We start from the raw sequence: 57671 nt of genomic DNA on the forward strand, positions 1-57671 counted from the left end.
TCATGCGTTGGCGAAGAAGCTGTCCGCGCAAACATATCTGTTTGCCGAATTCGTCGCGCGTCAGCCGTTCGCGTGGCCGACGCTCGCGGCCGATGTGATCGTGCATGGCCATTGTCATCAGAAGGCGCTATTCGGCATGCAGGGCGACACGGCGTTGCTGAACAAGCTCGGCGTCAGATGGAAGCTGCTCGATACCGGCTGCTGCGGGATGGCGGGATCGTTCGGCTTCAACACCGAGCATCACGCGTTGTCGGAAAAGATCGGCGAGGACATGTTTGAGGCCGTGCGCGACGCTATGGCGGCGAATGCGGAAACGATCGTGCTGACCAACGGCTTCAGTTGTCGCGAGCAGATCGAGCACGGCACAGGGCGACACGCACTGCATATCGCGCAACTCGCGCAACGGGCGCTGGCGGCGCGCTGAGTGCAGGGCGCGCTATTTTATTTCTTCGCTGACTCGTTCGCGGCAGGCGGTGTATGCGGAAGGTCCGCATTGGTCGCCATCCACAACACTTCGGCGTCTTCCTCGCTGGTCGACACCGCCGCGTGACCCGTGCGGCTGTCGAAGTAGAGGCTGTCGCCCGTGTTCAGATGTGTCGGCGCGTACAGCTCCGAATAGAGGCACACGCTGCCGCTGATCACGTAGAGAAACTCCTCGCCTTCGTGGCGGCCCCAGTCGTCGAATGCATCGAGCGTGTGCGCCGAGATGCGGATGCGAAACGGCAGCATCGCCTTGTGCGCCAGGTCGGTGGCGAGCAACTCCATCTGATAGCCGCGATAAGCGTGGCGCTGGCCTTCGTTCTTGCGCGTCAGCGCGCGCCGGCCGCTCGCGCTGACTTTCGGCGTCGAGCCGAACAGTTCGCCAATTTCGATCTTCAGGCCCAGCACGATTTTTTGCAGCACGTCGAACGTGGGGGACATCAGGCCGTTTTCGACTTTCGACAGCGTCGAGCGCGAGACACCGCACAGGCGGCTCGCGGTTTCGAGCGTCAGATCCTGCGCTTGACGGGCGGCGCGCACGCGCCGGCCGAGATCGGTGGAGGACGTGTCGGCGGATTTGGTGAGGTGGGTGTCCATGAGGCTTGCTGCTGGTCGGGTATGCGCTTGATCGGGCGAATAATGTTTCCGATCATAACATTTGGCGTGGCCGGGGCCTTTGTGCGCCGATTCAGGCGTTCGTGCGCTTTTCTCATCGGAAACGTCGCGGCTTTTCCAATGAGTTCGACGCAGCGTGGCGATCTCACGTTGATGAGGCGTCCTTTGCGCGGCGTTTTCACGCGCTGCGATTGAAAAGCTCATTGAGCTGGGTGCCCGCCGTCGCGCCGGTGAAGTCGAAGCGGCCATCGGCCAGCGCCTGAGCGGCGTGCATGAAGCCACCCCACGCCGCGCGCGCGAGCCCGCCGCCGACGCTGATCCGCCGCACGCCGAGCGCGGCCACGTCCTGCAACGTCAGGGTCGATGTCGAGCCGATCAGCAGATTGACGGGCTTCGGCGCGACGGCCGCGACCACCGCTTCGATCTGCTCGCGCGTCTGGATGCCGGGCGCATACAGGCAGTCGGCGCCCGCCGCCGCATAGGCCTTCAGACGGGCAATGGCATCGTCGAGATCGGGCTTGCCGGCGAAGAAATTCTCCGCGCGGCCGACGAGTAGCGTGTCGCCGCCGTGCTGATCGATCGCACGTCGCGCCGCGCTGAGCCGCTGCACGGCGACGTCGACCGGAAACAGCGGCGCGGCGGGGTTGCCGGTCGAGTCTTCGATCGACAAACCCGCGACGCCCGTTTCCACCGCGAGCGTCACGCTCTCGGCGACTTCTTCCGGGTCGCGGCCGAAGCCGTTTTCGAAGTCGGCGTTGACCGGCAGATCGGTCGCGTCGACGATTGCGCGCAGGTGCGCGAGGATCGTTTCGCGCGGCAATGTGTTGTCCGCATGTCCGGTCGACCACGCAAAACCGGAACTCGTCGTCGCGAGCGCCTTGAAGCCGAGTGTATGCAGATAACGGGCGCTGCCCGCGTCCCACGGATTGGGCAGCACGAAACAGCCAGACGAGTGCAGCGCGCGGAAAGCGGCGCGTTTTTCAGCGGCGGTGCGGGGCATCGCATGTCTCCTTGGTGTGAGGGAGCGGCTCCCTCGTTGAGGGGAAAACGCCGGGCCAACTGTTGCGCAGGCGAATCGGCATTCACCAGGGGAAAGTCTATGTCCGTATCGCAACCGTGGTTGATGAAATGGGTGGCGACTTTCACAGACGTTTCCAATAATTCAAAATGACGACAGGCGAAGAAGCCAGTTCAGAGATGCGAAGGGCCGCGTGGGAAGACGGCATTCGCGACGAGGTCATTTCCCCAAAGGAGGCACAACATGAACATCGCGACCCGGATGCGGTCGATCTCAGCCGTGTTGGTGCTCACGCTCGTTGGCTGCGCCGCGGGCGGCGGGAATGGCGGCGCGCAAACGCATCTGAGTGCAACGCAATGCCGCGATCTGACCGACCTCAGGAACAAGGCACCAGCCACGCACCAGCGGAGCATGAGCGAACTGACAGCGCTGCAGCAAGCGGGCTACCATCCTGAACGACGCTTTGATCCTGACTATCCGGCGAGTCTCGAGCGCGCGCAGAGGCAGGTGGACATCTGGTATCAGGCGGAATGCCCGCAGGCACGGGCTGGGTGAATCTGCCGCGGCGTCAGAATTGGCGGTACGTTGTTAGTGCCGCATAAACGTAAAGAGCGGGCGCATGCCTTGAAAACATGCGCCCGCTTCATATCGGTTCGAAACGGCGAAAACCGCAAAGAGGGGAAAGGGCCGTTAACTCGAGAATCTTTCCTCGCTACGGACATTCGCTATACGTTCGCGACTCGTCACTGACCGTCCGGATTGACCCACATCGGATGATGGCCCGCTTGCGATGATCCGCCCATCGACGACCCATAGCCAGACGTGTCGCCTTGGCCCTTCGCGTTCATCGCGGAGACGCGTGCCTCGGCCGCCTGGATGTCCGCGGGATACTGGGCATCGAGCACGATGGCCGGGTTATAGCCAATCTGTTCGAGTTGCTGCACCTGTGCCTTGACTTCGGCCCGCGTGATCGGCTGTTCCGATTGCGCGAACGACGCGACCGGCGCAGCGATCAGGGCCGTAAGCGCAACTGCCTGGATAAGCGATTTCATGATGTTTCCCTCCGTAGTTGTCTATCCGGCACCGCAGCGATACCGGTGCCATAAGCGCAGTCTAGAGGGGGGGGAACTTGGGGAAAACCACTAGCCGACTAATTCAGTATTGCAAAGAACGGGTAGTCGGCGAGCTGTAATCTCGCCGTCGCCGGTTCTCGTAAAACAGCGCAAAAGCGGCCGTAAATCTGGTCACACACCTTTGCGCACATCGACGCGATAACTCGTGATTTGCCGATAAGTATCTCCGGGTCGCACGATCACTTCGTTGTGCCCGGTCATATTGACCTCGTTCGGGAAACCGCCCGCCTCGAGGCACAAGCCGGCGTGCCGTTGATAGCGGACACCGCCGCGTCCCGGGTTGCCGTTCAACGCGTTGCCCGTGTAAAACTGCAAGCCCCGCTGATCGGTCGCGACGGTCAGTTCGCGTCCGCTGCCCGGATCGTATGCCCAGGCGACTTCGCGCAGCGGCGGCGCGTGGCCGTCGTTGCCCTGCATCGCGTTTGCCGGCGCCTCGCGCAGCACATAGCAATGATCGAAGCCGCCGGCGCGCGCGAGTTGCGCGTGCGGCCAGTCGAGCCGGCCGCCGATCGGCGCGCTCTGCCGGAAGTCGAATGCGTTGCCCGCGACGTCGGCGAGCTTGCACGGAATCATCGCCGCGTCGACTTCGAAAAAGCGCTCGGCGTCGATCGACAGCACGTGGCCGCGAATGTCGGTGCCCGCGCGCCCGGTCAGGTTGAAGTAGGGATGGCTCGTCAGATTGAGCGGCGTCGGCGCGTCGGTGATCGCTTCGTAGCCGATCGTCAGCGTGCCGTCGTCGTCGAGCGAATAGCGTACTTGCACCGTCACGTTGCCCGGAAAACCGGCATCGCCTTCGGGCGACTCGAGCCGCATCAGCAACGCGCCGTCGTCCTCGGCGACCTCCCACAACGCCCGATGAAAACCGACCGTGCCGCCGTGCAGCAGATTCGGACCTTCGTTGCGATCGAGCGTGTACTCGATGCCGTCGAGCGAAAAGCGCGCGCCCGCAATGCGATTCGCCCAGCGGCCGATCAGTCCGCCCATGTAGGTCGAGGCCGCCACGTATTCGGCGGGCGTGTCGTGACCGAGCAGAATATCGCCGAGACGTCCGGCGCGATCCGGTGCGTGCCACGAAACCAGCGTCGCGCCGAGGTCGCTGATGGCGACTTTCATGCCGTGCGCGTTGCGCAACGTGTAAAGCCGTACGCGATCGCCGCCCTGCAGCGTGCCCCACGGCTCGGACGAGAGTTGTGCGATGCTGATCATGTGGTCAGTGCGAAGAAAAAATGGAAAGCATGCTCAGCCAGCGGTTTTGGTCTTCGGGCCCACACGCTCCTGGTATTCGCGCGGCGTGCAGCCGAGTTCGCGGCGAAATACCGCGTACATGTATTGCAGCGACGTGAAGCCGCAACGGATCGCGACTTCCGCGCTCGACGCATCGCGTTTCGCGAGCAGCGACTTCGCGACGTCGAGCTTGTGGCGCAGGATCTCCTGATGCACGGTGCACTGACGCTCGCGCCGGAAATACTCTTCGAGCGACGAACGCGATACGCCCACATAGTCGGCCACCTGCTCGGTGCGGATGCCCTGGCACGCGTACTGGCGAATGAAATGGCGGGCGCGCATCACGTAAGGACTCGCGAGCGGCTGATGCCGCGTCGATTCGAGCACGTTGATGCCGACCGGCGGCACCAGAATGCGGCGCCCCGGAAAGCGCGCGCCGTGCAGCATCTGATGCAGGATGTGCGCGGCGGTACGGCCCATTTCCTCGGTGCCCTGGATCACCGACGACAGCGGAATGCGCGTCAGCGTACGCGTGAGCGGATCGTTGTCGATGCCGATGATCGCGACTTCCTCGGGCACCGGAATGCCCGCGATCAGACATGCCTGCAGCAAATGCCGCGCACGCGCGTCGGTCACCGCGATGATGCCGACCGGCTTCGGCAGTTGCCGCAGCCAGGTGGTCAGCTGTTCGATGGCCTGGTTCCAGGACGGCGCGCTCGTCGACAGACCGCGATAGATCTCGCTATCGATCTGCGCCGCGCTGCGTCCGTCCGCGCTGCGCAGATGCGCGAAGGCGAGTTCGCGCTGTTGCGCCCAACGGTTTTCCTGCGCCTGCGGCAGGCTGTACAGCGCGAAGTTTTCGAGGCCCGCGCCGATCAGGTGCGTGTACGCGAGCGACACGAGCTTGCTGTTGTCGGTCGCGATATAGGGTAAATCCGGGGGGTACTGCGTCGGATCCTCGTATGACGAACCGACCGCGACCACCGGCAGTGGACAGTCGCGCAGGGCTTCGTCGACGGCGGGATCGTCGAAGTCCGCGATGATGCCGTCGCCGTCGAAGCGCTGGATACCCGCGAGCCGGCAGCGGAAGTCTTCTTCGAGGAAGAGATCCCATGCGACGCGCGTCGACAGCAGGTAGTTGCCGATGCCGGTGATGATCTCGCGATCGTAGACCTTGTTCGCGTTGAACAGCAGCGCGATGCGATGGGTTGTCTGAGGTGCTTGTGGACGGGTCATGGCGGTGAGCGGCGGGTGGCTCGATAGACCACGCGCCTTTGTCTCCATTGTGTCGGGTGCCTGGGAGCAATCCCGTTTTTAAGCGTCTGGTTATTCTAGGCGCCGAATCGCGCGACGGCAGTAAACAAACGCGCGGGCGGTAAGAAACATCAAGCGCGCTGCGCAATTTCGCAATTGCCGGCACATCGTGCAAGCGGCAGCATGGCGTCACTTTGTCGGCCTGCGCGGCTTCTCGCGTGGGTTGCAATGCAGCATACATTGGAGACGCCGATGTCCTACTTCGAACACATTCCAGAGATCCGTTACGAAGGCCCGCAATCGGACAACCCGCTCGCGTACCGTCACTACGACAAAACGAGGAAGGTACTCGGCAAGACGCTCGAGGAACATCTGCGTATCGCCGTCTGCTACTGGCATACCTTCGTATGGCCCGGCGTCGATATCTTCGGTCAGGGCGCGTTCCGGAGACCGTGGCAGCAACCCGGCGACGCAATGGAGCGGGCGCAGCAAAAGGCCGACGCCGCGTTCGAATTCTTCTCGAAGCTCGGCACGCCGTACTACACGTTCCACGATACCGACGTCGCGCCCGAAGGCGCGAGCGTGAAGGAATACAGCGAGAACTTCCTGCGCGTGTCCGACTACCTCGCGCGCAAGCAGCAGGATACCGGTGTCAAATTGCTGTGGGGCACCGCGAATCTGTTTTCGCATCCGCGTTACGCGGCCGGCGCCGCGACCAATCCGAATCCGGAGGTTTTCGCCTTTGCGGCGACCCAGGTGCGTCATGCGCTCGACGCGACGCTGCGCCTCGGCGGTGAAAACTACGTGTTGTGGGGTGGCCGCGAAGGCTACGACACGCTGCTGAACACCGACCTCGTGCGCGAGCGCGAGCAGTTCGCGCGCTTCCTGCACATGGTCGTCGAACACAAGCACCGGATCGGTTTCAAGGGCGCGCTGCTGATCGAGCCGAAGCCGCAGGAGCCGACCAAGCATCAATACGACTACGACGTCGCGACCGTGCACGGCTTCCTGCTGCAGCACGGCCTCGACAAGGAGATTCGCGTCAACATCGAGGCGAATCACGCGACGCTCGCGGGGCATTCGTTCCATCACGAGATTGCGACCGCATTTGCGCTCGGCATCTTCGGTAGCGTCGATGCGAATCGCGGCGATCCGCAAAATGGCTGGGACACCGACCAATTTCCCAACAGCGTCGAGGAACTCACGCTGGCCTTATACGAAATCCTGCGCCACGGCGGTTTCACGAGCGGCGGCATGAACTTCGATGCGAAAGTGCGGCGCCAGAGTGTCGATGCGGAAGACCTGTTTTATGGCCACGTCGGCGCGATCGACAACCTCGCGCTCGGCCTCGAACGCGCCGCGGTGCTGGTCGAAAACGAGCGCCTCGAGCAGTTCAAGCGGCAACGCTACGCGGGCTGGGATGGCGAGTTCGGCCGCAAGATCCTGTCCGGCGACTACTCGCTGTCGACGCTTGCGGCGGACACGCTGGCGCGCGATCTGAATCCGCGGCATGTGAGCGGGCAACAGGAACACATGGAAAACATCGTAAATCAGGCGATTTATAGCGGACGTTGAATAAAGATCGCGCGGCCACGTCGACCGCGCGCACCAGCAAGCTGTGGGTTGTCGCTTGTCCGAGTCTGCGGCTCGCAGCGCAGACCGATATGTCCGGTATTCCGGCTATCACTACACAAAAAGGAGACATCAATGAAATTCGCAATGCGTCGTAACGTCCTGAGTTCGCTGTTGTGCGGCGCGGTACTCGCCAGCCTGTCGCTCGCCGCGCCGCTCGCGCACGCCAGCAAGGCTCATCCGGAAATCGGCTTCTGTATCGACGATCTGCGCGTCGAGCGCTGGTCGCGCGATCGCGACTATTTCGTCGCCGCGGCGGAAAAGCTCGGCGCGAAGGTGTCGGTGCAATCGGCCGATGCGAGCGAAGAGCGTCAGATCTCGCAGATCGAAAACCTGATCTCGCGCGGCGTCGACGTGATTGTGATCGTGCCGTTCAACTCGAAGACGCTCGGCAACGTCGTGGCCGAAGCACGCAAAGCGGGTATCAAGGTCGTGTCGTATGACCGCCTGATTCTCGACGCCGATATCGACGCCTATATCTCGTTCGACAACGAGAAGGTCGGCGAGATGCAGGCGCAGGGCGTCTATGACGTGCGTCCGAAGGGCAACTACTTCCTGCTCGGCGGCGCGCCGACCGACAACAACGCGAAGATGCTGCGCAAGGGCCAGTTGAAGGTGCTGCAACCGGCGATCGACAAGGGTGACATCAAGGTGGTCGGCCAGCAGTGGGTGCCGGAGTGGAGCGCATCGACCGCGCTGCGCATCATGGAAGACGCGCTGACCGCGAACAACAACAAGATCGACGCAGTCGTCGCGTCGAATGACGGCACCGCTGGCGGCGCGATCCAGGCGCTCGCCGCGCAGGGCCTCGCCGGCAAGGTACCGATCTCGGGTCAGGATGCCGACCTCGCAGCCGTGAAGCGCGTGGCGGCCGGCACGCAGACGATGACGGTCTACAAGCCGCTGAAGCTGATCGCGAGCGAAGCGGCGAAGCTGTCGGTCGCGCTTGCCAAGGGTGACAAGCCGGCGTTCAACGCGCAATACGACAACGGCAAGAAGAAGGTCGATACGGTGCTGCTGCAGCCGACCAAGCTGACCAAGGCGAACCTCGACACCGTCGTGAAGGACGGCTTCTACACGCAAGAGCAACTCGCGAGCAAATAACACAGAGACGGGCTATGTGAACGCCACGCTCCCGGGTCATCGCGCCCGGGAGCGTGATCGAACATCGGCCCAACTTGCAGCGAGGCATAGCGAATGACGCAACCTGTTCTGACGATGCGCGGCATCGTCAAAGCTTTTTCCGGCGTGAAGGCGCTCGACGGCATCGATCTGACCGTATCGCCGGGCGAATGCGTGGGCCTGTGCGGCGAAAACGGCGCGGGCAAATCGACGCTGATGAAGGTGCTGTCCGGCGTGTATCCGCACGGTACGTGGGATGGCGAAATAACCTGGGAAGGCCAGCCGCTGAAGGCCGCGAGCGTACGCGACACCGAACGCGCGGGCATCATCATCATTCACCAGGAACTGATGCTCGTGCCGGAGTTGTCGGTCGCGGAAAACATCTTTCTCGGCAACGAAATCACACTGCCCGGCGGCCGCATGAACTACGCGGCGATGTATCAGCGCGCCGACGAACTGTTGCGCGAACTCGGCATCAGCGGCATCAACGCCGCGCAGCCCGTGATGAACTACGGGGGCGGCCATCAGCAGCTGATCGAAATCGCGAAGGCGCTGAACAAGCGCGCAAAGCTGCTGATCCTCGACGAACCGTCGTCGTCGCTGACCGCCTCCGAAATCGCGATTCTGCTCGATATCGTGCGCGATCTGAAACGGCGCGGCATTGCCTGCGTGTACATTTCGCACAAGCTCGACGAAGTCGCGGCCGTCTGCGACACGATCAGCGTGATTCGCGACGGCCGCCATGTCGCGACCGAGCCGATGCACGCCCTGACGACCGAGCGGATCATCTCGCTGATGGTCGGCCGAGAGATCAAGAACCTGTTTCCGCGCGAGCCGCATCCGATCGGCGACGTGATCTTCGAAGCGCGCAACGTGACCTGTTTCGACGTGACGAATCCGCGCCGCAAGCGCGTGGACGACGTGTCGTTCTCGTTGCGGCGCGGCGAAATTCTCGGTGTCGCCGGGCTCGTCGGCGCGGGCCGCACCGAACTGATGCAGGCGGTTTTCGGCGCGTATGCAGGCATCAGCGAGGCGCACGTCATGCTCGACGGCAAGCCGCTGAAAATTCGTGCGCCGATCGACGCGATTCGCGCCGGCATCGCGATGGTGCCCGAGGATCGCAAACGCCACGGCATCGTGCCCGGCATGAGCGTCGGCCATAACATCACGCTTGCGGTGTTGCAGCGTTTCGCGTCGGGCGGGCGTATCGATTCCGCGGCCGAACTCGACACGATTCAGACGGAAATGAAGCGGCTTTCCGTGCGCGCCGCGAATCCGATGTTATCGATTGCAAGTCTGTCGGGCGGCAATCAGCAGAAGGCCGTGCTCACGCGCATGCTGCTGACCAACCCGACCGTGCTGATTCTCGACGAACCGACACGCGGCGTCGACGTCGGCGCCAAATACGAGATCTACAAGCTGATCTTCCAGCTGGCGCAGCGCGGCATGTCGATCGTGATGGTGTCGTCCGAATTGCCGGAAGTGCTCGGCATCAGCGACCGAGTGCTCGTGATCGGCGAAGGCGAGTTGCGCGGCGACTTCATCAACGACGGTCTCACGCAGGAAGACATTCTCGGCGCCGCGATCCGCCCCGTGCATCTATCTTCGAACCCAACCGCAGCGAGTGCCGCATGACTCCCGAAGTAACTTCCCAACGCACCGACAACGCCGCGCCGCGAGGCGCATTCGGCGGCACGCAACGGATCCAGCAACTGTTCGCGCGCTACAAGATTCTCGCGCTGCTGATCGCCGTCGCCGTGATCTGGATTTTCTTTTCGGCGCTCACGCACGGCGCGTTCGTCACGCCGCGCAATCTGTCGAATCTGCTGCGGCAGATGTCGATTACCGGCATGCTCGCGTGCGGCATGGTGTTCGTGATCATCGCCGGTGAAATCGATCTGTCGGTCGGTTCGCTGCTCGGTTTGCTCGGCGGTGTTGCGGCGATTCTCGACGTGAACCGGCACTGGCCGATCGGCGTGACGATTCCGGTCGTGTTGCTGCTCGGCATCGCGGTCGGCGTGTTCAACGGCTGGTGGTCGACGTATCGGCGCGTGCCGTCGTTTATCGTCGGGCTCGGCGGCATGCTCGCGTATCGCGGCATTCTGCTCGGCATTACCGGAGGGTCGACGATCGCGCCGGTGTCGGACAGCTTCGTGTTCGTCGGCCAGGGCTACCTGCCGCGGCTCGCCGGCGACACGCTCGCCGTCGTGCTGTTCCTGCTGCTGGCATTCCTGACGATCCGCCAGCGCGCGAATCGGCAGCGTTATCAGTTGCGCGTCGTGCCGTTCTGGCAGGACGTCGCGAAGGTGATCGGCGCAGGGGCGATTCTCGCCGGCTTCATCGCGATGCTCGACAGTTACGGCGGCATTCCGGTGCCGGTGTTGCTGCTGCTCGCGCTGCTCGGCGTCTTCACATGGATCGCGACGCAGACCGTGTTCGGACGCCGCATCTACGCGGTCGGCTCGAACCTCGAAGCGACGCGGCTGTCGGGTGTCAACACCGACCGCGTGAAGCTCGCGATCTTCGCGCTGATGGGGCTGATGTGCGCGTTTGCCGGCATCGTCAACACGGCGCGGCTCGCGGCCGGTTCGCCGTCGGCGGGCTCGATGGGCGAACTCGACGCGATCGCCGCGTGCTTTATCGGCGGCACCTCGATGCGCGGCGGCTCCGGCACCGTGTATGGCGCGCTGATCGGCGCGCTCGTCATGGCGAGCCTCGACAACGGCATGTCCATGCTCGACGTCGACGCGTTCTGGCAGATGATCGTGAAGGGCGGCATCCTCGTGCTGGCCGTGTGGATCGACGTGGTGTCGGGTTCGAACCGCCGTTGATCCGGTCGCATGATCGCCTGATTGAATCAAGCGCAAGGTTCGCGGTGTGCCGGCGGTGACGTACGCCGGCACACCGCCGCCTCTGCGCGGACGCAGTTAATGAAACACCCCACGACTTTCCCCCGCCGCTTTCAGTCCCCGCCTTCCCACGCCGCACGGCCGCTCGAGGTCCACGCGCGCATTTAAGTCTCACGCTCGCCGATTCGTCTTATTACTATTCGCAGACAAAGACGGGTGCATCGGCGCTGTCGCCGCTTTCCTACCATCGAGCCAGCCGGGCGAGCCATGCCATGTTGACGCGCAGAACCTTTCTGCTTGGCGGCGCCAGTGCGTTGGGCGGGCTGCTGGTCGGCTGGGCCGTGGTGCCGCCGCGCCAGCGCCTGATGACGTCGACGCCGCTGCCGACGCAAGGCACTCAGGTTGGGCTAAACGGCTGGGTCAAGATCGACGCCGACAACCGCGTGACGATCATGGTGCCGAAGGCCGAAATGGGACAGGGCATCCATACGGGGCTTGCGATGCTGCTCGCCGAGGAGCTCGACGCCGACTGGCCGCAGGTGAAAGTCGAAGAGGCGCCGATCGACCGGATCTACAACGCGGTGCAGAGCATCGTCGACGATCTGCCGTTTCGCCCCGACGACGACAGCTACATCCGCCGCGGCACCGTGTGGATCACGAGCAAGGCAGTGCGTGAGATCGGCACGATGATGACGGGCGGCTCCTCGAGCATGAACGATCTCTGGACGCCGATGCGCGAGGCCGGCGCGTCGGCGCGTGTGATGCTGATCGAGGCGGCGGCCGAGCGCTGGGACGTGCCGGTCCGCGAATGCCGCGCGGAAAAGGGCTACGTGCTGCACCCGTGGGGGCACAAGGCGACGTTCGGCGAATTATCGTCTTTGGCCGCGCGCCAGCCGCTGCCGCGCAGCGTCGTCCTGAAGCAGCCGGCCGACTTCAGGCTGATCGGCCAGCCCGTGCGGCGCATCGAAGCCGCGTCGAAAATCGACGGTGCGGCGCGCTTCGGCATCGACGTGTTGCCCGACGGTTTGATCTATGCAAGCGTCGTGATGTGTCCGACGCTCGGCGGCACGGTCGCGCATTTCGACGCGACGCCCGCGCAAAAGATACGGGGCTTCATCAAGGCGTTCGCCGTGCCGCCGTACGCGGGCGGCACCGGCGGCGTGGCCGTGATCGCGGACAACGCGTTTCGCGCGATGAGCGCGGTCGAGGCGATCAACGTGGCCTGGCATGACGGCGCGGCCGCGAAGGTGTCGAGCGCGGCGGTGGACTGCCGCCTCGTCGAGGCGCTCGACCATACGGACGGCCACGTGTATTACCACGTCGGCAACGTCGACAACGCGATGAGTCGCGCGGCGCGCACGATCGAAGCGGTCTATCACGCACCGTATCTCGCGCATGGCGCGGTCGAGCCGCTGAACTGCACGGTGCAGGTCGCGGACGGCGCAGCGACCGTCTGGGTGTCGACGCAGATGCCGCGGCTCGCGCGGCATCATGCGGCGAAAGTGCTCGGCCTCGACGTCGATCTCGTCGATGTACAGACGCAGTTGTTGGGCGGCGCGTTCGGCCGGCGCCTCGAACTCGATTTCGTCGCACAGGCCGCGGCGATCGCGCGCGAGGCCGAGGGCCGTCCGGTGCAAACCATCTGGTCGCGCGCGCAGGACTTCACGCACGACTTCTACCGGCCCGCATGCGCGGCATGGCTTCAGGCCGGCTTCGACGAGCACGGCACGCTGGTCGCCTGGCACGCGAAGTCGGCGGGTCAGGCGATCGTGCCGGATGCGCTCGCGCGTTACTACGGCGTGCCGCACATCCCGATCGACAAGACCACCTGCGAAGGCGCGTTCGATCAGCCCTACGAGTGGCCGGCCGCGCGCGTGTCGCACGAGATAGTCGAATTGCCGGTGCCGATCGGCTTCTGGCGCTCGGTCGGCCACTCGCATCAGGCCTTCTTCACCGAGAGCTTCACCGACGAAGCCGCCGCCGCGGCAGGCCAGGACCCGATCGCGTTTCGCGCGATGCTGCTCGTGCAGCATCCGCGTCATCTGGCGGTCCTGAAGCGTGTCGAGAAGTTGTCCGACTGGGGGCGTCCGCTAAAACCCGCCGCCGATGGCGCGCGTTGCGCTCATGGCGTCGCGTTGCACGAGGCGTTCGGCAGCGTGGTCGCGCAGGTCGCGGAGGTGTCGATCGGCGCGAACCGGCAGATTCGCGTGCATCGGGTGGTGTGCGTGATCGATTGCGGCTTGCCGGTGAATCCGAACCTGATCCGTCAGCAGATGGAAGGCGGCATCGTGTTCGGGTTGTCGAGCGCGTTGCAGAACGAGATCACGATCGTCAACGGCCAGGTGCAGCAGAAGAACTTCGTGGACTTTCCGGTCGTGCGGATGAACGGGTGCCCTGCGATCGAAGTCGACATCATGCCGAGCCAGCTGCACCCGCAAGGTGTCGGCGAGCCGGGCGTGCCGCCGATCGCGCCGGCGGTGGGCAATGCGGTGTTCGCATTGACGGGGCAGCGTTTGCGGACGCTGCCGTTGCGCCTTGCATGACGGACGGTGGATGAGCAAAAGCTTGCGGTGTAGCGCGGCGACTCAGGAGGCAAGCATGGCGGTACTGAATATCAACGGACGCAAGGTGAAGGTCGATGCCGATCCGGACATGCCGCTGCTATGGGTGCTGCGCTGCGATCTCGGCATGACCGGCACCAAGTTCGGCTGCGGCGTGGGCATCTGCGGCGCGTGCACGATCAATCTCGACGATGCCGCGTGCTTCGCGTGCCAGACGTTGATGTCGAGCCTGCATACGCAGAAGATCACGACGATCGAGGGTTTGCAGGGACGCGAGGCGCAGGCGCTGAAGGCCGCGTGGATCGAACTCGATGTGGTGCAGTGCGGTTATTGCCAGAGCGCGCAATTGATGGCGGCTTGCGCGTTGCTGAAGCACAAGTCCGATCCGACCGATGCCGACATCGACGAGGCGATGACGCCGGTGGTGTGCCGTTGCGGCACGTACCCGCGGGTGCGGGCGGCGATACATCAGGCGGCGGCGAAAGTGCGGAACAGCTAGCCACTCTTTCGGTCCACCGCCCGCCCAACTCAATTCGCCAACATTTCGACCACCGCGACCACCGCGGTGAAGATACCAATGCATCCGCCCAACGTGACTGCACCCTGCATGAATGGCGACATACGAGACCTCGTAGCGTGAAGTGGTGTCACGTATTTAACCGAAAGTGAAAGCAAAAAGAAAGATTGTCAAAAATAAATCGTAAGACGGCCGATCAAGGCGCTTTCGCAGTTGCGGCCGCCGACGCTCCCGACTTCGCGGACGGCTTGGCCGCGACAGGTGTTGCCTTCAGCTGCGGCCGCGTTTCACCCGGCGTGCTTTGCCCGCCAACTTCCCACCCGCCGCCCAGCGACAGGAACAGATTGACCTGATCGATCGCCACCTGGCCCTCCGCCGCCGCGAGCTGCGATTTCGCGGCCGTCAGCGTGCGCGTCGCGTCGAGATCGGAGATGAACGACTCGCGCCCGGCGCGATACAGCCGATGCGTTTCATCCGCCGATTGCGCCGCCGACTTCAGCGCTGCGCGCAGCGATTCGGCGCGCGCGTAATCGGACGCGTAGGTCGCGAGGTTGGTCTCGGTTTCGCGCAGCGCGGTCAGCACCACGCCGTCGAACTTCGCGAGCGCGACCTGGCTCGACGCCTCGGCTTCGTGGACCCGTTGGCGCGCGCCATTGGCCGGGAAGGTCCAGCTGATCAGCGGACCGAAGGCCCAACGCGCCGTCGGCGAGGTGGGAATGTCTTCCAGAATGCCGGTGAAGCCCGCCGACGCGCCAATGCTGATGCTCGGATAAAGCGCCCCGGTCGCGACGCCGATGCGCGCCGTCGACGCCGCGAGCTGACGCTCGGCTTCGTGCACGTCCGGGCGTCGCCGCAGCAGCCCGGCGCCGTCGCCGATCGGAATCGGCTGGTGGATTTGCGGCAGCCGGTCGCAGGCGAGCACGGCCGGCGGCAATTGCGACGGCGCCTGGGCGAGCAGCATCGCGAGCCGGTATTGTGCGATCTTGCGGCGCGCGGTGTAGCGCGGAATGTCGGCCGTCAGAGTCTCGACCTGAGTCTGGCCGCTCGTGACCGCGGTCTGGTTTCCGCGTCCCGCGTCGCGCAGACGGCGCGACACGTCCACGCGCTCCTTCTGTAGCGCGAGCGATTGCTGCGCGATGCGCAGCTCCTCGGCCGCCGAGCATTGTTCGACGTACGAGCGCACCACGTCCGCGACGACAGTGATGCGCGCGAGGTCGCCCGCGGCTTCCACGGCCTCGGTGTCCGCGGCCGCCGCTTCGACGCCGCGGCGCAGCTTGCCGAACAGGTCGATTTCGTACGAGACGTTGATGCCCATGTCACCCAGGTTGGCGACCGGCAGTTTCTCGAAGAGCAGGTATTGCTCGGCCGATTCCTGCGCGCGCTGGATCGCCACCGACGCGTTGCCCGAAAAACCGCCCTGCGCTTGCGCTATGCCCAGCGCCTCGCGAGCGCGCGCGAGATTCGCGGTCGCGACGCGCAGGTCGGTATTCGATTTCAACGCCTGGTCGACCAGACCGTTCAGCACCGGATCGTCGTACAGCTTCCACCAGACGGTCGGCAGATTGAGGGTTGACGTCAGCATGGGATCGGCGCCCTCGATCGCTCCGTTCGCGAGCGGGGCATTGACGAGCGCCTGTTTCGGCAGCGTGTAGTTCGGCCCGACGTTGATGCAGCCGTTCAGCGCGACGGTGAGCGGCAATAACGGCAATAACGGCAGCAGCGGCAGCAGCGGCAAGCGCGGCGCCAGCGAGGACAAGGTACGCACGAACTTCATTGCGACGCGCCCGACGGTGCGGTGCCCGACCCAGCGGACCCGGACGCCACCGACGAACCCGGCGCCACCGGCGCAGCCGAAGCGGCGACCGTGCCAGATGCGCCACCCGTGCCCGACACGGCTCGTCTCCTGAGCGGCGACAGGTCACGCACCGACACTGTCGCGGTACGCCCCGCGATCAGGCGGAAATCAGCGGGCACTTCATCGAGCGCGACCCGCACCGGAATGCGCTGCGCGAGCCGCACCCAGCTGAACGCCGGGTTCACGTTCGGCAGCAGATTGGCGCTTTGCGTGCGGTCGCGGTCTTCGATACCGGCGACGATGCTCTGCACGTGCCCGCGCAGCGGCTTCGGCTCGCCCATCACGATGATGTCGACCGGCTGGCCGATGTCGATGCCGCGCAGCTTGGTTTCCTCGAAGTAGCCGTCGACGCGGAACGAATGCATGTCGACCACCGCGACCACCGCGCGGCCGGCCGCGACGAATTCGCCGGCGCGCGGCGCGCGGTCGTTCAGATAGCCGTCTACCGGGCTTTTGATCGTCGAGCGCTCGAGGTTCAGCTTCGCGGTGTCGATCGCGACGTTCGCGTCGGCGAGCGCGGCTTCGCCCGCCTCGACGCGCGAGCGGCTTTCTTCGAGTACTTCGGCGGCGACGAGGTTGCCGAGCTGACGATTGCGCGCGTATTCGCGGCGGGCCTGATCGAGCGTCGCGCGGCGCTGCTGCGCCGTTGCCTCGGCCTGACGCAATGCGAGCGTGTAGCGCGCCTGATCGATCCTGAACAGCACCTGGCCCTGCTTGACCTGCTGGTTGTCCATGACCTCGACCGACGAAATCAGTCCCGACACGTCGGGCGCGACCTGGATCACGTCGGCGCGTACGCGCCCGTCGCGGGTCCACGGCGCGAACATGTAGTAGTTGACGAGTTTCCACAGCACCAATGCTGCGACCACTACGACGATCAGGGTCAGCAGGATCTGACCGACGGAGAACCAGGTTTTTTTCACGTTATTAGTCTGTGCGAAACGACGACGACAAGGCCCAGCACCAGCACATAGACGCCGAGATCGAAGATGGAGCGATGCCAGACGAAGCGGTAAAAGCCGGTGTAATCGAGCGCGGTGCGAATGCCGAGGTTGATCAGATACGCGATCAACATCAGCACCAGCACGGACGGTACGAACACGCCGAAGATATCGATTTCACCGATCATCGCGGGAACTGGAAAAAGGGAGGGCGGGGTGCGCAAGCGGGCGCAAGCAGGGGCGCAAGAATGGGTGCATCACGCGGCGGCCTCCGGTTCGGTCGGCGTTGGTTTCGTGAGGGTCGCCGGAAACAGCGAAAGACGCAAGCCGACCAGCGCGTGCAGCGCATCGCGCAACTGACGCGCCGAGGTCTGCGAGGTCTCGGTCGGCGCCGCGGCATTGGCGAGCCCCTGCGCGGTGACGCGCGCGACGGCCACGTCGATCAACGACATCAGGCTGTCCGGCACCGGCTCGCGGTGGCGTCGATCGATGCAGCTCTCGTAGTATGTACGCACTCCATCGAGAACATGGTCGATCGCGCCGGCCGCTTCGCCGCCGAGCTTGCGTGTGAGGCGGCGCAGGTCCAGCGCATTGAACCCGATGCGCAGATCGCGGAAGCTCTCGATCGACGGATGGCGGAAGTCGTCGGTGGCCGCGAGGCGCGGGATCAATTGCATCAGCCGGTCGAGCATGCGCGCGGCGAGATTGCGCGGGTCTTCGATTGGCCGCGTCGACGCGCTCAGCGCGACGTCGGCCCAGCTCGAGCGCAACAGGCGCGCCGCGGCCAGCTCGGCGCCGAATGGGCGCGTTGCACGGGTCCACAGGTATGCATAGAGCAGGCCGGAGAGGCCCGCGAGGTTGGCGTTCAGGAACGTCAGGAAGTTCGCGTCGTACGCGTCCTGAATGCTGATGAAGGTGGCCGTGTTCACCGCGACTAGCACCGTCACCATGTTGAACTGCGGGCGCGGAATCAGCGTGCCGACCAGAATGAACGGCGCGGCGAACAGGATCACCAGCATCGGGAAGTCGTGCACCTGCGGCAGCACGACGAACAGATAGAGGCCCGCGGCCACCACGGCGACGCCAGTCGCGAGGAAGAAGCGGAACACGAACGGCGCGGGCTCGTCGAGCGCGGCGAAGAAGCAGCAGGCGACCGCCGCGAGCGTGACCGCGCTCGCGCCGTCGTTCCAGCCCGAGCCGATCCACAGCGCGCACGCGAGCACCACAGCCGCGGCCGCCGACACGGTCGCGAACAGCATCATGCCGCGATCGTAGAAGCGCTCGGTGCCGCCGAGTCGCCAGTGACGGAAATGCGGCCGCCACGAACCTTCCTCGCGCGTGATGATGATGCGCAGCGAGCGGCAGTCTTGCCACACGTCGATCACTTGCGCGAGGCGCCATAGTGCATTCGACAGCAGCGCGCCGTCCCAATGCGTGAGCGCGGCGGCGGGCGGGTGCATCGCGGCGATGCGCGCGCGCAGCGCGTTGGCGGTCTCGTCCGCGTGATAACCCTCGCTCGGCGCGGGCAGCGGTTGGTTGAACCACTTGATGACGTCGTCGATCAGCGTCTGAAGTCCTTCGGGCCAGTGTTGCGGGCCGTTGTTGTAGAGCGCGAGCAGCGGATCGGCGAGCGACGACATGATCGGCAGCAGCAGTTGCATGCGGCCACGTAGTTCATGCGCGCGCGCGAGGACGTCGGGCCGCGTGTGATCGTAGGCGAGCTGGCTCAGCAGCAGTTCGAGACCGTTGATCGTGCTCGCGAGGCGTTGCCGAGCACCGGAAATCGCCGAGCTTGCGATACGGCCCGACAGCGTTTCGGTCGCGTAGAACGCGGCGTCGCGAAACCATGCGTCGGTGCGCTCGATGATCGTCGGCGCGAGCCGGCTCGGAAACACCGCGCTGCCGACGATGCTCGCGCACACGATGCCGAGAATGATCTCCTCGGTCCGGCTCACGGCGAGATCGAAGACGCCGGTCGGATTCGTCACCGACGGCAGCGCGATGATCGGCATCGTGTAGGCCGCCAGCATGAACACGTAGCTGCGCGCGGTGCGGTCGGACACCGCGAGGTAGAGCATCGTGCCGGTCCACGCCGCGACGATCACGCTGAACAGGTACGGCGATTCGACGAACGGCGGCACCAGCAGCACCGCGCCCGACGCGCCGAGCGCAGTGCCCAGCGCACGATAGATCGCCTTCGAGCGGGTCGCGCCGACGAACGGGTTCGACACGATGTAGACGGTCGCCATCGCCCAGTACGGCCGCGGCAGTTCGAACGCGAGGCCGATGTAAAGCGCGAGCATGGCCGCGGCGAACGTTTTGACGGAAAACAGCCAGTCGCGGAGAGTGGGATAGACCATAAACCGTTACGCGGAATCGGCGTTGTGCGGCACGGTGGCTCGCGCGCGGCTCTTGGTGGACTTGCGCGCCTTGGCGGTGCCGCGCGATTTGCCGGCCGTTTTGGCAGCGCTTTTGCCGCTCGTCCGTTTGACCTTGCTGGCAAGCGCCTCGCCTTTGGCGGGCTCGCGCTTCGCCGACGAGGTGCGCTTCGTCGCCTCGTGCCTGACCGATTCCGGGCGCACCGGCTGAGCGCGTTCGTGACGCGTGTCGCGCTCGACGCTTCCCGGTTCGGCGCGTCCGGCGGCATCGGCCGTGAATGCGCCGAGCACGCGCAGGGCGGCTTCGAGATCGTCGCGCGATACGCCTTTGAGCGCCTGCGCGCGCAACGTGACCAGCTCCTCTTCCATCTTCGCGGTGACGGCGCGGCCTTCGTCGGTCAGTACGACGGTCTTCGCGCGGCGGTCTTCGGGATCTTCGTCGCGGCGCATCAGGCCGGCCGCGCACAACTGGTCGAGCAGCCGCACGAGGGACGGCCCCTCGATGCCGATGTGATCGGCGAGCGTGACCTGACGCACCGCCGAGCCGAGCCGGCTCGCGGTCAGCAGCGGCGTCGCGCACGCTTCGGATACGTTGAAGGCCGCGAGCACACCATGACTCGTGCGCCGCCACTTTCTGGCGGCGACGACCAGCGTGCTGCTGACGGTGCGGCGCAGGGCATCGAGATTCGACATGGCCGGTATTGTATTTCCAAAATATTCGTTAGCAAACTATTGAATTGGAAATCGTGGCCGAACCGGAGGAGTCTGCGGCGCGAATGCGACAGCGGCATTAAATCGGTGGCCAGGAGCTGGGCTTACAGAATCGTTGGGTGTGCGGTGCGCCGCGATTCAATGGGCGGACAGGCTGTCCAGGACGACGCGCGCCGGCTTCAGTTCGTCGACGTGCTCGATCACGTTGCGCACGCTTTCGCCGAGTTCGACTTCGGCCGGGTGCAGCACGGTCTGTTCGTATTGCGGTTCGAGCCCAACTTCGGGCAGTTGCTCCAGTATCGTGAAACGGCTCAGATCCCAGCCATGGCTCGCGCCGATCGCGAGCAGTTCAGCACGGGTTTCGGACAGCGCGATATAAAGGCCGGTCTGCCCTTCGTGCAGGCCCTTGAGTAAGAATTGCAACGCGAGGGTGGTCTTACCCGTGCCTGGCACGCCCTCCACGAGGTACATGCGATTCGGCGTAAGACCACCGCCGAGAATGTCGTCGATGCCTTCGATGCCCGACGATATGCGGGCGGGGGTAGGGGCGGCGGTAGTGGTCGACATGATGGTTGAAATGACGTCGGCAGTGGCTTTGATCGAAACGGGCGCGATGTCGCGGCCGGTATGGCGCTACGCAATTTGTGTGCCGTTGTGCATTGCCTGCGTGCTCGGGCCTCACGCGCATGGGCATGAAGCGTGCTGTTAAAGGTGGCTCGCTGCGAGTTTTTCTTCAGCAGCACTTTGGAAGCTTCACGCACACCATGAAAAGCTATCGACTTTCCGCTATCGCGCTTACCGCGGCATCGCTCGTTGCGCTGATGCCGGTCAGTGCATCCGCCGACGATAGCCCCAGACCTTGCGGTGCGCTCAAACGGATCGTGGCCGCGGCGCCGGACGGCTTCGCCTCGCTGACACCCGACGACGGCAAAGGCGTAGCGCAACCTTATGGCGATGACGCGCAATGTTCGGCCGCGCATCGAAGTTTCCAGTGCACGTGGACGCCGCATCAGGCGGCGGGCTCGAACGCGGATGCATTGGAAGCGGTCGCGGCCGACGTCGCGTCGTGCCTGCCCGATGCAACGCACGATCAGAATTCGCCGGGACGTCAGCACTTTTATCTCGGCGCGAAGGATCGACGCACCGAAATCACCCTGACGCCCGAGGGGTCCAACCGGTTGCGGCTCGTGGTGTCGGGCAGGTAAGCGGCGGTGCCGTTCAGGCGCTGGCGGCCGGCCACCACGACCAGCCGCGTCGCGAGTGGCGTAATTCGACGACCGACAGCGGCGCGATCTCGATGCGACAGAACACGGTTGGCGATGCGCCGAGGGCGTGCACGATTGCCGCTCGCAGCAGAGTCGCGTGGGTGATTGCGATGATGGTTCGACCTTGCGCAGAGGCCGCGAAGCTTGCTTCGTTGACGGCATTGCATGAACGCACGTCTGCCTGCTGCGCGTCGAGCCACTCTCCAACCCGCTGCACGAGTTGACCGAACGATTCGCCGCCGGGCGGCGCGGCGTCGGGCTCGCGTGTCCAGACGGCGAGTTCGCGGGGCGTTGCGTCGGCAATGTCCGCGAGGCGCTGGCCGCGCCATTCGCCATAGTCGATATCCGCCAATGCGTCGGCAGGCGTGGCGCTCAGACCGAGCGCGGCGGCCGTTTCGCGCGCGCTGGCGGCGGGGCTGGTGAACACCGCGCCGTCGGCGGGAAGCGCGAGACGCGGTCGCGCCGCTTCGGCTTCGACGCGACCGCGCGCGTCGAGCGGATCATCGGCAGGGAAGCGGCCCGCGCGCTGCGCGGCCGTTGCCGCGTGGCTCACCAGTAATAGTCGCGTATCCATTCTTTGCCTCGGCGCCTCATTCGTACTTGCCTGCGTGGTTTCATCGGCTCGCGGCGCGCGTTGCGAGGTAGCCCTCGCCGTCACGGAAGCCGCAGTTTAGCGGGTAGAATACCGACACTGCGAAGCACGGAAGCCGGTGAGAGCCCGGCGCGGTCGCGCCACTGTAATCGGCATTGCAATCCACAAGAGCCGAAAGCCAGACCCGAGCTTCGCACCATTCCTCTGCAATCGACTTTCGGGGCGCGTCACCCCAGGAGATGTCCATCATGACCGAAGCTGTTCTCGATCGCGCCGCGCAACCGGCGGCCCAGCCCACTCCCATTCCTTTGCGCGAACTGCTGCCATGGGTCGTGTTCGGCGGCTTGCTGCTGTTGCTCGCGCTTTACTTCGTTGGTGCGGAACAGGGCGCGACGTCGCTCGTGCCCGGCATGTACGTGCATGAGTTCGTGCACGACGGCCGCCATCTGCTTGGCTTTCCCTGCCACTAACGGAGTTCGACATGGTAGGTAAATTGTTGGTGCGCGGGATGCTCGCGGGCATCGTCGCGGGCTTGCTCACGTTCGCGTTCGCGCGAATCGTCGGCGAACCACAGGTCGATCAGGCCATTTCATTCGAAGAAAAAGCGGCCGCCGCGCGCGGCGAGGCGCCCGAGCCCGAAATCGTGAGCCGTCAGACGCAGGCTGGCCTCGGCCTGCTGACTGGCGTGGTCACGTATGGCGCGGCATTTGGCGGCCTGTTCTCGCTGGTGTTTGCGTATGCGTATGGACGCGCGGGTACGTTGAGCGTGCGCGCGCTGTCCGCGTGGCTCGCGCTTGGCGCGTTCATCACACTCGTGATCGTGCCGAATATCAAGTATCCGGCCAATCCGCCGTCGGTCGGTGATCCGGAGACGATCGGCACGCGCACGGGCCTGTTCTTTCTGATGATCGCGATTTCGCTCGCGACGATGGTGTTTTCGCTGAAGGTGCGGCGTCGCGCGGCGGCGAAGCTGGGTGCGTGGAACGGTTCGATCGTCGCGGGGCTCTTGTTCGTCGTGGTCATCGCGGCCGTGCAACTGTCGATGCCGGTCATCAATGAAGTGCCGGCCGCGTTCCCGGCTGTGCTGCTGTGGAAGTTCCGCGTCGCGGCGATCGGCATGCAGGTGGTCATGTGGACGACGATCGGGCTGCTGTTTGGCGCGATGGTCGAGCGCAGCGCTTTTATGCGTACGAATGCGCGGGTGACGATGAAGTCCGCCTGATTGTGACGGTGACACGCGGCCGCGCAAGCGGCCATTCTCGCGCGCAACGCGCGAGAATGGTTTTGGATCAAGCACTTGGCGCGGTTGTGGAGTGGTTATCCACAGCCTTGCGAACATTTTCTGTGGAAAAGCTGCTTAACGGCTTTTCGCAACTCCACTCATCTCTCCCTTTCGCCGCGGCGCTCCGGAGAATTCAATTGGAAGCCTAACTAATTCAGGTTGCACGCGGCGCTGCTCAATTTTTAAGCTCTTCAACTTTTTAAAATAAATTGTGAGAAGGGTATTGACGTGTTGTCGACCGCTCTCCATAATCTCGTTTCTCTGCTGCAGACGCAGCGACGCAAACGAAGCAGTGCCGGGTAGTGGTGGTTCAGGCGCGGCGGGTTTGGCGGACCGATCTTTAAAAACTAACAGTCGATAAGTGTGGGCGCTTGATGCGGAATGCGGCGGCGGATTCTCCGGAATCTGCTGTCAGGCAGAAGTATCAGAAGCCTCACACAGTATTGGAGGAAGGTTTGTCTGTCGAAAGACGGATCAATCATCGTCAGTACGTTGAGTGAGCGACCGGGTTCGAGAGAGCCCGAACACAGTAACAGGTTTGAACTGAAGAGTTTGATCCTGGCTCAGATTGAACGCTGGCGGCATGCCTTACACATGCAAGTCGAACGGCAGCACGGACTTCGGTCTGGTGGCGAGTGGCGAACGGGTGAGTAATACATCGGAACGTGTCCTGGAGTGGGGGATAGCCCGGCGAAAGCCGGATTAATACCGCATACGCTCGGGAGAGGAAAGCGGGGGATCTTTCGGGACCTCGCGCTCAAGGGGCGGCCGATGGCAGATTAGGTAGTTGGTGGGGTAAAGGCCTACCAAGCCGACGATCTGTAGCTGGTCTGAGAGGACGACCAGCCACACTGGGACTGAGACACGGCCCAGACTCCTACGGGAGGCAGCAGTGGGGAATTTTGGACAATGGGCGCAAGCCTGATCCAGCAATGCCGCGTGTGTGAAGAAGGCCTTCGGGTTGTAAAGCACTTTTGTCCGGAAAGAAAACCTCGTGGCTAATATCCGTGAGGGATGACGGTACCGGAAGAATAAGCACCGGCTAACTACGTGCCAGCAGCCGCGGTAATACGTAGGGTGCGAGCGTTAATCGGAATTACTGGGCGTAAAGCGTGCGCAGGCGGTGCTGTAAGACCGATGTGAAATCCCCGGGCTTAACCTGGGAACTGCATTGGTGACTGCAGCGCTGGAGTATGGCAGAGGGGGGTGGAATTCCACGTGTAGCAGTGAAATGCGTAGAGATGTGGAGGAACACCGATGGCGAAGGCAGCCCCCTGGGCCAATACTGACGCTCATGCACGAAAGCGTGGGGAGCAAACAGGATTAGATACCCTGGTAGTCCACGCCCTAAACGATGTCAACTGGTTGTCGGGCCTTCATTGGCTTGGTAACGTAGCTAACGCGTGAAGTTGACCGCCTGGGGAGTACGGTCGCAAGATTAAAACTCAAAGGAATTGACGGGGACCCGCACAAGCGGTGGATGATGTGGATTAATTCGATGCAACGCGAAAAACCTTACCTACCCTTGACATGTATGGAATCCTGCCGAGAGGCGGGAGTGCCCGAAAGGGAGCCATAACACAGGTGCTGCATGGCTGTCGTCAGCTCGTGTCGTGAGATGTTGGGTTAAGTCCCGCAACGAGCGCAACCCTTGTCCCTAGTTGCTACGCAAGAGCACTCCAGGGAGACTGCCGGTGACAAACCGGAGGAAGGTGGGGATGACGTCAAGTCCTCATGGCCCTTATGGGTAGGGCTTCACACGTCATACAATGGTCGGAACAGAGGGTTGCCAAGCCGCGAGGTGGAGCCAATCCCAGAAAACCGATCGTAGTCCGGATCGCACTCTGCAACTCGGGTGCGTGAAGCTGGAATCGCTAGTAATCGCGGATCAGCATGCCGCGGTGAATACGTTCCCGGGTCTTGTACACACCGCCCGTCACACCATGGGAGTGGGTTTTACCAGAAGTGGCTAGTCTAACCGCAAGGAGGACGGTCACCACGGTAGGATTCATGACTGGGGTGAAGTCGTAACAAGGTAGCCGTATCGGAAGGTGCGGCTGGATCACCTCCTTTCCAGAGCTGTGCATTCATTGCACTCAAGTGCTCACGCTTATCGGCTGTGGTTAGAAGCAACGCAGGCAGGCTCAGGGTCTGTAGCTCAGCCGGTTAGAGCACCGTCTTGATAAGGCGGGGGTCGATGGTTCGAATCCATCCAGACCCACCAGTGTCTTGTCTGGTGAGCTGAAGGGCTGGGGCCGCTGGACTATCTGTGGGACTGGGGGATTAGCTCAGCTGGGAGAGCACCTGCTTTGCAAGCAGGGGGTCGTCGGTTCGATCCCGTCATCCTCCACCAATCCTCAATGCGCAGGGTTCTGCATGAAGGCAGAGCGTTGCGCATTGGCGATTGAGCCAGTCAGAGCGGTATGAGGCACAGGCTTCATACCGGCTGCCGTTCTTTAACAATCAGGAAGAAGTAGTAAAGAGATTCACGAAAGCATACCTGGAGATGGGTGTGTGAGTAGGTGAATCAGGGTTGTGATTGTATCGATGTATTTTAAAGGTGATCGAGAGATCGCTTTGGAATACGGCGCAACACGAATACTCAACCTGTAGCGAGTGCGTCTATCCCCTCCGGGGATGGGACCCACGTTAAGCGCTAAAGCGCTAACGTGGGTCGACACAGAGACACACCCGTTATAGGGTCAAGCGAACAAGTGCATGTGGTGGATGCCTTGGCGATCACAGGCGATGAAGGACGCGGTAGCCTGCGAAAAGCTCCGGGGAGCTGGCAAACGAGCATTGATCCGGAGATGTCCGAATGGGGAAACCCACTCCTAATGGAGTATCCGTAGCTGAATCCATAGGCTGCGTGAGGCGAACGCGGTGAACTGAAACATCTAAGTAACCGCAGGAAAAGAAATCAACCGAGATTCCCAGAGTAGTGGCGAGCGAAATGGGATCAGCCGGTACACGTTATCTGTATTGTTAGTCGAACGCTCTGGAAAGTGCGGCCATAGCAGGTGATAGCCCTGTAGACGAAAACAGCATGGAAGAACTGGGTGTACGAGAAGTAGGGCGGGACACGTGAAATCCTGTCTGAAGATGGGGGGACCATCCTCCAAGGCTAAATACTCGTGATCGACCGATAGTGAACCAGTACCGTGAGGGAAAGGCGAAAAGAACCCCGGGAGGGGAGTGAAACAGATCCTGAAACCGCATGCATACAAACAGTCGGAGCCTCTGCGAAGGGGTGACGGCGTACCTTTTGTATAATGGGTCAGCGACTTACATTCAGTGGCGAGCTTAACCGATTAGGGCAGGCGTAGCGAAAGCGAGTCCGAACAGGGCGTCCAGTCGCTGGGTGTAGACCCGAAACCAGGTGATCTATCCATGGCCAGGTTGAAGGCACGGTAACACGTGCTGGAGGACCGAACCCACTAACGTTGAAAAGTTAGGGGATGAGCTGTGGATAGGGGTGAAAGGCTAAACAAACCTGGAAATAGCTGGTTCTCTCCGAAAACTATTTAGGTAGTGCCTCGTGTCTCACCTTCGGGGGTAGAGCACTGTCATGGTTGTGGGGTCCATTGCGGATTACTACGCCATAGCAAACTCCGAATACCGAAGAGTGCAATCACGGGAGACAGACATCGGGTGCTAACGTCCGGTGTCAAGAGGGAAACAACCCAGACCGCCAGCTAAGGTCCCCAAATATGGCTAAGTGGGAAACGAAGTGGGAAGGCTAAAACAGTCAGGAGGTTGGCTTAGAAGCAGCCACCCTTTAAAGAAAGCGTAATAGCTCACTGATCGAGTCGTCCTGCGCGGAAGATGTAACGGGGCTAAGCCATATACCGAAGCTGCGGATGCACAGTAATGTGCATGGTAGGAGAGCGTTCCGTAAGCCTGCGAAGGTGCACTGGAAAGTGTGCTGGAGGTATCGGAAGTGCGAATGCTGACATGAGTAGCGATAAAGGGGGTGAAAGGCCCCCTCGCCGTAAGCCCAAGGTTTCCTACGCAACGTTCATCGGCGTAGGGTGAGTCGGCCCCTAAGGCGAGGCAGAAATGCGTAGCTGATGGGAAGCAGATTAATATTTCTGCACCATTGTGAAATGCGATGGGGGGACGGATCGCGGAAGGTTGTCCGGGTGTTGGAAGTCCCGGTCCTTGCATTGGAGAAGGCGCTTTGGCAAATCCGGGCGCAGAATTCAAGGGTGCGAGGCGAGCCACTTCGGTGGCGAAGCAACTGGAAGGGGTTCCAGGAAAAGCCTCTAAGCTTCAGTTTCACAGTGACCGTACCGCAAACCGACACAGGTGGGCGAGATGAGTATTCTAAGGCGCTTGAGAGAACTCGGGAGAAGGAACTCGGCAAATTGGTACCGTAACTTCGGGATAAGGTACGCCCTCATAGCCTGACTGGCCTGCGCCAGAAGGGTGAAAGGGTTGCAATAAACTGGTGGCTGCGACTGTTTAATAAAAACACAGCACTCTGCAAACACGAAAGTGGACGTATAGGGTGTGACGCCTGCCCGGTGCCGGAAGATTAAATGATGGGGTGCAAGCTCCTGATTGAAGTCCCGGTAAACGGCGGCCGTAACTATAACGGTCCTAAGGTAGCGAAATTCCTTGTCGGGTAAGTTCCGACCTGCACGAATGGCGTAACGATGGCCACACTGTCTCCTCCCGAGACTCAGCGAAGTTGAAGTGTTTGTGATGATGCAATCTCCCCGCGGCTAGACGGAAAGACCCCATGAACCTTTACTGCAGCTTTGCATTGGACTTTGAACCGGTCTGTGTAGGATAGGTGGGAGGCTATGAAGTTGGGACGCCAGTCTCAATGGAGCCGTCCTTGAAATACCACCCTGATCTGTTTGAGGTTCTAACCTTGGCCCGTGATCCGGGTCGGGAACAGTGCATGGTAGGCAGTTTGACTGGGGCGGTCTCCTCCCAAAGTGTAACGGAGGAGTACGAAGGTACGCTAGGTACGGTCGGAAATCGTGCTGATAGTGCAATGGCATAAGCGTGCTTGACTGTGAGACTGACAAGTCGAACAGGTGCGAAAGCAGGTCATAGTGATCCGGTGGTTCTGTATGGAAGGGCCATCGCTCAACGGATAAAAGGTACTCTGGGGATAACAGGCTGATACCGCCCAAGAGTTCATATCGACGGCGGTGTTTGGCACCTCGATGTCGGCTCATCTCATCCTGGGGCTGTAGCCGGTCCCAAGGGTATGGCTGTTCGCCATTTAAAGAGGTACGTGAGCTGGGTTTAAAACGTCGTGAGACAGTTTGGTCCCTATCTGCCGTGGGCGCTGGATATTTGAAGGGGGCTGCTCCTAGTACGAGAGGACCGGAGTGGACGAACCTCTGGTGTACCGGTTGTCACGCCAGTGGCATCGCCGGGTAGCTATGTTCGGAAGAGATAACCGCTGAAAGCATCTAAGCGGGAAACTCGCCTTAAGATGAGATATCCCCGGGGCTTCGAGCCCCTTGAAGGGTCGTTCAAGACCAGGACGTTGATAGGTCAGGTGTGCACGTACAGTAATGTACTGAGCTAACTGATACTAATTGCCCGTAAGGCTTGATCCTATAACAGGTGTGTCTCGACCCGCGGTAGTGCTTCAGCACTTACGTGGGTCCGATCCCCGAAGGGGATTGGTGTGAACTCCCGCGGGAGCTCACAGAAACGCACGGTTGGGATTCAGTGTTGTGCCAGAAACAACACAACCCCCCCACACCCGAATCCTTTACGCTTCTTCCCGATTGGCTGTGGCGCAACCGGTTGACTCCAGCCCTGCGACGCAGCAACCCGTCATGCCTGATGACCATAGCGAGTCGGCCCCACCCCTTCCCATCCCGAACAGGACCGTGAAACGACTCCACGCCGATGATAGTGCGGATTGCCCGTGTGAAAGTAGGTAATCGTCAGGCTCCCCCCCAGTCAGAAACCCCACCCGCCGCGGTGGGGTTTCTGCGTTTACGCGGCCGTCATCGGCAGAGATGACGTTTCGGAGACAATCCAGCCGCCACAATTCGACAATACGACGCCGGAAAGTGCGCGCGTCAACTCTCTTTCAATTGTTCGCGCTATGCTCACGTATTCCTTTCGGAAGCGCTGGCATCGAACGACCTATGAAATCAGATCTGGCAATGCAAACCTACGGCGCGGATTCGTCGGGTATGGTCTGCGGTTTCCGGTTTTCGCCGACGCTCGCCGGGCGGCCGATCGACGCGGACGAAGTCAACGACTGGTACCGCGAGCGCGAGGACGATGCCGGCATTAGCGCGACGGACGCTGGCGAGTTTCTATGGCTTCACTTCAATCTCGCGCATAGCGCGAGCGAGCGCTGGATGCGCACGCAACTCGATCTGCCCGAAACCTTTTTCGACGCCTTGCGCGAAGGCTCGCATTCGACGCGGATCGAGCATGCGGACGGCGCACTGCGCGCGGTCGTCAACGACGTCATGTTCAACCTCGAATTCATCCCGTCAGAAATCGCGACGCTGTGGATCTACGCACATAAGCGGCTCATCGTGACGGCGCGGCTGAAGCCGCTGCGCTCGGTCGACCGTTTGCGCGCGTCGGTGCGCGAAGGTGAAATATTCAGGTCACCTGCCGAACTGCTAGTTCATCTGATGCGCGACCAGGCCGACCTGCTCGTGCAGATCGTCCGCCGAACCAGTGCCGACGTCGATCGAATCGAGGATCGCTTTCTGTCGCAACGGCCGACGCAAAACCGCCTGGACCTCGGCGCGATGCGTCGCACGCTGACACGCCTGCAACGCATGCTGGCACCCGAACCGGGCGCGATTTTCCGCTTGCTGGCGAGGCCGCCTCGCTGGCTTCATGCGGAAGACGTGCAAGATCTGCGTGAATCGACGGAGGAGTTCTCGGTCGTGATTTCGGACGTAGCGGGATTGATCGAGCGGGTCAGATTGTTGCAGGAAGAAATCACCTCGCGCCTCGAGGAGCAGAACAACCGGACGCTATTTACGCTGACGCTAGTCACGGTGCTGGTGATGCCGATCAATATCGTCGCCGGTTTCTTCGGCATGAACGTCGGCGGCATTCCGCTCGCCGAGAACAAGCATGGCTTCTGGCTGATGGTGGTGCTGGTCGCCGGCTTTACCGGGCTGACGGGCTGGTGGGCGTTTCGCCGCAGGAGGGAGCGCTAGAAGGCGCGGCAGATTTGGCCCGCTTTTTACGAGGCCAAACCCGCCGGCGTGATCGAAGCCCGAACATGCCCGTCTTCGAATACGCTTCGCAGCGGTTCAAAGAGGGCAAGTACTCGTCGATTACTCGAGTGCGTTATTCGAGCGCGGCAGCCGGCCCAAAGAACTCATAACGGCTCTGCGATTCCGGCACGCCGATCGCCTTCAGCCCTTTCTTGATCGCCTTCATGAACGCGACGGGCCCGAGGAAATACACCTCGACATCGCGCGTTTCCGGCAACCACTTCTTCAGATTCGCTTCGTCGACGTAACCGAGCGCGTGCGCTTCGGCATCGCCATCACGGCGCTCCTCGTAGCAATAGAAGCGCTTCAGTTGCGGATGGCGTGCGGCCAATGCATCGATTGCGCCGCGGAATGCATGCACGCCACCATGACGGGCCGCGTGAATGAAATGCACCGTACGATTGGTCTTCAGCGCGGCCTCCAGCATCGCCATCGTCGGCGTAATGCCAACACCGCCGCTGATCAGCACCAACGGCTTGTCGCCAGGTTGCAGCGTAAATTCGCCGGACGGCGCGAACAGATCGAGCGAGTCGTTTTCCTTGATCTGCTCGTGCAGATACTTCGACACGGTGCCATTCGGTTCACGCTTCACGCTGATGCGATATTCGCGGCCATCGCTCATTGCGGACAGCGAATAGTTGCGACGCACTTCTTCGCCGTCGATCACCAGACGCACGCCAATGTACTGACCCGGCTGAAACGCGAGCAATTCGCCGCCGTCATCGGGACGCAGATAGAACGACGTGATCTCGTCGCTTTCACGCACTTTGCGCGCGACGCGGAACCACCGCGTGCTGCGCCAGCCGCCGGGCGCTGCTGCGCTTTCGGCGTAGATCTTCTCTTCGAGGCCGATCAGCAGATCGGCGAGTTGTTGATACGCGGCGGCCCACGCTTCGATCACGGCGTCGGTTGCGACGTCCGCGCCGAGTACTTCGCGAATCGCGCGCAGCAGACACTTGCCGACGATCGGATAGTGCTCAGGCTGCACGTTCAGCGACACGTGCTTGTTGATGATCTGCGCGACGAGCGCGCCCAACTGCTCGAGCTGATCGATATGGCGCGCATACATCAGCACGCCGTTGGCCAACGCGCGCGGTTGCGCGCCGCTTGCCTGATTGGCTTGATTGAACATCGGGCGCACTTCCGGATGCTCGCTGAGCATCAGATTGTAGAAGTGCGTGGTGAGCGCCTCGCCGCCGCTTTCCAGGAGCGGCACGGTTGCTTTGATGATGGCGCGGTGTTCGGCGGATAGCATGTTTTTAAGTCCTGGTGAGAGTCTGGGTGAGCGTCTGTCTATCAGCGAATGTCACAGCCGGTTTCGGCAGACTGCCTCTGCTACCCACGATTCGTGCCAGGTATAAAATGCATTTAGATCAACGATCTGGCAATTAAGATGGTTCATTCGACCCTAGTCGAAAAGACTCAATCCGCAGTCGATCTGACTACAGGGGCGGTCCTCGATGTTCTTACCCCGCTGATTCTCGACCTGTCGCGAGAGCTGTCCGAGCGCGAGCGTTATCGGCGGCTGCTTAGCGCGCTGCGCTCGCTATTTCCGGGCGACGCGGCCGCTCTGCTACGCCTCGAAGGCGATACGCTGGTGCCGCTCGCCATCGACGGCTTGAGCAGCGATACGCTCGGGCGGCGTTTTCGCGTCGCCGAGCATCCGCGCTTTCAGGAGCTGCTGGCCCAGCCGGGGCCGACGCGCTTCGCCGCCGACTCCGATCTGCCCGATCCCTACGATGGCCTCGTGCAAGGCATGGCGCCCGGGCAGCTCGAAGTGCACGACTGTCTGGGGTGCCCGCTGTTCATCCGCGGCGAGCCTTGGGGCTTGCTCACGCTCGACGCACTCGACCCGGCGCGCTTCGACACACTCGACATGGCCTCGCTGCAGGCGTTTCTCGGCCTCGCGGCCGCGACCGTGAGCGTCGTCGAACGCATCGACGCGTTGGCGCGCAATGGCGAGGAGGCGCAGCGCCGCGCGGAAGCGTATCGGCTGGCGAGCAGCGAGAGCCGGCGCGAGCTGATCGGCAGCAGCGATGCGCATCGCCGCATGATCAAGGAGATCGAGGTGGTGGCCGCCAGCGATCTGACCGTGCTCGTCACCGGCGAGACCGGCGTCGGCAAGGAACTTGTCGCCAATGCGATCCACGCGCTGTCGCCGCGCGCGAACAAGCCGCTGATCAGCCTGAACTGCGCGGCGTTGCCCGATACGCTCGTCGAGAGCGAACTGTTCGGGCACGTGCGCGGCGCGTTTTCGGGAGCCTCGGCGGATCGACGCGGCAAGTTCGAACTCGCGGACGGCGGCACCATTTTCCTCGACGAAGTCGGTGAGTTGCCCCTCGCGGTGCAGGCAAAGCTGTTGCGCGTGCTGCAGAACGGCCAGTTGCAGCGCATCGGCTCGGACCACGAACACAGAGTCGACGTGCGGCTCATCGCCGCAACCAATCGCGACCTCGCAGAAGAAGTGCGCGCGGGCCGCTTTCGCGCCGACCTCTATCATCGCCTCAGCGTGTATCCGCTGCGCGTGCCGCCGTTGCGCGAGCGTGGCCGCGACGTGCTACTGCTGGCGGGCTTCTTCCTCGAAGACAATCGCTCCCGGCTCGGTTTGCTGAGCCTGCGTCTTGCGGCTGACGCACAGGCCGCATTGCTGCACTACTCATGGCCCGGCAATGTGCGCGAACTGGAGCATCTGATCGGACGTAGTGCGCTGAAAGCGTTGGCGGCCAATCGTGAGCGCCGTCGTATTCTGACGTTGACGGCCGCGGACTTCGCGTTGTCGGACGCACGAGATCATGAAGCCAATCAAATCGCCACGCAGAGCGAGGAAAGCGAGACGAAAGACTTTCGCAGCGCGGTCACCGAGTTCGAACGTAATCTCGTTCTCGAAGCGCTGATCCGCAACAGGCAGAACTGGGCGGCGGTCGCGCGCGAGCTGGGGCTGGACCGGGCGAATCTGAATCGGCTGGCTAAACGGCTCGGGCTCAAATGAGCGAACAGGCGCAGGGGTGCCGTCGCGGCCCGGCACTAAGGTCAAGCCACATCGAATCGCCGATCGCGCTGACAACAGATCGTCAGCGCCGCTCGCTGGGCTCAACGTCTTAACGAAAAACAAAGGCCCGCTTCGGAAAATCGAACTTCGCGGAACGCAGCGCGTCGGTCATAGTGGGCCCTAACGAGGACCATCACACTGAATCTGGAGACTCCGTCATGTCCGCTGCCCCAGAGAAACTCGACGATTGGCTCAACAAGCAGGCGGTGGCCGAAGACGACATCACCGCGTTTCCATTGAAGGCGCTTGCCGCCACGCTCGATCGCGAGGAAAGCGGTAACACCGTGCCGCCGTTGTGGCACTGGCTGTACTTTCTGCCGATCACGCCGCTCTCCGAAGTCGGACCCGACGGACATCCGAAGCGTGGCGGTTTTCTGCCGCCCGTGCCACTGCCGCGCCGCATGTGGGCTGGCGGCCGGCTCACGTTTCATGCGCCGCTGAAGATCGGCGAGCATGCGCGGCGCACGTCGACGATCGCCAATATCGAGGACAAGACCGGCCGCTCGGGCCGCCTCGTGTTCGTCACCGTGCAACATACGATCGAAGTCGATGGCGAGTTGAAGCTCGAAGAGGAGCACGACATCGTCTATCGCGACGCGCCGCAGGAGGGAGCGCGGCCGCAACAGCCGGCGCCCGCGCCCGAAGACGAAACATGGCGCCGCACGATCGACGCCGATGCCGTGATGCTGTTGCGCTACTCGGCGCTGACTTTCAACGGCCATCGCATTCACTACGACCATCCTTATGTCACGCAGGTCGAAGGCTATCCGGGCCTCGTCGTGCATGGCCCGCTGATCGCGACGCTGCTGGTCGATCTCGTGCGCCGAGAACTGCCGCAAGCGACGCTGCAAAGCTTCGCGTTTCGCGCGCTTCGCCCCACGTTCGCGGACCAGCCGTTCACGGTATGCGGCAAGCCCGCCGCCGACGGCAAGACCATCGACCTGTGGGCGAAGGACTACGAAGGTTATCTGACCATGCGCGCGACCGCCGCGCTCGCCTGAATTCCGCGAGACCCGACTATGCAAACCACGCAACACGATTCGTTCCAGGACATTCGCGAGGCCGTGCGCGATCTGTGTCAGCAGTTTTCCGGCGAGTACTTTCGCAAGATCGACGAGGCGCGCGGCTATCCGGAAGAGTTCGTCGACGCGCTGACGAAGGCCGGCTGGCTCGCCGCGCTGATTCCGCAGGACTTCGGCGGCTCGGGGCTCGGGCTCACGGAAGCGTCGGTGATCATGGAAGAGATCAATCGCGCGGGCGGCAACTCGGGCGCGTGCCACGGGCAGATGTACAACATGGGCACGCTGCTGCGGCACGGTTCGGAAGAACAGAAGCGCAAGTATCTGCCGAAGATCGCGAACAGCGACCTGCGTTTGCAATCGATGGGCGTGACCGAGCCGACCACCGGCACCGATACGACGAAGATCAAGACGACCGCAGAGCGGCGCGGTGACCGTTACGTGATCAACGGTCAGAAGGTGTGGATCTCGCGCGTGCAACACTCGGACCTGATGATTCTGCTCGCACGCACCACTTCGCTCGCGGACGTGAAGAGGAAATCAGAGGGCATGTCGATCTTCATCGTCGATCTGCGCGAGGCGATCGGTCATGGCCTGACCGTGCAGCCGATTCTGAACATGGTCAATCACGAGACCAACGAGCTCTTTTTCGACAACCTCGAAATTCCGGCCGAGAATCTGATCGGCGAGGAAGGGCAAGGCTTCAAATACATTCTCGATGGCCTGAACGCGGAGCGCACGCTGATCGCCGCGGAATGCATCGGCGACGGTTACTGGTTTGTCGATAAAGTCACCGAATACGCGAAGGAGCGCGTCGTGTTCGGCCGGCCGATCGGACAGAACCAGGGCGTGCAGTTTCCGATCGCGCGCTCGTTCATCAACGTCGAGGCAGCGAGCCTGATGCGCTTCGAAGCGGCACGTCGTTTCGACGCACGTCAACCGTGCGGTGCGCAGGCGAATATGGCGAAGCTGCTCGCGGCGGATGCGTCGTGGGAAGCGGCCAATGCGTGCCTGCAATTTCACGGCGGCTTCGGCTTCGCGTGCGAGTACGACGTCGAGCGCAAGTTTCGTGAAACGCGTCTGTATCAAGTCGCGCCGATATCGACCAATCTGATTCTCTCGTACGTGGCCGAGCATATCCTCGGGCTGCCGCGTTCGTTTTGACCCGCTGGCGGACATCATGAGACCACTCGACGGTATCAAGGTCATCACGCTCGAACACGCGATTGCCGCGCCGTTCTGCACGCGTCAACTGGCGGATCTCGGGGCGCGCGTGATCAAGATCGAACGGCCCGGCGTCGGCGATTTCGCGCGCGGCTATGACGAACGTGTGCATGGGCTGTCGTCGCACTTCGTGTGGACCAATCGCTCGAAGGAGAGTCTTTCGCTCGACCTGAAGCAGCCCGCGGCGGCCGGGATTCTCGATGCGTTGGTTGCCGATGCCGACGTGCTCGTTCAGAACCTCGCGCCAGGCGCGGCCGAACGGCTTGGCCTCGGCTATGACACATTGAGCCACAAGTATCCGAAGTTGATCGTCTGCGATATTTCCGGCTACGGCGCGGACGGTCCGTATCGCGACAAGAAGGCGTACGACCTGCTGATTCAAAGCGAGTCCGGCTTCCTGTCGATCACCGGTTCGCCCGGCGCGCCAGCGAAAGCGGGCTGTTCGATCGCCGATATCGCGGCGGGCATGTACGCGTATTCGAACATCCTGAGCGCGCTGTTGCAGCGTGGGCGCACAGGGCGCGGTTGCCGCATCGATGTATCGATGCTCGAGAGCATGGTCGAGTGGATGGGTTATCCGCTCTACTACGCGATCGACGGTCAGTCGCAGCCCGCGCTTGCGGGCGCCGCGCATGCAACGATCTATCCTTATGGCCCGTTTCCCGCTGGCGACGGCAAGACGGTCATGCTTGGCCTGCAGAACGAACGCGAATGGAAGCTGTTCTGCGAGCGCGTGCTCGAACAGCCTGAACTGGCAACCGACGAACGCTTTGCATCGAACTCGAAACGCACTGCGGCGCGCGACGCCCTGCGCGAGGTGATCGTCGCGGCGTTCGCGAAGCAGAGCGCGGCGCACGTGATCGATCGACTCGATGAGGCAGGCATCGCGAACGCGCAGATGAATACGCTCGCCGACGTGTGGGCGCATCCGCAACTGAAGGCGCGCGAGCGCTGGCAGGAAGTCGGCACGGCAACGGGGACGATACCCGCATTGCGGCCGCCCGGTCTGCCTTCCGACCTCGAGCCGCGAATGGACCCTGTGCCCACGCTTGGTCAACATACGGAAGCAATTCTGCGTGAGCTTGGCTACGACAATGGGCGTATCGACGCGCTGCGCGCGGCGGGCACGATCTGATTCGGTAACGACCCCATGAACGACCATCCCAGTCTCACGCTTGCCACTTTCTCCGCGCAACTCGACTTCGACCGCATCCCGCACGAGGTCGTCGAGCGTACCGTCAACCTGTACGTCGATTGGCTCGGCTCGGCGCTGGCCGGCAAGGGTGCGCGCCCGGTCGAGACGATCGCGCGGTTCGCACGCGCGGCAGCCGGGGCGACGAACGAGGGCCTCTGCGAGGTGCTGATCGACCGCGGTCGAACCACGCCGTATTTCGCCGCGATGATCAACGGCGCGGCATCGCATTTCGCCGAACAGGACGATGTGCACAATGGCTCGGTGTTTCATCCGGCGACCGTGGTGTTTCCGGTTGCGCTCGCGTTGGCACAGGCAAAGCGAGCGTCGGGGCGCGACTTCATCGCGGCGGCGGTGGCGGGATACGAGGTCGGCATTCGCATCGGCGAATTTCTCGGGCGCTCGCACTACAAGGTGTTTCACACCACGGGCACGGTCGGCACGGTCGCGGCCGCGGCAACGGCAGGACGCTTGCTGGGTTTGTTGCCGTCCCAAATGCTCGATGCGTTCGGCTCGGCGGGCACGCAGGCGAGCGGCCTATGGGAATTTCTGCGCGACGCCGCCGACTCGAAGCAACTGCACACCGCGATGGCCGCCGCGAACGGCCTGATGGCCGCGCAACTCGCCGCCGACGGCTTCAAGGGCGCGACGCACATTCTCGAAGGCACCCAGGGCATGGCCGCCGGCATGTCGAGCGACGCCGATCCGGCGCGCCTCGTCGATCGGCTTGGCAGCCGCTGGGCGACCGCGGAGACGTCGTTCAAGTATCACGCGGCGTGCCGCCATACGCATCCGGCCGCCGATGCGCTGCTCGCCGTCGTGCAGACGCATCGTTTCGCGCCGCGCGACATCGCGAAGGTCGTCGCGCACGTGCATCAAGGCGCGATCGATGTGCTCGGTCCCGTGGTCGCGCCGCGCAGCGTACATCAGGCGAAGTTCAACATGGGCACAGTGCTCGGGCTGGTCGCGCATCACGGCTATGCCGGCGTGACCGAATTCGAGCAGGGTTTCGACGCGAGCGAGATCGCCGCGTTTCGCGACAAGGTCACAATGGCGCTCGACGCTGAAGTCGACGCCGCCTATCCCGCACGCTGGATCGGCAAGGTCACGGTGACGACGGCCGACGGCGCGCGTGTTCGATGGGCGTGTCGATGAGCCGAAGGGCGATCCAGGCAATACCTTGTCGCGCGACGAGATTGCGACGAAGCTGCATCGGCTGGCGGCGTTTTCGGGTGCGGCTAGCGAAGAGGAGGCGGCGCAACTGCTTCGCCGCGCATGGCATATTGCCGAAGAGAAGCAGATTGGCTCGGTATTCGATGCAACTTCGCGCACGATGGTGGCGGCATGAGCGCGTTGCCCCGGTCGTATCTGTTCGTGCCTGGGAATCGGCCTGAGCGGTTTGACAAGGCCTATGCGGCCGGCGCGGATGCGGTGATTCTCGATCTGGAAGACGCGGTGCAGCCGGATCAGAAGGTGCCGGCGCGTGCGGCGGTTGTGGCCGCGGTGTCGGCTAACGCATCGCGGGCCGCCTGGGTGCGTATCAATGGCTCGGATACGCCATGGTTTCCAGATGACGTTGCGGCGCTCGTTGGGCAGACCGGCGTCGCCGGAATCGTGCTGCCGAAGGCTGAGACGCGCGAACAGATCGGCGCGGTGCTGGCCAACGCGCATCCGGCGTTGAGCGTGCTGCCGATTGTCGAGACCGCGCGCGGGTTCGCGAATCTTGCGGAGTTATGCAGCGCGCCGCGCGTGCTGCGTATCGTCTTCGGTACGCTGGATTTTCAGATCGATCTCGGCATCGATGGGGATGGCGAGGAGTTGCATCTGTTTCGCTCGCAGATCGTGCTTGCGTCGAGGCTGGCTGGCATTGGTGCGCCGGTGGATGGCGTGTCGACGACCATTACCGATGCTGACGCGGTGCAAGCTGATGCGCGGCGCGGCCGGCGGTTCGGTTTCGGCGGCAAGCTTTGCATTCATCCGAAGCAGATCGAGCCGGTGCATCGCGCGTATGCATGGAGTGACGCCGACGTGGAGTGGGCGCAACGGGTGCTTGCGGCTGTCGAGGCGAGCCATGGCGCCGCGGTTGCCGTGGATGGGAGGATGGTCGATATGCCGGTGATTCTGCGGGCGCGGAGGGTTGTGGGCGATTCCGAAAGCTTCTGACAATGCGGTTTTCCGTCGCCCCTACCCCCCATCGTCGCACTTGAATAGTTAGCAGGTCACATGCTAGATTAAATTGTTATCGGTAACACATTTCGACGGAAAGTTTCGCTGTCCCAACGTTGTCGATAAAGAAGATTTGTTCCTCTCAGCACGTCAAAAAATACCCTCCCGATGAGTACTATTCAAAATCCAGTTCTGCGCGGCTTCAATCCGGATCCTTGCGTGTGCCGTGGCAAAGATGCGTGGTATATCGCGGTTTCAACGTTTGAATGGTATCCGGGCGTTCTCATTTACGAATCAAAAGATTTCGTCAACTGGGAACTCAAGGCCACGCCTCTTGACAGACTATCGCAATTGAACCTGATCGGAGAGCAGCCGTCCGCAGGCATATGGGCGCCAGCCCTCTCCTATCACGACGGTCTTTATTGGCTCGTCTATACCGACACCAAGGCATGGAAAGGCGAGCAGAAGATCTCCCCGCTTCGTGACATGCACAACTACCTCGTCACCGCCCCGGACATCACCGGACCCTGGTCGGAGCCCGTGCATCTCGTGTCCGGTGGATACGATCCATCCCTGTTCCACGACGAATCTGGCAAAAAGTGGCTCGCCTATATCCGGCGCGATTTCAGAGGTATCTACGAAGACCTGTTCGTCGGAATCGTTCTGCGGGAATACTCGGTGCAGGAGGAAAAGCTGATCGGCGACGAGCACGTCATCTATAAAGGCGCCAACCTCAAGACCGATTACTTCATGAAATGTCAGATCTACGAGGCTCCGCATTTGCTGAAGAAGGGAGACTGGTACTACCTGATCACAGCGGAGGGGGGCACAGGCTATACACATGCAACGTGTGTATCCAGGTCCCGCGACATTTTCGGTCCATACGAGCTTCATCCTGATACGCCGATGCTCACGTCGCGCGACGCGAATGGACGGATTCAGCGGACCGGCCACGGCAACCTGGTCGAGGGTCCCAACGGCCAGTGGTACATGACGTATCTCGGATCGAGACCGATCGATGCGCACACGAAGCGCTCGCCGCTAGGCCGTGAAACCTGTGTCGCACCTATCGAATGGCATGCCGACTGGCCCCGCCTCGCCAGTGGCGGAGTGGTTCCCGCCGAATCTTTCGCGATCGGCTCGGATATCGAGCAAAGGCTCGACAGCAGTTGGACGATCGATTTCGGACAACATGCCGCGCTGCCCCTGGAACTGCAGAGTCTGCGCATCCCCATCGGCGACGACTGGTGCAATCTTCACGAACGTCCGGGCTATCTGCGGATAAGGGGGCAAGAGTCGCCGACTTCGCGGTTCCATCAAAGCTTGTTGGCCTGTCGCATCCGTGACTGGCAGTTCGAAGTCGAAAGCGCGCTGGAATTTTCACCCAAGTCATATCTGCACATGGCTGGGCTCATGGCGCGTTACGACGAGAACACCTTCTACTATCTGTTCGTCACGCGCGACGACGACGGCACAAAAATCCTGTCCTACATGGAAATGGATGCCGGCAGCTTCGCCTACAGCAATCGACTGGCGACGCTGCCCGAGGCCACCGGGATCGACCTGCGGATTCGCGTCGTGGACGCGAAACTGCGCTTCTTCTATCGCTTGACGCACGGTGACTGGAATGACCTTGAACTGGCAAAGGATTTCACGAAACTCAGCGATGAATATGCAACCCCCATCGGCTTCACGGGGGCATTCGCGGGTATCACCGTCAACGACATGCTTGGCTTTCGCGAGCCTGCCGATTTCAAGTGGTTCTCGTACCGCCAACTGATCGGCTAAAGCTCGGATTTCGTGTCATCGCTGTCATTTAATAATAAGGAAGATCTCATGCGCTTTCGTTGGAGACATCGCTACCTCGTGCTGCTTATTTTGTTCGCAATCTATCTGCTCTGTTACATGGACAGAATGATCATGGCAGCGGCTATTCCATTCATTGCGTCCGAGTTTCATCTGTCCACGATGGAAATGGGTGGAATCCTGAGCGCGTTCTTCTTTAGCTACGCGCTATGTCAGATCCCGGCTGGCCTGCTTGCAGACAGATTCGGTCCGCGGCTGATGACGACGATCGGCATCACCTGGTGGACGATTTTCACCGCGCTTACCGGACTGTGCAATTCGCTCGGCTTGATGCTGGTGGTGCGGGTCGCGTTCGGCATCGGCGAAGCGCTCTTTCCTCCCGCCGCGTTCAAGGCACTGTCGGCGTGGTTCCCAAAGCGCGAAGTGGGACGGGCAACCGGGCTGATGATGACCACTAATGCGCTGGGACCCGCATTGGCGCCGCTGTTCGTGGCGGCCGTGATGGCCGCGTGGGGATGGCGCGCGATTTTCACGAGTCTGTTCATACCCGGTGTCGCGATGGCCGTATTCGGCTGGATCTATATCAGAAACTGCCCGAAAGACAGCAAGCACGTTTCGAAGATCGAATTGGAGGAAATCGGTACCAGCGAAAAGTTTTTGTCTGCCTCTGCCGGCAAAGCGGATTTTGCTGGTTTGGTGAAAACGCCGCTGGTCTGGTGGTGCTTCGTCACCTTGTTCGTTTTCAGCATCGCCTCGTGGGGCATCATGAGCTGGTTCCCGACGTATCTGCTGAAAGCGCGCGGCCTTTCGACGGCCAGAATGGGCATTATGGCGTCGGTGCCATTTCTCGTCGGCACGATTGCCTATTGCATCACGGGCTTTCTTTCCGACAAGTTCTTCCGCAATCGTCGCGAATTGCTTGTCGTCCTCGGCTGCGTCGTGGCCGCCATCTTTGCCTATCTGACGGCCCATGCGGAGACCGTGGAAACGGCGGTGTTCTTTCAGACGATCGGCTACTTCTTCTCAACCATGGCCGGCTGTTCGCTGTACACCATCCCGAACGTCGCGCTGCCGAACAAGGTCGTCGGGTCGGCAATCGGTTTTGTCAATGCGGCGGGTCAGCTGGCAGGATTTCTTTCCCCGCTGATCGTCGGTTACATCCTGACCAGGACGAATGACGACTTCAATGTCGTATTCCACCTCTTCGTCGGCTGCTTCTTGTTGGCTTCGGTTTCCGCCTGGTTCATCAATACGAGGACGGACCTCAGCGACTCTGTCACGCGGAGCGCCGGCGCAGAAGTGCCCGTGCAGAACCGGACAGCGGGATAAACGGCGCGACGGGGCTTGAGCCGGCGATAATTCCGGCTCAGTCACCGGCTTTGGGCAACGACTCGATCAGTTCATGGATGCGCATCCTGAACTCGAAATCGAGTTCATCGCGCGCGACCATTTCGACGATCTCGTTCTCGAGGGCTTTGACCTCGCGCTGCGGTTCGGCGCTGCCGCCTTTCGGGTATGCAAATCGCTTTTTTGCCATTCCCTTAATCAAACCGGAACACTCACCTCCAAAAAGCCCAATTCCCAGCCCACGTCACCTGTCGCACTCTTGAAGCCAACGGCCCTGCACGATCCGACAACGGCCGTTCAGCGCTCTGCCCCGAGCCGCCGCATCGAACGAAGGCGGTCGCGCAGAACTGTTCCGCGCTCGCGCCTCTCGCCCGCGCGCAGCCTAAAAAGACAGGAGACACAATTTGCCAGCCCTCATCAACTCCGGCGCACGCCTCGACCGCCTGCCGATCACCCGCTTCCACTGGAACATCCTCGGCCTGATCGGCGCGGGTGCTTTCCTCGACGCCTTCGACATCTATCTCGCCAACGGCGTGCTCGCGGCGATGGTCAAAACCGGCTTCACCGATCTCCGCCTCGGCTCGTTCTTCATCTCCGCGACCTTCATGGGCATGATGATCGGCGCGGGGCTGGCAGGCTATCTCGGCGACCGCTTCGGTCGACGCTATTCGTATCAGGCCAATCTCGCGATCTTCGGCATCGCATCGCTCGCCGCCTGCTTCGCGCCGAACATCTACTGGCTGATCCTGCTGCGCTTCGTCATGGGCATTGGCCTTGGCGCCGAACTCGTGGTCGCGGCCGGCACGCTGTGTGAGTTCGTGCCACCCGCCACACGCGGCCGCTGGACCGCGCTGCTCGCGCTGATCGTCAACTCCGGTCTGCTCGGCGCGACCGCAGTCGGCTATTGGGTAATTCCACATCTCGGCTGGCGCTACATGTTCGCGATCGCGGGGGTTGGCGCGATGGTCGTGTGGTTCCTGCGGCATCGGATGCCGGAGTCGCCGCGCTGGCTCGAAACGGTCGGCCGGCTCGAAGAGGCGGAGGCCACCGTCTCGGCAATCGAGCGACAGGTCGAGGCGCGTGTCGGCAAGCTGCCGCCGGTTTCGCGCGTGGTCAGTCACGAGGTGCCGGCCGCGCCGTTCTCGGCGCTGTTCGCGCGCGGCATGATCGGCCGCACGCTGGTCGCCGCGCTGACCTGCATGGCGATCAACATGTCGCTGTACGGTTTCGTCGCGTGGCTGCCGACGTTCTTCGTCAAGGAAGGCCTGACCATCGTGCAGTCGCTCGGCTTCGTGCTGCTGATGTCGTTCGGTGCGCCGGCCGGCGCTGTCGTCGCTTATCTCGTGACGGACCGCCTGGGGCGACGCAACGGCATCGTGCTGTTCTCGCTTGCAACGATCGTGCTCGGCTTCGTCTACGTGCAGATGCGCGCGCCAGTGCCGATCGCGGTCGTCGGTTTCGCGCTCGTCACGACGATCTACACGGTCTGCACGCTCGGCCTGTTCGGCTATATCCCCGAGCTGTTTCCGACCGCGCATCGCTTGCGCGGCACCGGCGTGGCCGGCACGTGCGGCCGCGCGGCGTCGATGTCGACACCCTACGTCGCGCTGCTGCTCTACACGGAGTTCGGCGTGACGGGTGTGCTGACGATGGTCGGTGGCGTGCTGTTGTTGCTGAGTATCGCGATTCTCGCGCTGCGCATCGAAACGAGTCAGCAGACGCTCGAAGAGATTTCGCCCGATGCCGAGCTGATACCGCAAGCGGAGATGATGCGAGAGTCGGCTTAAGCCGTGCCCGCATCAAGGTGATCTGTCGATTCGGATCTTTCCCCGGCTAAATTTTCACTTCACCCGGTTAAGATGAAAGTTTGCTTTGCGCATGCTTCGCTAGCAGCTTTCATCATGCACTTCGATTTCGTCGATTTACGCCTGCTCCTGCATATCGCCGACACGCGCAACCTCGCGCGTGCGGCGGAGCGTTCGCACCTGTCGGCGCCGGCCGCCAGCAACCGGGTCAAGAATCTCGAGGAGCAGCTCGGCATCAAGCTGCTCTATCGAACCAGCCAGGGCGTGACGCCGACACCCGCGGGCGAAGCCTTCGTGCATCACGCGCGGCTCGTGCTCGAACGCGTCGAGCATCTGGCCGGCGACATGCAGGAGTATGGCGAGGGCATCAAGGGCCACGTGCGCATCTGGGCCAACACGACCGCGATCAGCGAGTTTCTGCCGGCCGTGCTGAGCCGTTTCCTGCGCGGTCACCCGGACGTGAACATCGATCTGCGCGAAGTGCTGAGCGGCGAGATCGTCAAGGGCGTCGCCGACAGCGCGACCGATATCGGGATCGTCGCGGGCAATGTGCATGCCGAGCATCTGCAGATGCTGCCATATCGCGACGATCGGCTCGTGCTGGTTACGTCGTGCGAGCATCCGTTTGCGAGACAGGCGTCGGTCGATTTTTCGCAGGTGCTGAACGCGAACTTCGTGAGCCTGCCGACGTCGAGCGCGATTCACGCGTTCATCACGAGTGCCGCCGATGCGCTCGGCGCGCGTCTCAAACTTCGCATCCAGGTCGGCAACTTCGAGGCCGCGTGCCGGATGATCGAGGCGGGTGTCGGAATCGGCATCGTGCCGGAGTCGGTCGCGCTGCGGCACAGAAAGACGATGCAGATCGCGATCGTCGGCCTGAACGATCCGTGGGCCGTGCGCAAGCTGAAGATCTGCGTGCGCAGTCTGAAGGACTTGCCGCCGTTCGCGCGTGTGTTGGTCGACCGGTTGATGGCGGTGCTGGAGGAGGATGGCGGGTCAGATGCTTGACGCGGCTTGACGCGCGGGCGTGACACCCGCCCGAAGTCTGACGAAGTTTCCTTCTGGAAACATCGCCCCCCTTTTGTCAACCGGTATTTCATTCCCGACCATCTTCTTGCCGTCACAAAAACCCGCGTGTATAGTTTCCGAACTTACTCTTGTTTCGTATCGGAAATTAAAGGGGTTCACATGGACGCGTCCACTATCCTCGCCGATCTCGGCATTGCCCAAGCCGCGCAAGCCGGCGATATCGCCGTTCATTCGCCGATCACCGGCGAGCTCATCGGCCGTGTGGCCAGCCAGACGGCGGTCGAGGTCGACGCGGCGCTCGCCCGGGCCAAAGACGCGTTTGCCGTGTGGCGTAACGTGCCGGCGCCGCGCCGCGGCGAGCTGGTGCGGCTGCTCGGCAATCGGCTGCGCGAACAGAAGCAGGCGCTCGGCAGCCTCGTCTCGCTGGAGACGGGCAAGATCCTGCAGGAAGGCATGGGCGAAGTGCAGGAAATGATCGACATCTGCGATTTCGCGGTCGGTCTGTCGCGTCAGCTGTACGGTTTGACGATCGCGTCCGAGCGCCCGGGTCATCGGATGGCGGAGTCGTGGCATCCGCTCGGCACCTGCGTCGTGATCTCGGCGTTCAATTTCCCGGTGGCGGTCTGGTCATGGAATGCGGCGCTCGCGCTGGTGTGTGGCAACGCGGTGATCTGGAAGCCGTCGGAAAAGACACCGCTCTCGGCGCTGGCCGTGAACAGGATTCTCGAAGACGCGCTGAAGGAATTCGGCGACGCGCCAGCCGGCCTGGCCGCGTTGATCAACGGCGGACGCGACGTGGGCGAAAAGCTCGTGGCCGATCCGCGCGCGTCGATCGTCAGCGCGACGGGCAGCACGGAAATGGGTCGCAAGGTTGGCGTCGAAGTGGCGAAGCGCTTCGGCCGCTCGCTGCTCGAACTCGGTGGCAACAACGCCGGCATCGTCACGCAGACGGCCGACCATGAACTCGCGATGCGCGGCATCCTGTTCTCGGCGGTCGGTACGGCCGGTCAGCGCTGCACGTCGCTGCGGCGTCTGTTCGTGCACGACAGCGTGTACGAGAAGACGGTCGAGCGTCTGAAGCAGCTGTATAGCCGCGTGCCGATCGGCAATCCGCTCGACAAGGGCACGCTGATGGGGCCGCTGATCGACCGTCAATCGTTCGACCGCATGCAGGAAGCGCTGCAGCAGGCGAAGGCCGAGGGCGGCAACGTGTTCGGCGGCGAGCGAGTCGAAGTGAAGGGTTATGAGGGCGGCTACTACGTGCGTCCGGCCATCGTCGAGATGCCGTCGCAAACGTCGGTCGTGCTGAAGGAAACGTTCGCGCCAATTCTGTACGTGCTGCGCTATGCCGATTTCACCGATGCGGTCGAGGCGAACAATGCAGCGCATCACGGCTTGTCGTCGTGCGTGTTCACGAGCGACCTGCGCGAAGCGGAGCGCTTCCTGTCCGCGTCGGGCAGCGACTGCGGCATCGCGAACGTCAACATCGGACCGAGCGGCGCGGAGATCGGCGGTGCGTTTGGCGGCGAAAAGGAAACGGGCGGCGGGCGCGAGTCGGGTTCGGATGCATGGAAGGCGTATATGCGTCGCGCGACCAATACCGTGAACTACTCGTCGGCGTTGCCGCTTGCGCAGGGTATCGACTTCAATCTCGACTGAGCGCGCAAGTGTGACGTCGTAAACGTTGGCGGCGCATCGCGTTGATGCCGGTGCGCCGCCGTCGCCGTCCGGCGCGCCACAGCCGCGCGTTCCAGATAGCAATCCGTTTGCGCCGCCCGGCGTTCCGGAGCGGCCACGTTACTCGTGGAGTAAGACGTGAGTTCGAAAGTCGTGATCGTCGGCGGTGGGGTGATCGGCAGTTCGATTGCGTATTTCTTGCGGCTGTCCGATCCGACAGTCGGCGTCACGGTAATCGAGCGCGACCCGACCTATGCGCGTTCGTCGTCGGCCTTGTCGGCGGCGTCGATCCGGCAGCAGTTTTCTACGCCGCTTTCCATTCAGATGTCGCTGTTCGGCATCGAATTTCTTCGCTCGATCGGCGAGCGGCTCGAAGTCGACGGCACCCGGCCCTCGATCGATCTGCACGAAGGCGGCTACCTGTTTCTCGCGACGCCTGCCGGTGAAGCGACGCTGCGCGAGAATCACGCGCTGCAAAAAAGCCTCGGCGCAGATATCAGCCTGCTCGACACGCATGGCTTGCAAACGCGCTTCCCTTGGCTCAATACCGACGACCTCGTTGCCGGCGCTTATGGCGAAAGCGGCGAGGGCTGGTTCGACGGCTACGGTTTAGTACAGGCGCTGCGCAAGAAAGCGCAGGCGCTCGGCGCGCGCTATGTCGCGGCAGACGTCACCGCGCTGCATCGCGAGGGCAATCGCGTCACGCAGGTACAAACCGCGGACGGTGAGACCTATGCTTGCGACGTCGTCGTCAACGCGGCCGGCGCATGGTCGCGCAAGGTCGCACAGATGGTCGGCATCGATCTGCCCGTCTATGCGCGGCGGCGCAGTATCTTCAACGTCACGTCGCCGGCAAAGCTTGAACGCTGTCCGCTGCTGATCGATCCGAGTGGCGTGTACTTCCGGCCTGAAGGCAATTCGTATATCTGCGGCACGTCGCCGTCGGCCGATAACGATCCCGACGATCTACCGCTCGATGAAGTCGATCACGTGCTATTCGACGACGTGATCTGGCCGACGCTCGCCAATCGCGTGCCGCAATTCGAGGCGCTGCGCGTGCAGAACTGCTGGTCCGGCTATTACGAATACAACGTGCTCGATCAGAACGCGATCATTGGCCATCACCCGGATATCGATAACTGCATTTTCGCGAACGGCTTCAGCGGCCACGGTTTGCAGCAAGGGCCGGCAACCGGACGCGGCATCAGCGAATTGATTCTGCATGGCCGCTATGCGACGCTCGATCTCAGTTCACTAAGCTTTACGCGCGTGCTCGAAAACCGGCCGATCATCGAAAAGAACGTGGTGTAGCGCCTTATATGGCTCGATGCGCGGTCGCCAAGCAGACCGTCGATCTATGCAGCGCGCCCTGGACCCAGTCGATTGCCGCCGAGTACCTCGCGAGCGGCGGGTTGGAGCGGCATCTGCCGCGCATTGTCGATGCGTATTCCGTCAAATGCCGCGCGCTATGCGATGCGCTCGACACGCATCTCGCGCGGCACATCGCATTTCATCGTCCGGCCGGCGGCATGTTCGTGTGGGCGCGTCTGAACGCGGCACGCGATGCGTCCGACTATCTGCGCGTGTGCATCGAACAGAACGTGATGTTCGTGCCGGGTGTCGCGTTTTACAAGGACGCGGCCGATAGAGCTGCGCTGCGCCTGTCGTTTGCCGCGCCGGGTGCGGAGGAGATTGAAACCGGCGTGCACCGAATGAACCGCGCGCTCGAGCAGTACTGCGACGAGCAATAAAATCCTGATTGCATCAACACAATCAGTGGAATGCGGCAGATTACCCGGCGAGCATCTAATGTGCAGTCGGGTTTGTTTATCGAAATGCCAACAATTGTGGCGATTTAACAGAATTCACCGCATTCCTTATTAATCGCGAATCGCGTTGAGTTCGAATACGCAATCGTTTTCGTCCGCGCGTGCCTTCTATGAGAGCGACCGTGGCAAGCCGCAGATGAGGCCGCCCGGGATTGCCACGTCGAACGGCGCATACGCGCGAGTGGACCCTCAAATGATTGCCCCCAATGAAATCGTTATTGCACGCCTTAATTTCAAGATTATGCAATTCGAATAAATTCGGGCGTTGCCAAATCTTGTAATGGAAGTTGTCGATTTATATGCGGAAATGCCATTTATAAAGATAAGAAACCGTGTAATTATCGTGCTTGCCGGCCCGCTTCCGTTTTGCGTGATTCCCGGAATGTCTGAAAGACAGGTTTTACACGGGTTCGCGCCACACGAGTCGGCTTTCGCACGGGAAAGCATCGTCGCCCGTCGCGTTCGCCCATGCATGCCGCATATGAGTGCCGCACGAGAATGCGTGAGTGGGCCACAAAAACGTTAAATGAGGAAAAGGGGGCAACGCAATGAATTCACTCGACGAGAAGCGGCCGCTGCTGATCTACGACGGCACGCTTGGCGACCTCTACGGCATCTTTTTCAGAAACCTTGTGCTGCAAATCGTGACGCTCGGTATTTACCGCTTCTGGGCGACCACGAACAACCGCCGATATGTCTGGTCGCGCATGCGGTTTCAGGACGAGCGCTTCGAGTACACCGGCACCGGGGGCGAGCTATTCAAGGGCTTTCTGTTCGCGATCGTGGTCGTGTTCAGCGCGGTGGTCGCGGCTGGCGCGCTAAGCGTGGTCTTGCGCATGCTGACGAAAAGCGCGGCACTCGGTTGGCTGCCTGTCATCGCGTTGTATCTGCTGATCGTCGTGCTCGCGGCGGGTGCCTTTTTCGGCGCGCAGCGCTATCGGCTGAGCCGGACGCAGTGGTGCGGTATTCGCGGCGGCATGACCGGCTCGGCGCTCGGCTTCGGCGTGCGCGCGTTGCTGTACGCGCTGTTGTGCGTTGTCACGCTTGGCCAGATGACGCCGTGGACATCAATGCGTCTAATGGAGTGCCGCATCAACGCGAGCAGCTTCGGTAGCCTGGCGTTTCGCTTCAAGGGGCGCGCGTGGGTCGTCTACGGTCTGTTCCTCGTTACGTTCGTCGGCGTGGTCGTGTTGTTCGCGGTGCTGTTCATGGTGTTTCTGAAGGGCGCTCTCGCATCGATGCATGTCGGCCAGGTGCCGGGGGCGAGTACGGCGCCGTCGCGGGCCGCGCTCGGATCGCTGTTTTTGTTTTATGCGCTGTTCTCCATCGGCACGATGCTGATCCGCGGCTTCTATGTCGCCGCGCTGACGCGCCACGTGATGGGCAATACGTCGCTCGGCTCGCAATTGCATTTCGGCAGTAACGTCAGCGTGGCGCGTCTGCTCAGTTTGCAGTGCGGCAACCTTGCGATCATCGTGTTTACGCTCGGCCTTGGGGCGCCAATCGTGCTGCATCGGCTGATGCGGTTTGCCGTCGACACGCTGCAGGTTTCCGGCTACCTCGATCCGCATATGCTGGGGCAAAGCACCGTGGCGGCGCCGCTGACTGGCGAGGGCATGCTGAATCTGCTCGATCATGGTGGCGCCTTCTGAGATTGGACTCGCGTTGAGAGCGCGGCAATGGGCGGGGGGCGCACGATGTGCGGCAAGTAATGGGACACGCGACTCATCTCAGGCGCGAGCGCGAAACGCAGTACGCTCAATGAGTTAGCGCAGTCATGCGCAGGTTGTCCACAAGCTTGTTCCCAAAATCTGTGGACAACAGGGCGGGAAGCGAAGCGGAGAATTCGCGCCTGAAGAATTGTGGAAAGGTACGGCACAAAAGCAAACAGCGGGACTCACCGTCGACCGGTTCATCCCGCTGCTTGTGTATGACGATGTGGGCGGCTTGCCGTGCAGCGCGCACGGCAAGCGTGGCAAACGCTTATCGGTCGAGGAACGACTTCAGACGGTCCGCGCGGCTCGGATGCATGAGCTTGCGCATCGCCTTGCTCTCGATCTGGCGGATCCGCTCGCGGGTCACGTCGAACTGCTTGCCCACTTCTTCAAGCGTGTGATCCGACTTCGTGTTGATGCCGTAGCGCATGCGCAGCACCTTCGCTTCGCGCGGGGACAGAGAGTCGAGCGCGTCGTCGATCGCGGCACGCAGGTCGGCCTGCATCGCGGCATCCGCCGGCGACGATACGCCAGCGTCTTCGATCATGTCGCCCAGCGTCGCATCGCCGTCGTCGCCGACCGGCGTTTCGAGCGATACGGGTTGCTTCGCGATCTTCAGAATGCCGCGCACCTTCTCTTCCGACAGTTCCATGCGTTCCGCGAGCACCGCAGGATGCGCTTCCTGGCCGGTCTGCTGCAGGATCTCGCGCGAAATGCGGTTCAGCTTGTTGATCGTTTCGATCATGTGCACCGGCACGCGGATCGTGCGCGCCTGATCCGCGAGCGAACGAGTGACGGCCTGACGGACCCACCACGTCGCGTACGTCGAAAACTTCCAGCCACGACGGTATTCGAACTTGTCCACGGCCTTCATCAGACCGATGTTGCCTTCCTGGATCAGGTCGAGGAACAGCATGCCGCGGTTCACGTACTTCTTCGCGATCGAGATCACGAGACGCAGGTTCGCCTCGATCATCTCGCTCTTGGCCTTGCGCATCTTCGATTCGGCCGCGACCATCTGGCGGTTGATTTCTTTCAGATGCTTGAGCGGCAGCGATACCGTCGCTTCGATGTCGATGAGCTTCTGCTGTTCGGACTGGATGGCCGGCAGGTGACGCTCGAGCGCCGCACCATAGGTCGACGCGCCGGTGCGCGCGGCACGCTCGGTCCAGCCGAGGTCGGCCTCGCTACCCGCGAACGTTTCGATGAACTTCTCGCGCGGCATGCCGGCCTTCGAGACGACGATCTGCAAAATGTTGCGCTCGATCGCGCGCACTTGCGCGACCTGGCGCTGCACGTCGCCGCACAGACGGTCGATCGTGCGTGCGGTGAAGCGGATCTTCGCGAGGTGCTGCTGAATGTCTTCGCGTGCGCGCAGATAGGCCTTCGACGTGACGTCGCCGCGCGCGTGCGACGCGTTCATCTGGTCGTACAGAATGCCGACCTGGGCGAAGATTTCGAGGCAGTCGCTCGTGAGCTGCTTCAGGCGAGCTTCGTCCGCCGCCGACGAATCTTCCGGACCGACGTCGTCGTCTTCTTCGTCTTCGCTGTCTTCGTCGGCGTCGCTGACTTCATCGGCATCCGTGTCGGCGCTCGCGACTTCTTCCGCGGCGGCCGTCTCTTCATTCAGGCCGTCGACGAGTTCGTCGATGCGCAGCTCGCCGTCGACAACCTGCTGCGCGCTCGCGAGGATCGCGGAGATCGCGAGCGGGCACGCGGCGATCGCCTGCACCATTTCGTGCAGGCCGTCTTCGATGCGCTTCGCAATCGCGATTTCGCCTGCGCGGGTGAGCAGCTCGGTCGCGCCCATTTCGCGCATGTACATACGCACGGGGTCGGTGGTGCGGCCGAACTCGGAGTCGACGGTCGACAGCGCGACTTCGGTTTCCTCGTCCGCCTGGTCGTCCGACACCACGGCGGGGGAATTCGAGTTGAGCAGCAGCGTTTCCGCGTCCGGGGCCTGCTCGTAGACCTGCACGCCCATGTCGCTGAACGCGCTGACGATGCTGTCGATCGCGGCGGTTGCGGTGAAGTTGTCGGGCAGGTGGTCGTTGATCTGCGCGTGGGTCAGGTAGCCTTGCTCTTTACCCAGCTGGATCAGTGCGCGCATCAGGCGCTGGCGTTCTTCGGCTTGTTGCGGCAGCAGCTCGGCTGCCACGGGAATCGCTTTGCCGGCGCCCTTGCCTTTGGCCGAACGGCCGGACGGAACTTTGGCAGTGAAGGCGGTGTCGTGTTGCGAATCTTCGCGATCGAAAGGGTTCACGTAATTTCCTCTAGAGGCTTCGCTATGAGACGCAAGACGCTACCGTCAGGCGTTTCGAGCAGGGCTCAGCATCACCTGATGTGACTCAACGCGGTTGTTGGGCTGTGCTCTGGGGAGCAAAAAAGATGAGCCCGCTCGAAGCGGGCCGATGGACATGCGAAATTTTGCGCGGCTCGCATTATATACGAGCTTGGGGGTTCGCGCTCATGGGTGCACATCAAATCATCGTCGCTGTTGTCGCAGGCATTGCGTGAGGCTACGCAGGTGCATAGTCCGTGGCCATGCGCGCGGCCTAACCTAGATAGGGGCGAGTTGCTCCTTGCGCAAGGGGGCTCGATGTCGTTTTCCTGTATATGGAGTCGTATCCTCGCATGCTGTCCCCAAAAGAAATTCGCAGAAGGGTATTGACGTGTTGTTGACCGCTCTCCATAATCTCGCTTCTCTGCTGCAGACGCAGCGACGCAAACGAAGCGGTGCCGGGTAGTGGTGGTTCAGGCGCGGCGGGTTTGGCGGACCGATCTTTAAAAACTAACAGTCGATAAGTGTGGGCGCTTGATGCGGAATGCGGCGGCGGATTCTCCGGAGTCTGCTGTCAGGCAGAAGTATCAGAAGCCTCACACAGTATTGGAGGAAGGTTTGTCTGTCGAAAGACGGATCAATCATCGTCAGTACGTTGAGTGAGCGACCGGGTTCGAGAGAGCCCGAACACAGTAACAGGTTTGAACTGAAGAGTTTGATCCTGGCTCAGATTGAACGCTGGCGGCATGCCTTACACATGCAAGTCGAACGGCAGCACGGACTCCGGTCTGGTGGCGAGTGGCGAACGGGTGAGTAATACATCGGAACGTGTCCTGGAGTGGGGGATAGCCCGGCGAAAGCCGGATTAATACCGCATACGCTCGGGAGAGGAAAGCGGGGGATCTTTCGGGACCTCGCGCTCAAGGGGCGGCCGATGGCAGATTAGGTAGTTGGTGGGGTAAAGGCCTACCAAGCCGACGATCTGTAGCTGGTCTGAGAGGACGACCAGCCACACTGGGACTGAGACACGGCCCAGACTCCTACGGGAGGCAGCAGTGGGGAATTTTGGACAATGGGCGCAAGCCTGATCCAGCAATGCCGCGTGTGTGAAGAAGGCCTTCGGGTTGTAAAGCACTTTTGTCCGGAAAGAAAACCTCGTGGCTAATATCCGTGAGGGATGACGGTACCGGAAGAATAAGCACCGGCTAACTACGTGCCAGCAGCCGCGGTAATACGTAGGGTGCGAGCGTTAATCGGAATTACTGGGCGTAAAGCGTGCGCAGGCGGTGCTGTAAGACCGATGTGAAATCCCCGGGCTTAACCTGGGAACTGCATTGGTGACTGCAGCGCTGGAGTATGGCAGAGGGGGGTGGAATTCCACGTGTAGCAGTGAAATGCGTAGAGATGTGGAGGAACACCGATGGCGAAGGCAGCCCCCTGGGCCAATACTGACGCTCATGCACGAAAGCGTGGGGAGCAAACAGGATTAGATACCCTGGTAGTCCACGCCCTAAACGATGTCAACTGGTTGTCGGGCCTTCATTGGCTTGGTAACGTAGCTAACGCGTGAAGTTGACCGCCTGGGGAGTACGGTCGCAAGATTAAAACTCAAAGGAATTGACGGGGACCCGCACAAGCGGTGGATGATGTGGATTAATTCGATGCAACGCGAAAAACCTTACCTACCCTTGACATGTATGGAATCCTGCCGAGAGGCGGGAGTGCCCGAAAGGGAGCCATAACACAGGTGCTGCATGGCTGTCGTCAGCTCGTGTCGTGAGATGTTGGGTTAAGTCCCGCAACGAGCGCAACCCTTGTCCCTAGTTGCTACGCAAGAGCACTCCAGGGAGACTGCCGGTGACAAACCGGAGGAAGGTGGGGATGACGTCAAGTCCTCATGGCCCTTATGGGTAGGGCTTCACACGTCATACAATGGTCGGAACAGAGGGTTGCCAAGCCGCGAGGTGGAGCCAATCCCAGAAAACCGATCGTAGTCCGGATCGCACTCTGCAACTCGGGTGCGTGAAGCTGGAATCGCTAGTAATCGCGGATCAGCATGCCGCGGTGAATACGTTCCCGGGTCTTGTACACACCGCCCGTCACACCATGGGAGTGGGTTTTACCAGAAGTGGCTAGTCTAACCGCAAGGAGGACGGTCACCACGGTAGGATTCATGACTGGGGTGAAGTCGTAACAAGGTAGCCGTATCGGAAGGTGCGGCTGGATCACCTCCTTTCCAGAGCTGTGCATTCATTGCACTCAAGTGCTCACGCTTATCGGCTGTGGTTAGAAGCAACGCAGGCAGGCTCAGGGTCTGTAGCTCAGCCGGTTAGAGCACCGTCTTGATAAGGCGGGGGTCGATGGTTCGAATCCATCCAGACCCACCAGTGTCTTGTCTGGTGAGCTGAAGGGCTGGGGCCGCTGGACTATCTGTGGGACTGGGGGATTAGCTCAGCTGGGAGAGCACCTGCTTTGCAAGCAGGGGGTCGTCGGTTCGATCCCGTCATCCTCCACCAATCCTCAATGCGCAGGGTTCTGCATGAAGGCAGAGCGTTGCGCATTGGCGATTGAGCCAGTCAGAGCGGTATGAGGCACAGGCTTCATACCGGCTGCCGTTCTTTAACAATCAGGAAGAAGTAGTAAAGAGATTCACGAAAGCATACCTGGAGATGGGTGTGTGAGTAGGTGAATCAGGGTTGTGATTGTATCGATGTATTTTAAAGGTGATCGAGAGATCGCTTTGGAATACGGCGCAACACGAATACTCAACCTGTAGCGAGTGCGTCTATCCCCTCCGGGGATGGGACCCACGTTAAGCGCTAAAGCGCTAACGTGGGTCGACACAGAGACACACCCGTTATAGGGTCAAGCGAACAAGTGCATGTGGTGGATGCCTTGGCGATCACAGGCGATGAAGGACGCGGTAGCCTGCGAAAAGCTCCGGGGAGCTGGCAAACGAGCATTGATCCGGAGATGTCCGAATGGGGAAACCCACTCCTAATGGAGTATCCGTAGCTGAATCCATAGGCTGCGTGAGGCGAACGCGGTGAACTGAAACATCTAAGTAACCGCAGGAAAAGAAATCAACCGAGATTCCCAGAGTAGTGGCGAGCGAAATGGGATCAGCCGGTACACGTTATCTGTATTGTTAGTCGAACGCTCTGGAAAGTGCGGCCATAGCAGGTGATAGCCCTGTAGACGAAAACAGCATGGAAGAACTGGGTGTACGAGAAGTAGGGCGGGACACGTGAAATCCTGTCTGAAGATGGGGGGACCATCCTCCAAGGCTAAATACTCGTGATCGACCGATAGTGAACCAGTACCGTGAGGGAAAGGCGAAAAGAACCCCGGGAGGGGAGTGAAACAGATCCTGAAACCGCATGCATACAAACAGTCGGAGCCTCTGCGAAGGGGTGACGGCGTACCTTTTGTATAATGGGTCAGCGACTTACATTCAGTGGCGAGCTTAACCGATTAGGGCAGGCGTAGCGAAAGCGAGTCCGAACAGGGCGTCCAGTCGCTGGGTGTAGACCCGAAACCAGGTGATCTATCCATGGCCAGGTTGAAGGCACGGTAACACGTGCTGGAGGACCGAACCCACTAACGTTGAAAAGTTAGGGGATGAGCTGTGGATAGGGGTGAAAGGCTAAACAAACCTGGAAATAGCTGGTTCTCTCCGAAAACTATTTAGGTAGTGCCTCGTGTCTCACCTTCGGGGGTAGAGCACTGTCATGGTTGTGGGGTCCATTGCGGATTACTACGCCATAGCAAACTCCGAATACCGAAGAGTGCAATCACGGGAGACAGACATCGGGTGCTAACGTCCGGTGTCAAGAGGGAAACAACCCAGACCGCCAGCTAAGGTCCCCAAATATGGCTAAGTGGGAAACGAAGTGGGAAGGCTAAAACAGTCAGGAGGTTGGCTTAGAAGCAGCCACCCTTTAAAGAAAGCGTAATAGCTCACTGATCGAGTCGTCCTGCGCGGAAGATGTAACGGGGCTAAGCCATATACCGAAGCTGCGGATGCACAGTAATGTGCATGGTAGGAGAGCGTTCCGTAAGCCTGCGAAGGTGCACTGGAAAGTGTGCTGGAGGTATCGGAAGTGCGAATGCTGACATGAGTAGCGATAAAGGGGGTGAAAGGCCCCCTCGCCGTAAGCCCAAGGTTTCCTACGCAACGTTCATCGGCGTAGGGTGAGTCGGCCCCTAAGGCGAGGCAGAAATGCGTAGCTGATGGGAAGCAGATTAATATTTCTGCACCATTGTGAAATGCGATGGGGGGACGGATCGCGGAAGGTTGTCCGGGTGTTGGAAGTCCCGGTCCTTGCATTGGAGAAGGCGCTTTGGCAAATCCGGGCGCAGAATTCAAGGGTGCGAGGCGAGCCACTTCGGTGGCGAAGCAACTGGAAGGGGTTCCAGGAAAAGCCTCTAAGCTTCAGTTTCACAGTGACCGTACCGCAAACCGACACAGGTGGGCGAGATGAGTATTCTAAGGCGCTTGAGAGAACTCGGGAGAAGGAACTCGGCAAATTGGTACCGTAACTTCGGGATAAGGTACGCCCTCATAGCCTGACTGGCCTGCGCCAGAAGGGTGAAAGGGTTGCAATAAACTGGTGGCTGCGACTGTTTAATAAAAACACAGCACTCTGCAAACACGAAAGTGGACGTATAGGGTGTGACGCCTGCCCGGTGCCGGAAGATTAAATGATGGGGTGCAAGCTCCTGATTGAAGTCCCGGTAAACGGCGGCCGTAACTATAACGGTCCTAAGGTAGCGAAATTCCTTGTCGGGTAAGTTCCGACCTGCACGAATGGCGTAACGATGGCCACACTGTCTCCTCCCGAGACTCAGCGAAGTTGAAGTGTTTGTGATGA

At 61.7% G+C, this 57671-nt stretch carries 38 protein-coding genes, 4 tRNA genes, 5 rRNA genes and 3 pseudogenes (2 of these 50 running past the window's edge); 35 read left to right on the top strand and 15 right to left on the bottom strand.

Annotated elements, in window-relative coordinates; all coding sequences use genetic code 11:
- On the top strand, nt 1-424 hold the end of the coding sequence (locus OKW40_RS32055; RefSeq protein ID WP_429493277.1) for an FAD-binding and (Fe-S)-binding domain-containing protein. Its footprint begins 2567 nt before the window's first position; the window shows 424 of its 2991 coding nt (coding positions 2568-2991); its start codon lies off the left edge, out of view; it ends in the stop codon at nt 422-424.
- Between the two features lie 17 nt (nt 425-441).
- Here the strand turns inward: OKW40_RS32055 and OKW40_RS32060 are convergent, their stop codons facing one another.
- Nucleotides 442-1077 carry a helix-turn-helix domain-containing protein gene (locus OKW40_RS32060; RefSeq protein WP_090808454.1) on the bottom strand — a complete coding sequence of 212 codons (636 nt, stop codon included), beginning with the start codon at nt 1075-1077 and terminating at the stop codon, nt 442-444.
- 196 nt (nt 1078-1273) lie between these two features.
- Nucleotides 1274-2095 (bottom strand): isocitrate lyase/PEP mutase family protein, encoded by an 822-nt coding sequence (locus OKW40_RS32065; protein WP_429493278.1) that lies wholly within the window; start codon nt 2093-2095, stop codon nt 1274-1276.
- Nucleotides 2096-2356: 261 nt separating this feature from the next.
- Between OKW40_RS32065 and OKW40_RS32070 the strand changes: the two genes are divergently transcribed.
- Entirely contained in the window at nt 2357-2668 is a 312-nt protein-coding gene (locus OKW40_RS32070) for a hypothetical protein (RefSeq protein ID WP_184057430.1), read from the top strand.
- A gap of 188 nt (nt 2669-2856) precedes the next feature.
- Here OKW40_RS32070 and OKW40_RS32075 read toward each other — a convergent pair whose 3' ends face one another.
- From OKW40_RS32075 to OKW40_RS32085, 3 genes are all read right to left on the bottom strand, one after another.
- A complete protein-coding gene (locus OKW40_RS32075) occupies nt 2857-3165 on the bottom strand; it encodes a DUF4148 domain-containing protein (protein ID WP_018424216.1) in 309 nt (102 codons plus the stop codon).
- 192 nt (nt 3166-3357) lie between these two features.
- A complete protein-coding gene (locus tag OKW40_RS32080) occupies nt 3358-4452 on the bottom strand; it encodes an aldose epimerase family protein (RefSeq protein ID WP_429493279.1) in 1095 nt (364 codons plus the stop codon).
- A gap of 33 nt (nt 4453-4485) precedes the next feature.
- Nucleotides 4486-5706 carry a XylR family transcriptional regulator gene (locus tag OKW40_RS32085; protein WP_090808461.1) on the bottom strand — a complete coding sequence of 407 codons (1221 nt, stop codon included), beginning with the start codon at nt 5704-5706 and terminating at the stop codon, nt 4486-4488.
- Nucleotides 5707-5976: 270 nt separating this feature from the next.
- On the opposite strand from OKW40_RS32085, the gene xylA reads away from it, so the two are divergent.
- The 6 genes from xylA (at nt 5977) to OKW40_RS32115 (ending at nt 14387) form a co-directional block, all read left to right on the top strand.
- Nucleotides 5977-7299 carry a xylose isomerase gene (gene xylA, locus OKW40_RS32090; RefSeq protein ID WP_429493280.1) on the top strand — a complete coding sequence of 441 codons (1323 nt, stop codon included), beginning with the start codon at nt 5977-5979 and terminating at the stop codon, nt 7297-7299.
- 132 nt (nt 7300-7431) lie between these two features.
- Nucleotides 7432-8460 carry a D-xylose ABC transporter substrate-binding protein gene (gene xylF, locus OKW40_RS32095; protein WP_184036310.1) on the top strand — a complete coding sequence of 343 codons (1029 nt, stop codon included), beginning with the start codon at nt 7432-7434 and terminating at the stop codon, nt 8458-8460.
- A gap of 93 nt (nt 8461-8553) precedes the next feature.
- Nucleotides 8554-10113, top strand: coding sequence for a D-xylose ABC transporter ATP-binding protein (xylG, locus tag OKW40_RS32100; protein ID WP_429352623.1), 1560 nt, complete (start codon nt 8554-8556; stop codon nt 10111-10113).
- Complete coding sequence (locus tag OKW40_RS32105; protein ID WP_429352622.1) at nt 10110-11309, top strand: sugar ABC transporter permease; 1200 nt, start codon at nt 10110-10112, stop codon at nt 11307-11309. The genes xylG and OKW40_RS32105 overlap by 4 nt, the downstream gene beginning before the upstream one ends.
- Nucleotides 11310-11599: 290 nt before the next feature.
- Complete coding sequence (locus tag OKW40_RS32110; RefSeq protein ID WP_429493281.1) at nt 11600-13870, top strand: molybdopterin cofactor-binding domain-containing protein; 2271 nt, start codon at nt 11600-11602, stop codon at nt 13868-13870.
- Between the two features lie 55 nt (nt 13871-13925).
- A complete protein-coding gene (locus OKW40_RS32115) occupies nt 13926-14387 on the top strand; it encodes a (2Fe-2S)-binding protein (protein WP_429352620.1) in 462 nt (153 codons plus the stop codon).
- 214 nt (nt 14388-14601) lie between these two features.
- On the opposite strand, the gene OKW40_RS32120 is transcribed toward OKW40_RS32115, so the two are convergent.
- The 6 genes and pseudogenes from OKW40_RS32120 to OKW40_RS32145 all read right to left on the bottom strand — a co-directional run.
- The gene (locus OKW40_RS32120; protein ID WP_429493282.1) at nt 14602-16179 is read right to left on the bottom strand and encodes an efflux transporter outer membrane subunit; all 1578 of its coding nucleotides are present in this window, start codon (nt 16177-16179) and stop codon (nt 14602-14604) included.
- Nucleotides 16176-17183, bottom strand: coding sequence for an efflux RND transporter periplasmic adaptor subunit (locus tag OKW40_RS32125; RefSeq protein ID WP_187612142.1), 1008 nt, complete (start codon nt 17181-17183; stop codon nt 16176-16178). Before OKW40_RS32125 ends, OKW40_RS32120 begins: the two co-directional genes overlap by 4 nt.
- On the bottom strand, nt 17180-17389 hold the full coding sequence (locus OKW40_RS32130) for a DUF1656 domain-containing protein (protein ID WP_090808477.1): 210 nt from the start codon (nt 17387-17389) through the stop codon (nt 17180-17182). Before OKW40_RS32130 ends, OKW40_RS32125 begins: the two co-directional genes overlap by 4 nt.
- Before the next feature lie 69 nt (nt 17390-17458).
- Nucleotides 17459-19561 carry an FUSC family protein gene (locus OKW40_RS32135; RefSeq protein WP_429493283.1) on the bottom strand — a complete coding sequence of 701 codons (2103 nt, stop codon included), beginning with the start codon at nt 19559-19561 and terminating at the stop codon, nt 17459-17461.
- Nucleotides 19562-19567: 6 nt separating this feature from the next.
- Nucleotides 19568-20272, bottom strand: coding sequence for a MarR family winged helix-turn-helix transcriptional regulator (locus OKW40_RS32140; protein WP_429352617.1), 705 nt, complete (start codon nt 20270-20272; stop codon nt 19568-19570).
- A 165-nt stretch (nt 20273-20437) separates the two neighbouring features.
- Nucleotides 20438-20857 (bottom strand): annotated as a pseudogene (locus tag OKW40_RS32145) (ATPase domain-containing protein); the annotation flags it as partial.
- Nucleotides 20858-21054: 197 nt separating this feature from the next.
- Between OKW40_RS32145 and OKW40_RS32150 the strand changes: the two are divergent.
- Nucleotides 21055-21495, top strand: coding sequence for a hypothetical protein (locus OKW40_RS32150; RefSeq protein WP_429493284.1), 441 nt, complete (start codon nt 21055-21057; stop codon nt 21493-21495).
- A gap of 13 nt (nt 21496-21508) precedes the next feature.
- Here the strand turns inward: OKW40_RS32150 and OKW40_RS32155 are convergent, their stop codons facing one another.
- A complete protein-coding gene (locus tag OKW40_RS32155; RefSeq protein ID WP_429493285.1) occupies nt 21509-22129 on the bottom strand; it encodes a histidine phosphatase family protein in 621 nt (206 codons plus the stop codon).
- Nucleotides 22130-22395: 266 nt separating this feature from the next.
- Between OKW40_RS32155 and OKW40_RS32160 the strand changes: the two genes are divergently transcribed.
- From OKW40_RS32160 to OKW40_RS32195, 8 genes are all read left to right on the top strand, one after another.
- A complete protein-coding gene (locus OKW40_RS32160; protein ID WP_184011521.1) occupies nt 22396-22617 on the top strand; it encodes a CbtB domain-containing protein in 222 nt (73 codons plus the stop codon).
- Nucleotides 22618-22628: 11 nt separating this feature from the next.
- A complete protein-coding gene (locus OKW40_RS32165) occupies nt 22629-23369 on the top strand; it encodes a CbtA family protein (protein ID WP_184054773.1) in 741 nt (246 codons plus the stop codon).
- A gap of 600 nt (nt 23370-23969) precedes the next feature.
- Nucleotides 23970-25502: ribosomal RNA gene (locus tag OKW40_RS32170) — 16S ribosomal RNA — on the top strand.
- A 74-nt stretch (nt 25503-25576) separates the two neighbouring features.
- Nucleotides 25577-25653: transfer RNA gene (locus OKW40_RS32175), tRNA-Ile, on the top strand.
- A 53-nt stretch (nt 25654-25706) separates the two neighbouring features.
- Nucleotides 25707-25782 (top strand) — tRNA-Ala (locus tag OKW40_RS32180).
- A gap of 347 nt (nt 25783-26129) precedes the next feature.
- A 23S ribosomal RNA gene (locus OKW40_RS32185) occupies nt 26130-29011 on the top strand.
- 228 nt (nt 29012-29239) lie between these two features.
- Nucleotides 29240-29353 (top strand): 5S ribosomal RNA (rrf, locus tag OKW40_RS32190).
- The 16S, 23S and 5S rRNA genes sit together here with 2 tRNA genes alongside, the layout of an rRNA operon.
- Nucleotides 29354-29554: 201 nt before the next feature.
- Nucleotides 29555-30598 carry a transporter gene (locus tag OKW40_RS32195; RefSeq protein ID WP_429493286.1) on the top strand — a complete coding sequence of 348 codons (1044 nt, stop codon included), beginning with the start codon at nt 29555-29557 and terminating at the stop codon, nt 30596-30598.
- Between the two features lie 133 nt (nt 30599-30731).
- On the opposite strand, the gene hmpA is transcribed toward OKW40_RS32195, so the two are convergent.
- Nucleotides 30732-31913, bottom strand: a complete 1182-nt coding sequence (gene hmpA / locus OKW40_RS32200; RefSeq protein ID WP_429493287.1) for an NO-inducible flavohemoprotein — start codon at nt 31911-31913, stop codon at nt 30732-30734.
- A gap of 138 nt (nt 31914-32051) precedes the next feature.
- Between hmpA and norR the strand changes: the two genes are divergently transcribed.
- The 8 genes and pseudogenes from norR (at nt 32052) to OKW40_RS32240 (ending at nt 42443) form a co-directional block, all read left to right on the top strand.
- Nucleotides 32052-33647 carry a nitric oxide reductase transcriptional regulator NorR gene (norR, locus tag OKW40_RS32205; RefSeq protein ID WP_429493288.1) on the top strand — a complete coding sequence of 532 codons (1596 nt, stop codon included), beginning with the start codon at nt 32052-32054 and terminating at the stop codon, nt 33645-33647.
- 218 nt (nt 33648-33865) lie between these two features.
- Nucleotides 33866-34708, top strand: coding sequence for an FAS1-like dehydratase domain-containing protein (locus tag OKW40_RS32210; protein ID WP_429493289.1), 843 nt, complete (start codon nt 33866-33868; stop codon nt 34706-34708).
- Nucleotides 34709-34726: 18 nt separating this feature from the next.
- Entirely contained in the window at nt 34727-35890 is a 1164-nt protein-coding gene (locus OKW40_RS32215; protein WP_429493290.1) for an acyl-CoA dehydrogenase family protein, read from the top strand.
- A gap of 16 nt (nt 35891-35906) precedes the next feature.
- On the top strand, nt 35907-37085 hold the full coding sequence (locus OKW40_RS32220) for a CaiB/BaiF CoA transferase family protein (protein ID WP_429333016.1): 1179 nt from the start codon (nt 35907-35909) through the stop codon (nt 37083-37085).
- A 15-nt stretch (nt 37086-37100) separates the two neighbouring features.
- Nucleotides 37101-38490, top strand: a pseudogene (locus OKW40_RS32225) (MmgE/PrpD family protein).
- The gene (locus OKW40_RS32230) at nt 38487-39305 is read left to right on the top strand and encodes an HpcH/HpaI aldolase/citrate lyase family protein (protein ID WP_429493291.1); all 819 of its coding nucleotides are present in this window, start codon (nt 38487-38489) and stop codon (nt 39303-39305) included. The pseudogene OKW40_RS32225 and the gene OKW40_RS32230 overlap by 4 nt, the downstream one beginning before the upstream one ends.
- 171 nt (nt 39306-39476) lie before the next feature.
- On the top strand, nt 39477-41096 hold the full coding sequence (locus tag OKW40_RS32235) for a glycoside hydrolase family 43 protein (RefSeq protein WP_429493292.1): 1620 nt from the start codon (nt 39477-39479) through the stop codon (nt 41094-41096).
- A 48-nt stretch (nt 41097-41144) separates the two neighbouring features.
- Nucleotides 41145-42443, top strand: coding sequence for an MFS transporter (locus tag OKW40_RS32240; RefSeq protein ID WP_429493293.1), 1299 nt, complete (start codon nt 41145-41147; stop codon nt 42441-42443).
- 37 nt (nt 42444-42480) lie between these two features.
- Here OKW40_RS32240 and OKW40_RS32245 read toward each other — a convergent pair whose 3' ends face one another.
- Complete coding sequence (locus OKW40_RS32245; RefSeq protein WP_429352603.1) at nt 42481-42651, bottom strand: hypothetical protein; 171 nt, start codon at nt 42649-42651, stop codon at nt 42481-42483.
- Nucleotides 42652-42865: 214 nt separating this feature from the next.
- On the opposite strand from OKW40_RS32245, the gene OKW40_RS32250 reads away from it, so the two are divergent.
- The 6 genes and pseudogenes from OKW40_RS32250 to OKW40_RS32275 all read left to right on the top strand — a co-directional run bounded on the left by OKW40_RS32250 (nt 42866) and on the right by OKW40_RS32275 (nt 50453).
- Nucleotides 42866-44248: an MFS transporter gene (locus OKW40_RS32250; protein ID WP_429403780.1), complete on the top strand. Its 1383-nt coding sequence runs from the start codon at nt 42866-42868 to the stop codon at nt 44246-44248.
- Nucleotides 44249-44362: 114 nt separating this feature from the next.
- Nucleotides 44363-45274 (top strand): LysR family transcriptional regulator, encoded by a 912-nt coding sequence (locus tag OKW40_RS32255; RefSeq protein WP_429493294.1) that lies wholly within the window; start codon nt 44363-44365, stop codon nt 45272-45274.
- A 180-nt stretch (nt 45275-45454) separates the two neighbouring features.
- Nucleotides 45455-46954 (top strand): L-piperidine-6-carboxylate dehydrogenase, encoded by a 1500-nt coding sequence (gene amaB, locus OKW40_RS32260; RefSeq protein ID WP_429493295.1) that lies wholly within the window; start codon nt 45455-45457, stop codon nt 46952-46954.
- A 156-nt stretch (nt 46955-47110) separates the two neighbouring features.
- Nucleotides 47111-48283: an NAD(P)/FAD-dependent oxidoreductase gene (locus OKW40_RS32265; RefSeq protein WP_184068948.1), complete on the top strand. Its 1173-nt coding sequence runs from the start codon at nt 47111-47113 to the stop codon at nt 48281-48283.
- Nucleotides 48284-48297: 14 nt separating this feature from the next.
- Nucleotides 48298-48723 (top strand): annotated as a pseudogene (locus tag OKW40_RS32270) (aminotransferase class I/II-fold pyridoxal phosphate-dependent enzyme); the annotation flags it as partial.
- A 626-nt stretch (nt 48724-49349) separates the two neighbouring features.
- Nucleotides 49350-50453: a YjgN family protein gene (locus OKW40_RS32275; RefSeq protein ID WP_429352600.1), complete on the top strand. Its 1104-nt coding sequence runs from the start codon at nt 49350-49352 to the stop codon at nt 50451-50453.
- A 331-nt stretch (nt 50454-50784) separates the two neighbouring features.
- On the opposite strand, the gene rpoD is transcribed toward OKW40_RS32275, so the two are convergent.
- Nucleotides 50785-52779, bottom strand: a complete 1995-nt coding sequence (gene rpoD, locus OKW40_RS32280) for an RNA polymerase sigma factor RpoD (RefSeq protein WP_090808526.1) — start codon at nt 52777-52779, stop codon at nt 50785-50787.
- A 721-nt stretch (nt 52780-53500) separates the two neighbouring features.
- Here rpoD and OKW40_RS32285 point away from each other — a divergent pair.
- From OKW40_RS32285 to OKW40_RS32300, 4 genes are all read left to right on the top strand, one after another.
- Nucleotides 53501-55033 (top strand): 16S ribosomal RNA (locus OKW40_RS32285).
- 74 nt (nt 55034-55107) lie between these two features.
- Nucleotides 55108-55184: transfer RNA gene (locus OKW40_RS32290), tRNA-Ile, on the top strand.
- A 53-nt stretch (nt 55185-55237) separates the two neighbouring features.
- Nucleotides 55238-55313: transfer RNA gene (locus OKW40_RS32295), tRNA-Ala, on the top strand.
- Between the two features lie 347 nt (nt 55314-55660).
- Nucleotides 55661-57671: ribosomal RNA gene (locus tag OKW40_RS32300) — 23S ribosomal RNA — on the top strand (it continues 871 nt past the right edge of the window).

The organism is Paraburkholderia sp. RAU6.4a, from assembly GCF_050435625.1.
Classification (GTDB): Bacteria; Pseudomonadota; Gammaproteobacteria; order Burkholderiales; family Burkholderiaceae; genus Paraburkholderia; species Paraburkholderia tuberum.

Coding starts and splice junctions, on each gene's coding strand:
- OKW40_RS32060 (WP_090808454.1), bottom strand. CDS start 1,077: ATGGACACCCACCTCACCAAATCCGCCGACACGTCCTCCACCGATCTC.
- OKW40_RS32065 (WP_429493278.1), bottom strand. CDS start 2,095: ATGCCCCGCACCGCCGCTGAAAAACGCGCCGCTTTCCGCGCGCTGCAC.
- OKW40_RS32070 (WP_184057430.1), top strand. CDS start 2,357: ATGAACATCGCGACCCGGATGCGGTCGATCTCAGCCGTGTTGGTGCTC.
- OKW40_RS32075 (WP_018424216.1), bottom strand. CDS start 3,165: ATGAAATCGCTTATCCAGGCAGTTGCGCTTACGGCCCTGATCGCTGCG.
- OKW40_RS32080 (WP_429493279.1), bottom strand. CDS start 4,452: ATGATCAGCATCGCACAACTCTCGTCCGAGCCGTGGGGCACGCTGCAG.
- OKW40_RS32085 (WP_090808461.1), bottom strand. CDS start 5,706: ATGACCCGTCCACAAGCACCTCAGACAACCCATCGCATCGCGCTGCTG.
- xylA (WP_429493280.1), top strand. CDS start 5,977: ATGTCCTACTTCGAACACATTCCAGAGATCCGTTACGAAGGCCCGCAA.
- xylF (WP_184036310.1), top strand. CDS start 7,432: ATGAAATTCGCAATGCGTCGTAACGTCCTGAGTTCGCTGTTGTGCGGC.
- xylG (WP_429352623.1), top strand. CDS start 8,554: ATGACGCAACCTGTTCTGACGATGCGCGGCATCGTCAAAGCTTTTTCC.
- OKW40_RS32105 (WP_429352622.1), top strand. CDS start 10,110: ATGACTCCCGAAGTAACTTCCCAACGCACCGACAACGCCGCGCCGCGA.
- OKW40_RS32110 (WP_429493281.1), top strand. CDS start 11,600: ATGTTGACGCGCAGAACCTTTCTGCTTGGCGGCGCCAGTGCGTTGGGC.
- OKW40_RS32115 (WP_429352620.1), top strand. CDS start 13,926: ATGGCGGTACTGAATATCAACGGACGCAAGGTGAAGGTCGATGCCGAT.
- OKW40_RS32120 (WP_429493282.1), bottom strand. CDS start 16,179: ATGAAGTTCGTGCGTACCTTGTCCTCGCTGGCGCCGCGCTTGCCGCTG.
- OKW40_RS32130 (WP_090808477.1), bottom strand. CDS start 17,389: ATGATCGGTGAAATCGATATCTTCGGCGTGTTCGTACCGTCCGTGCTG.
- OKW40_RS32135 (WP_429493283.1), bottom strand. CDS start 19,561: ATGGTCTATCCCACTCTCCGCGACTGGCTGTTTTCCGTCAAAACGTTC.
- OKW40_RS32140 (WP_429352617.1), bottom strand. CDS start 20,272: ATGTCGAATCTCGATGCCCTGCGCCGCACCGTCAGCAGCACGCTGGTC.
- OKW40_RS32150 (WP_429493284.1), top strand. CDS start 21,055: ATGAAAAGCTATCGACTTTCCGCTATCGCGCTTACCGCGGCATCGCTC.
- OKW40_RS32155 (WP_429493285.1), bottom strand. CDS start 22,129: ATGGATACGCGACTATTACTGGTGAGCCACGCGGCAACGGCCGCGCAG.
- OKW40_RS32160 (WP_184011521.1), top strand. CDS start 22,396: ATGACCGAAGCTGTTCTCGATCGCGCCGCGCAACCGGCGGCCCAGCCC.
- OKW40_RS32165 (WP_184054773.1), top strand. CDS start 22,629: ATGGTAGGTAAATTGTTGGTGCGCGGGATGCTCGCGGGCATCGTCGCG.
- OKW40_RS32195 (WP_429493286.1), top strand. CDS start 29,555: ATGAAATCAGATCTGGCAATGCAAACCTACGGCGCGGATTCGTCGGGT.
- hmpA (WP_429493287.1), bottom strand. CDS start 31,913: ATGCTATCCGCCGAACACCGCGCCATCATCAAAGCAACCGTGCCGCTC.
- norR (WP_429493288.1), top strand. CDS start 32,052: ATGGTTCATTCGACCCTAGTCGAAAAGACTCAATCCGCAGTCGATCTG.
- OKW40_RS32210 (WP_429493289.1), top strand. CDS start 33,866: ATGTCCGCTGCCCCAGAGAAACTCGACGATTGGCTCAACAAGCAGGCG.
- OKW40_RS32215 (WP_429493290.1), top strand. CDS start 34,727: ATGCAAACCACGCAACACGATTCGTTCCAGGACATTCGCGAGGCCGTG.
- OKW40_RS32220 (WP_429333016.1), top strand. CDS start 35,907: ATGAGACCACTCGACGGTATCAAGGTCATCACGCTCGAACACGCGATT.
- OKW40_RS32230 (WP_429493291.1), top strand. CDS start 38,487: ATGAGCGCGTTGCCCCGGTCGTATCTGTTCGTGCCTGGGAATCGGCCT.
- OKW40_RS32235 (WP_429493292.1), top strand. CDS start 39,477: ATGAGTACTATTCAAAATCCAGTTCTGCGCGGCTTCAATCCGGATCCT.
- OKW40_RS32240 (WP_429493293.1), top strand. CDS start 41,145: ATGCGCTTTCGTTGGAGACATCGCTACCTCGTGCTGCTTATTTTGTTC.
- OKW40_RS32245 (WP_429352603.1), bottom strand. CDS start 42,651: ATGGCAAAAAAGCGATTTGCATACCCGAAAGGCGGCAGCGCCGAACCG.
- OKW40_RS32255 (WP_429493294.1), top strand. CDS start 44,363: ATGCACTTCGATTTCGTCGATTTACGCCTGCTCCTGCATATCGCCGAC.
- amaB (WP_429493295.1), top strand. CDS start 45,455: ATGGACGCGTCCACTATCCTCGCCGATCTCGGCATTGCCCAAGCCGCG.
- OKW40_RS32275 (WP_429352600.1), top strand. CDS start 49,350: ATGAATTCACTCGACGAGAAGCGGCCGCTGCTGATCTACGACGGCACG.